The sequence below is a fragment of the Pseudomonas marincola genome (assembly GCF_900682675.2).
GTDB classification, from domain to species: Bacteria; Pseudomonadota; Gammaproteobacteria; order Pseudomonadales; family Pseudomonadaceae; genus Aquipseudomonas; species Aquipseudomonas marincola.
The window spans coordinates 1025632-1082993 of record NZ_LR215729.2 but is presented as its reverse complement, the minus strand read 5'-3'; the positions used below and the strand labels follow the sequence as shown (position 1 = coordinate 1082993).

The 57362-nt window shown below is 57.7% G+C and carries 55 protein-coding genes and 1 tRNA gene (1 of these 56 running past the window's edge); 19 read left to right on the top strand and 37 right to left on the bottom strand.

Annotated elements, in window-relative coordinates:
* Nucleotides 1-143: 143 nt before the first annotated feature.
* A complete protein-coding gene (locus PMYSY11_RS04980; RefSeq protein WP_150548475.1) occupies nt 144-1142 on the bottom strand; it encodes a sulfate ABC transporter substrate-binding protein in 999 nt (332 codons plus the stop codon).
* Nucleotides 1143-1288: 146 nt separating this feature from the next.
* Nucleotides 1289-1465 carry a sulfur starvation response protein OscA gene (gene oscA / locus PMYSY11_RS04975; protein ID WP_150548474.1) on the bottom strand — a complete coding sequence of 59 codons (177 nt, stop codon included), beginning with the start codon at nt 1463-1465 and terminating at the stop codon, nt 1289-1291.
* Between the two features lie 259 nt (nt 1466-1724).
* On the opposite strand from oscA, the gene PMYSY11_RS04970 reads away from it, so the two are divergent.
* Nucleotides 1725-2306, top strand: coding sequence for an RBBP9/YdeN family alpha/beta hydrolase (locus PMYSY11_RS04970; protein WP_150549653.1), 582 nt, complete (start codon nt 1725-1727; stop codon nt 2304-2306).
* Nucleotides 2307-2324: 18 nt separating this feature from the next.
* Here PMYSY11_RS04970 and PMYSY11_RS04965 read toward each other — a convergent pair whose 3' ends face one another.
* Nucleotides 2325-2876: a sugar ABC transporter ATPase gene (locus PMYSY11_RS04965; RefSeq protein WP_069901254.1), complete on the bottom strand. Its 552-nt coding sequence runs from the start codon at nt 2874-2876 to the stop codon at nt 2325-2327.
* A 114-nt stretch (nt 2877-2990) separates the two neighbouring features.
* Between PMYSY11_RS04965 and xseA the strand changes: the two genes are divergently transcribed.
* Nucleotides 2991-4370 carry an exodeoxyribonuclease VII large subunit gene (xseA, locus tag PMYSY11_RS04960; RefSeq protein ID WP_150548473.1) on the top strand — a complete coding sequence of 460 codons (1380 nt, stop codon included), beginning with the start codon at nt 2991-2993 and terminating at the stop codon, nt 4368-4370.
* Here the strand turns inward: xseA and PMYSY11_RS04955 are convergent.
* Nucleotides 4367-4927 (bottom strand): cytochrome b, encoded by a 561-nt coding sequence (locus PMYSY11_RS04955; protein ID WP_150548472.1) that lies wholly within the window; start codon nt 4925-4927, stop codon nt 4367-4369. The two genes, xseA and PMYSY11_RS04955, sit on opposite strands and share 4 nt — an antisense overlap.
* Before the next feature lie 177 nt (nt 4928-5104).
* Between PMYSY11_RS04955 and PMYSY11_RS04950 the strand changes: the two genes are divergently transcribed.
* The 3 genes from PMYSY11_RS04950 (at nt 5105) to leuA (ending at nt 9333) form a co-directional block, all read left to right on the top strand.
* Nucleotides 5105-5953, top strand: coding sequence for a M23 family metallopeptidase (locus PMYSY11_RS04950; RefSeq protein ID WP_150548471.1), 849 nt, complete (start codon nt 5105-5107; stop codon nt 5951-5953).
* Nucleotides 5954-6073: 120 nt separating this feature from the next.
* On the top strand, nt 6074-7330 hold the full coding sequence (locus PMYSY11_RS04945; protein ID WP_069901250.1) for a mechanosensitive ion channel family protein: 1257 nt from the start codon (nt 6074-6076) through the stop codon (nt 7328-7330).
* Nucleotides 7331-7662: 332 nt separating this feature from the next.
* On the top strand, nt 7663-9333 hold the full coding sequence (leuA, locus tag PMYSY11_RS04940) for a 2-isopropylmalate synthase (protein WP_150548470.1): 1671 nt from the start codon (nt 7663-7665) through the stop codon (nt 9331-9333).
* A 62-nt stretch (nt 9334-9395) separates the two neighbouring features.
* Here leuA and PMYSY11_RS04935 read toward each other — a convergent pair whose 3' ends face one another.
* The 21 genes from PMYSY11_RS04935 to trmJ all read right to left on the bottom strand — a co-directional run bounded on the left by PMYSY11_RS04935 (nt 9396) and on the right by trmJ (nt 28197).
* A complete protein-coding gene (locus PMYSY11_RS04935; protein ID WP_150548469.1) occupies nt 9396-10187 on the bottom strand; it encodes an amidohydrolase in 792 nt (263 codons plus the stop codon).
* Nucleotides 10175-11323, bottom strand: coding sequence for a pyridoxal phosphate-dependent aminotransferase (locus PMYSY11_RS04930; protein WP_150548468.1), 1149 nt, complete (start codon nt 11321-11323; stop codon nt 10175-10177). The genes PMYSY11_RS04935 and PMYSY11_RS04930 overlap by 13 nt, the downstream gene beginning before the upstream one ends.
* A 120-nt stretch (nt 11324-11443) precedes the next feature.
* Nucleotides 11444-12916 carry a ribosome biogenesis GTPase Der gene (gene der, locus PMYSY11_RS04925; protein ID WP_069901246.1) on the bottom strand — a complete coding sequence of 491 codons (1473 nt, stop codon included), beginning with the start codon at nt 12914-12916 and terminating at the stop codon, nt 11444-11446.
* 128 nt (nt 12917-13044) lie between these two features.
* Nucleotides 13045-14196 carry an outer membrane protein assembly factor BamB gene (bamB, locus tag PMYSY11_RS04920; protein ID WP_069901245.1) on the bottom strand — a complete coding sequence of 384 codons (1152 nt, stop codon included), beginning with the start codon at nt 14194-14196 and terminating at the stop codon, nt 13045-13047.
* Nucleotides 14189-14833 (bottom strand): tetratricopeptide repeat protein, encoded by a 645-nt coding sequence (locus tag PMYSY11_RS04915; protein ID WP_090514029.1) that lies wholly within the window; start codon nt 14831-14833, stop codon nt 14189-14191. The genes bamB and PMYSY11_RS04915 overlap by 8 nt, the downstream gene beginning before the upstream one ends.
* Before the next feature lie 28 nt (nt 14834-14861).
* Complete coding sequence (gene hisS / locus PMYSY11_RS04910) at nt 14862-16151, bottom strand: histidine--tRNA ligase (protein ID WP_150548467.1); 1290 nt, start codon at nt 16149-16151, stop codon at nt 14862-14864.
* A 32-nt stretch (nt 16152-16183) separates the two neighbouring features.
* Complete coding sequence (gene ispG, locus PMYSY11_RS04905; RefSeq protein WP_069901242.1) at nt 16184-17296, bottom strand: flavodoxin-dependent (E)-4-hydroxy-3-methylbut-2-enyl-diphosphate synthase; 1113 nt, start codon at nt 17294-17296, stop codon at nt 16184-16186.
* Nucleotides 17297-17299: 3 nt separating this feature from the next.
* The gene (locus tag PMYSY11_RS04900; RefSeq protein WP_090514033.1) at nt 17300-18307 is read right to left on the bottom strand and encodes a RodZ domain-containing protein; all 1008 of its coding nucleotides are present in this window, start codon (nt 18305-18307) and stop codon (nt 17300-17302) included.
* The gene (gene pilW, locus PMYSY11_RS04895; RefSeq protein ID WP_150548466.1) at nt 18307-19065 is read right to left on the bottom strand and encodes a type IV pilus biogenesis/stability protein PilW; all 759 of its coding nucleotides are present in this window, start codon (nt 19063-19065) and stop codon (nt 18307-18309) included. The genes PMYSY11_RS04900 and pilW overlap by 1 nt, the downstream gene beginning before the upstream one ends.
* A gap of 14 nt (nt 19066-19079) precedes the next feature.
* Nucleotides 19080-20228, bottom strand: coding sequence for a dual-specificity RNA methyltransferase RlmN (gene rlmN / locus PMYSY11_RS04890; RefSeq protein WP_069901239.1), 1149 nt, complete (start codon nt 20226-20228; stop codon nt 19080-19082).
* 26 nt (nt 20229-20254) lie between these two features.
* Nucleotides 20255-20686, bottom strand: coding sequence for a nucleoside-diphosphate kinase (gene ndk, locus PMYSY11_RS04885; protein ID WP_010484592.1), 432 nt, complete (start codon nt 20684-20686; stop codon nt 20255-20257).
* Nucleotides 20687-20797: 111 nt separating this feature from the next.
* On the bottom strand, nt 20798-20998 hold the full coding sequence (iscX, locus tag PMYSY11_RS04880; RefSeq protein ID WP_069901238.1) for a Fe-S cluster assembly protein IscX: 201 nt from the start codon (nt 20996-20998) through the stop codon (nt 20798-20800).
* 56 nt (nt 20999-21054) lie between these two features.
* Nucleotides 21055-21393, bottom strand: coding sequence for an ISC system 2Fe-2S type ferredoxin (gene fdx, locus PMYSY11_RS04875; RefSeq protein ID WP_069901237.1), 339 nt, complete (start codon nt 21391-21393; stop codon nt 21055-21057).
* Between the two features lie 2 nt (nt 21394-21395).
* A complete protein-coding gene (gene hscA, locus PMYSY11_RS04870) occupies nt 21396-23261 on the bottom strand; it encodes a Fe-S protein assembly chaperone HscA (RefSeq protein WP_150548465.1) in 1866 nt (621 codons plus the stop codon).
* A 53-nt stretch (nt 23262-23314) separates the two neighbouring features.
* Complete coding sequence (hscB, locus tag PMYSY11_RS04865) at nt 23315-23836, bottom strand: co-chaperone HscB (protein WP_090514039.1); 522 nt, start codon at nt 23834-23836, stop codon at nt 23315-23317.
* A gap of 7 nt (nt 23837-23843) precedes the next feature.
* Nucleotides 23844-24167, bottom strand: coding sequence for an iron-sulfur cluster assembly protein IscA (gene iscA / locus PMYSY11_RS04860; protein WP_069901233.1), 324 nt, complete (start codon nt 24165-24167; stop codon nt 23844-23846).
* A gap of 11 nt (nt 24168-24178) precedes the next feature.
* Nucleotides 24179-24565, bottom strand: coding sequence for a Fe-S cluster assembly scaffold IscU (gene iscU / locus PMYSY11_RS04855; protein ID WP_069901231.1), 387 nt, complete (start codon nt 24563-24565; stop codon nt 24179-24181).
* Nucleotides 24566-24607: 42 nt separating this feature from the next.
* On the bottom strand, nt 24608-25822 hold the full coding sequence (locus tag PMYSY11_RS04850) for an IscS subfamily cysteine desulfurase (protein WP_069901229.1): 1215 nt from the start codon (nt 25820-25822) through the stop codon (nt 24608-24610).
* A 49-nt stretch (nt 25823-25871) separates the two neighbouring features.
* Entirely contained in the window at nt 25872-26363 is a 492-nt protein-coding gene (gene iscR, locus PMYSY11_RS04845; RefSeq protein ID WP_069901227.1) for a Fe-S cluster assembly transcriptional regulator IscR, read from the bottom strand.
* A gap of 282 nt (nt 26364-26645) precedes the next feature.
* Entirely contained in the window at nt 26646-27425 is a 780-nt protein-coding gene (cysE, locus tag PMYSY11_RS04840) for a serine O-acetyltransferase (RefSeq protein ID WP_150548464.1), read from the bottom strand.
* Entirely contained in the window at nt 27418-28197 is a 780-nt protein-coding gene (gene trmJ / locus PMYSY11_RS04835; protein ID WP_150548463.1) for a tRNA (cytosine(32)/uridine(32)-2'-O)-methyltransferase TrmJ, read from the bottom strand. Before trmJ ends, cysE begins: the two co-directional genes overlap by 8 nt.
* A 145-nt stretch (nt 28198-28342) precedes the next feature.
* On the opposite strand from trmJ, the gene suhB reads away from it, so the two are divergent.
* Entirely contained in the window at nt 28343-29158 is an 816-nt protein-coding gene (gene suhB, locus PMYSY11_RS04830) for a type III secretion system regulator SuhB (RefSeq protein WP_069901221.1), read from the top strand.
* A 124-nt stretch (nt 29159-29282) separates the two neighbouring features.
* On the opposite strand, the gene PMYSY11_RS04825 is transcribed toward suhB, so the two are convergent.
* The 6 genes from PMYSY11_RS04825 to queA form a co-directional block, all read right to left on the bottom strand.
* Nucleotides 29283-29825: a glycine zipper 2TM domain-containing protein gene (locus PMYSY11_RS04825; RefSeq protein ID WP_150548462.1), complete on the bottom strand. Its 543-nt coding sequence runs from the start codon at nt 29823-29825 to the stop codon at nt 29283-29285.
* Nucleotides 29826-30062: 237 nt separating this feature from the next.
* Nucleotides 30063-30971, bottom strand: coding sequence for a protein translocase subunit SecF (gene secF / locus PMYSY11_RS04820; RefSeq protein WP_069901217.1), 909 nt, complete (start codon nt 30969-30971; stop codon nt 30063-30065).
* 9 nt (nt 30972-30980) lie between these two features.
* Nucleotides 30981-32849, bottom strand: a complete 1869-nt coding sequence (gene secD / locus PMYSY11_RS04815) for a protein translocase subunit SecD (protein WP_150548461.1) — start codon at nt 32847-32849, stop codon at nt 30981-30983.
* A 62-nt stretch (nt 32850-32911) separates the two neighbouring features.
* Nucleotides 32912-33247, bottom strand: coding sequence for a preprotein translocase subunit YajC (gene yajC, locus PMYSY11_RS04810; protein ID WP_150548460.1), 336 nt, complete (start codon nt 33245-33247; stop codon nt 32912-32914).
* A 29-nt stretch (nt 33248-33276) separates the two neighbouring features.
* A complete protein-coding gene (gene tgt, locus PMYSY11_RS04805; RefSeq protein ID WP_170827782.1) occupies nt 33277-34401 on the bottom strand; it encodes a tRNA guanosine(34) transglycosylase Tgt in 1125 nt (374 codons plus the stop codon).
* A 14-nt stretch (nt 34402-34415) separates the two neighbouring features.
* On the bottom strand, nt 34416-35465 hold the full coding sequence (gene queA, locus PMYSY11_RS04800; RefSeq protein WP_150548459.1) for a tRNA preQ1(34) S-adenosylmethionine ribosyltransferase-isomerase QueA: 1050 nt from the start codon (nt 35463-35465) through the stop codon (nt 34416-34418).
* A gap of 110 nt (nt 35466-35575) precedes the next feature.
* On the opposite strand from queA, the gene PMYSY11_RS04795 reads away from it, so the two are divergent.
* The 3 genes from PMYSY11_RS04795 (at nt 35576) to PMYSY11_RS04785 (ending at nt 36798) form a co-directional block, all read left to right on the top strand.
* A tRNA-Leu gene (locus PMYSY11_RS04795) sits at nt 35576-35660 on the top strand.
* Between the two features lie 335 nt (nt 35661-35995).
* Complete coding sequence (locus PMYSY11_RS04790; protein WP_003284681.1) at nt 35996-36208, top strand: cold-shock protein; 213 nt, start codon at nt 35996-35998, stop codon at nt 36206-36208.
* Between the two features lie 95 nt (nt 36209-36303).
* Entirely contained in the window at nt 36304-36798 is a 495-nt protein-coding gene (locus PMYSY11_RS04785) for an RDD family protein (protein ID WP_150548458.1), read from the top strand.
* Between the two features lie 74 nt (nt 36799-36872).
* Here PMYSY11_RS04785 and lptG read toward each other — a convergent pair whose 3' ends face one another.
* Both lptG and lptF read right to left on the bottom strand, forming a co-directional pair.
* Nucleotides 36873-37934, bottom strand: a complete 1062-nt coding sequence (gene lptG, locus PMYSY11_RS04780; RefSeq protein ID WP_150548457.1) for an LPS export ABC transporter permease LptG — start codon at nt 37932-37934, stop codon at nt 36873-36875.
* Nucleotides 37927-39048, bottom strand: a complete 1122-nt coding sequence (lptF, locus tag PMYSY11_RS04775) for an LPS export ABC transporter permease LptF (RefSeq protein ID WP_150548456.1) — start codon at nt 39046-39048, stop codon at nt 37927-37929. The genes lptG and lptF overlap by 8 nt, the downstream gene beginning before the upstream one ends.
* Before the next feature lie 143 nt (nt 39049-39191).
* On the opposite strand from lptF, the gene PMYSY11_RS04770 reads away from it, so the two are divergent.
* From PMYSY11_RS04770 to PMYSY11_RS04725, 10 genes are all read left to right on the top strand, one after another.
* Nucleotides 39192-40682 carry a leucyl aminopeptidase gene (locus PMYSY11_RS04770; protein ID WP_150548455.1) on the top strand — a complete coding sequence of 497 codons (1491 nt, stop codon included), beginning with the start codon at nt 39192-39194 and terminating at the stop codon, nt 40680-40682.
* A 209-nt stretch (nt 40683-40891) separates the two neighbouring features.
* On the top strand, nt 40892-41311 hold the full coding sequence (locus tag PMYSY11_RS04765; RefSeq protein WP_150548454.1) for a DNA polymerase III subunit chi: 420 nt from the start codon (nt 40892-40894) through the stop codon (nt 41309-41311).
* Between the two features lie 7 nt (nt 41312-41318).
* Nucleotides 41319-41750: a DNA polymerase III subunit chi gene (locus PMYSY11_RS04760; protein ID WP_150548453.1), complete on the top strand. Its 432-nt coding sequence runs from the start codon at nt 41319-41321 to the stop codon at nt 41748-41750.
* A gap of 230 nt (nt 41751-41980) precedes the next feature.
* Nucleotides 41981-44833, top strand: a complete 2853-nt coding sequence (locus tag PMYSY11_RS04755) for a valine--tRNA ligase (protein WP_150548452.1) — start codon at nt 41981-41983, stop codon at nt 44831-44833.
* A 75-nt stretch (nt 44834-44908) separates the two neighbouring features.
* Nucleotides 44909-46375 (top strand): Na+/H+ antiporter NhaC, encoded by a 1467-nt coding sequence (nhaC, locus tag PMYSY11_RS04750; protein ID WP_150548451.1) that lies wholly within the window; start codon nt 44909-44911, stop codon nt 46373-46375.
* Between the two features lie 351 nt (nt 46376-46726).
* Nucleotides 46727-48103 carry a sodium:proton antiporter NhaD gene (nhaD, locus tag PMYSY11_RS04745; protein ID WP_150548450.1) on the top strand — a complete coding sequence of 459 codons (1377 nt, stop codon included), beginning with the start codon at nt 46727-46729 and terminating at the stop codon, nt 48101-48103.
* Between the two features lie 32 nt (nt 48104-48135).
* Nucleotides 48136-48438 carry a winged helix-turn-helix domain-containing protein gene (locus PMYSY11_RS04740; RefSeq protein WP_069901189.1) on the top strand — a complete coding sequence of 101 codons (303 nt, stop codon included), beginning with the start codon at nt 48136-48138 and terminating at the stop codon, nt 48436-48438.
* 26 nt (nt 48439-48464) lie between these two features.
* Nucleotides 48465-49025, top strand: a complete 561-nt coding sequence (locus tag PMYSY11_RS04735) for a TVP38/TMEM64 family protein (RefSeq protein ID WP_150548449.1) — start codon at nt 48465-48467, stop codon at nt 49023-49025.
* A 23-nt stretch (nt 49026-49048) separates the two neighbouring features.
* Complete coding sequence (gene rlmF, locus PMYSY11_RS04730) at nt 49049-50065, top strand: 23S rRNA (adenine(1618)-N(6))-methyltransferase RlmF (RefSeq protein ID WP_150548448.1); 1017 nt, start codon at nt 49049-49051, stop codon at nt 50063-50065.
* Nucleotides 50066-50649: 584 nt separating this feature from the next.
* On the top strand, nt 50650-51567 hold the full coding sequence (locus PMYSY11_RS04725) for a haloalkane dehalogenase (RefSeq protein ID WP_150548447.1): 918 nt from the start codon (nt 50650-50652) through the stop codon (nt 51565-51567).
* A 437-nt stretch (nt 51568-52004) separates the two neighbouring features.
* On the opposite strand, the gene PMYSY11_RS04720 is transcribed toward PMYSY11_RS04725, so the two are convergent.
* From PMYSY11_RS04720 to PMYSY11_RS04705, 4 genes are all read right to left on the bottom strand, one after another.
* Nucleotides 52005-55439 (bottom strand): AAA family ATPase, encoded by a 3435-nt coding sequence (locus PMYSY11_RS04720; protein ID WP_150548446.1) that lies wholly within the window; start codon nt 55437-55439, stop codon nt 52005-52007.
* Nucleotides 55440-55592: 153 nt separating this feature from the next.
* Nucleotides 55593-55832 (bottom strand): type II toxin-antitoxin system ParD family antitoxin, encoded by a 240-nt coding sequence (locus tag PMYSY11_RS04715; RefSeq protein WP_197737966.1) that lies wholly within the window; start codon nt 55830-55832, stop codon nt 55593-55595.
* A gap of 87 nt (nt 55833-55919) precedes the next feature.
* Complete coding sequence (gene sbcD, locus PMYSY11_RS04710; RefSeq protein ID WP_069901282.1) at nt 55920-57140, bottom strand: exonuclease subunit SbcD; 1221 nt, start codon at nt 57138-57140, stop codon at nt 55920-55922.
* 8 nt (nt 57141-57148) lie between these two features.
* On the bottom strand, nt 57149-57362 hold the 3' portion of the coding sequence (locus tag PMYSY11_RS04705; protein ID WP_069901177.1) for an Lrp/AsnC family transcriptional regulator. The gene runs 203 nt beyond the window's last position; the window shows 214 of its 417 coding nt (coding positions 204-417); its start codon lies beyond the right edge, outside the window; it ends in the stop codon at nt 57149-57151.

The window sequence follows — 57362 nt, the reverse complement described above, 5'->3', positions numbered from 1 at the left end:
GGGCTGGGGAAGTTGCCGGTAATAAAGCGCAAGCGAGACGTGACTGAACTCAGGATCACGCTAGGGCGAGTGATCACCCAGCGCAATCGGACTGGCGCATTAGCTGCACTAATCCATCGTCGCCATCACGCCTGCAAACGGTCTTAGTGCGCCTGATAGATCTGATCGAACACACCACCGTCGTTGAAGAACTTCGGTTGCGCGGTCTTCCAGCCGTTAAAGTCCTTATCAACAGTTACCAGCTTCAACGCCGGAAACTGCGTGGAGAACTCGGCTGCAATCGCCTGATTACGCGGACGGTAAAAGTGCTTGGCCGCGAGACGCTGGCCTTCATCGCTGTACAGGTAATTGAGATACGTTTCGGCCACTTTGCGTGTGCCCTTTTTGTCGACGTTTTCATCGACCACGGCCACAGGCGGCTCAGCCAGAATTGACAATGATGGCGCGACAATCTCGAAGTTCTCGCCGCCCTCTTCCTTCAATGCCAGAAAGGCTTCGTTCTCCCAAGCCAGCAGCACATCACCGATCTGATTATTGACGAAGGTGATGGTTGAGCCGCGCGCCCCGGTGTCGAGAACCGGCACGTTTTTGTAGAGTTTCTCAACGAACGCCTGCGCTTGTGTATCGCTGCCGTAGTGCTGTTTGGCGTAAGCCCACGCAGCAAGGAAATTCCAGCGCGCCCCGCCCGAGGTTTTCGGGTTCGGGGTGATCACGGCAACATCGGGTTTGACCAGATCGTCCCAGTCCTTAATGCCGTGCGGGTTGCCCTTGCGCACCAGAAATACGATGGTTGAGGTGTACGGCGTACTCGATTGCGGCAAGCGCTGTTGCCAGTTTTCCGGGATCAGCTTGCCGAGCTTGTACAACTCATCAACATCACCGGCCAGAGCCAACGTCACCACGTCGGCACGCAAGCCGTCGATCACGGCGCGGGCCTGTTTACCCGAGCCGCCGTGTGACTGTTGAATGCTTACAGGCTCATTGCCCTGTGCTTGCCAGTGCTTGTTGAAGGCGACATTAAACTCGCTGTAGAACTCGCGGGTCGGGTCGTAAGAGACGTTGAGCAGCGTTTGTGCGGCAGCCACCGGGCCGGCGATAAACAAGCTGGCGAGCGAGGCAAAAGCAAAATAACGAATAGACATGGGACAACTCCTAAAGGGCAATTTTCTTTAGGCCTGGCTGCCAGACGCGTATTTGCGAGTGAGGCGCCAGAACCGGTGCGTGTGGGATTCACGCCCTCCGGTTGTCCAGTCGGGCTGATGGTGCTAAAGGGTGTTAATGATCAGACCTACTTACCCGTAGGCGCGTTTATGCGGAATTTTTCCTTGCGTTCGACTTGTACGACCTGGCCGTTATGTACGGTGATTTCCACCGAGCCGAACCTGAGTCCGCGCAGCTGCGAGGCAATTTCGCGCAGCAGATTCGCCTCGGCATCAGCCTCGGCAGCGGCAAGCGTTGCAGTCATGTTTTTGCTCCTTGAACAATTGCGGCAAGATCGGCTGAAACGCCCCTGTCACGGGGCATGGAGCGGATAGTAGTGAGAATTTTATATGCTTAAAAATATCATTTAATAACATTCATATTCCTTTAAGAAATATAAAAAGATTTGCCTCATCCTGAGCAATCTCCGAACACAAAAGCATAAGCAAATAATTTCTTATTCTTTTTTAAAGCACAAAAGCCGCCCTACACTGCACGCATTCAAACGTGCAGGAGGGCGCATGATGCGCGACCAAACTATCCGTTACCTGATAGTGCCGGGCTGGCAGGGATCAGCCGACAACCATTGGCAAAGCCATTGGCATCGCAGCCTGCCGAACAGTGATCGGGTTGAGCAAAGTGACTGGCAAAACCCTCAGCGCGAAGCGTGGGTGAGCCAATTGCAGCGCGCCATAGAGGGCGACTCGCGGCAAACGGTGTTGATTGCGCACAGCCTCGGCTGCATTACCGTTGCCCATTGGGCAGCGCAGGCACCTGACGAATTGCTCGACAGAATATCCGCCGCCTTGCTGGTGGCTCCGGCCGACGTTGAAAGGCTCAATTGCCCGCTGCCATTACAGAACTTCGCGCCGATTTCGCAGCAGACTCTGCCGTTCCCGAGCCGGTTGATCGGCTCGGACACCGACTCGGCTGCCAGTGCAACTCGCGCCCGGTTTCTGGCTCAACAATGGGGCAGTGAGGCAACCATCCTCAACGGCGCAGGCCACATCAACGTCGAGTCGGGGCACAACCATTGGGAGTCTGGTTTCAGCTATCTGTATGAACTGCAATGCCGCGTCGAGCAGCAAGCCCGCCGCCAGGCATGATCGGCGGGTTGTCCTGGATTACAGGTCCACCCGCACAACCCTGACGCCAAAGCCAAGACGTTCGGCAAAATCGTCCAGGAAGCTCTGCTTGAACTCGGCATCGGCCCAGTTGTTGAAGATGAAGCCCAGATTGGAAAACGCACACGGCTGCAAGAACAGAAAGCCGTTGATGTCGTCTTCAAAGCGGCATTCAGGGCAGGTGAAATTATCGGTGCGCCCGGGCATCCAGTCTTCGAGGCTGTCGAACAGCGCCTCACCGATTTCCTGACGGCACTCCGGGCAACCGGCCTCTTCCTTGAACCCCTCTTGAGGGGTGAAGATGCAGCGCTTGGTGATAATTTCCAGGCCATTAACCGGCTGGTCGAACGGCAGCAAGTCGGGATGTTTAACCACTTTGCGTGCACCGGGCGCGATGGCATAAGCCATGCACTGGAAAGTACGCCCGCAGGTCGTCACCTGTTCGGCGATGATGTTCTGCTGCACCAACCAGCGCACAACCGCCCGTGCGCGGCCCTCATGCCCGGGAAAGCTGGAGATCAGCGGCACAACGATGGCTTGTTGTTCGCTCATGAGGCGACCTCGTTGAATATTCAAGGCGCGCAGCTTAGCGGCGCCAACTCGCAGGTCAAGACAATCCAGACGCGGAGTCTATGGTTCGACCCTTAAACCCATTATCATCGGCGCATGATCAAAGACCCTTTCCAACGCCTGAACCTCGACCGAGAGGTGCTGAGCGTCAGCCAGTTGAACAACCGCGCACGCTTGCTGCTTGAAGACGTGTTCTCGAGCATTTGGGTTGAAGGGGAAATATCCAACCTGGCCAAGCCTGCTTCAGGCCACGTTTACTTCACCCTCAAAGACAGTAAAGCCCAAGTTCGCTGCGCCTTGTTCCGCCAAAGTGCCGCGCGGGTACGCGAAGCGCTGCGTGACGGGCTGGCGGTTAAAGTGCGCGGCAAAGTCTCATTGTTTGAGGGCCGTGGCGACTACCAGCTGATTCTCGACAGCGTTGAGCCAGCAGGTGACGGCGCCTTGCGTCTGGCCTTTGAGGCGCTGAAAGAAAAACTCGGTGGCGAAGGCCTGTTTTCCACCGAACGCAAAATCGCCCTGCCGGTTCACCCCAAGCGCATCGGCATTGTCAGCTCGCCCACTGGTGCGGTGATACGCGACATCATCAGCGTGTTCCGCCGCCGCGCCCCACAAGTCGAGTTGAACCTGATCCCGACTGCTGTGCAGGGCCGCGAAGCCACCGGGCAAATTGTGCGGGCGCTGCAACTGGCCGACAAACAAGGCTTTGATGCTTTGATACTGGCGCGCGGAGGTGGCTCGCTGGAAGACTTGTGGTGTTTCAACGAGGAAGTTGTCGCGCGGGCAATTGATGCCTGCATCACGCCGATTGTCAGCGCCGTGGGCCATGAAACCGACGTTTCTATCAGCGACTTTGTTGCCGATGTGCGCGCGCCAACGCCCTCCGCCGCCGCCGAGTTGCTGGCCCCAGACAGCAGTGAACTGGTGCAGCGCCTGAATACCCTGCAGCGCCGGTTAATGCTGCGCATGCAAGGCCATCTGCAACACGAACGCATGCGCCTTGAAGGCGTCAGCCGTCGCCTGCGTCATCCCGGCGAACGTCTGCGCCAGCAAGCACAAGGGCTGGACGACCTGGAGATGCGCCTGCACCGCGCGGTCGAATGGCAACTCAACAAACGCCGCGAGCGCTTTAATCATTTGCAAACTCGCCTGGCCGGGCAACATCCGGGGCGTAGCTTGCAGCTCTTCCAACAGCGCCTGAACAGCCTCGCCGAACGCTTGCCGCGAGCCATCAACGAAACCCTCAAGGGTCGGCGACTGGCGCTGCAAAGCCAGGTGCAAACCCTGAACGCCGTCAGCCCGCTGGCAACTCTGGGCCGTGGCTACAGCATTCTGCTGGATGAACACAGCCGGATAATCCGCAGCGCCGCCGACACCCGACCGGGCCAACGCCTGAAAGCCCGTTTAGGCGAAGGCGAACTGGATGTGCGCGTTGAAGACAACCATATCCAACCGGCGACGTTGTCACTGCTGGATTAATCCGCCCCACGCCCCAGCATCGCCCTGAGCGTCTGGTCGCGTAAAATGAAGTGATGATAAAGCGCTGCCGCTACGTGCAGCGCGATCAATGCAGGCAGCAATACCTCACTGCCCCACTCCTGATGAAACAGCGCGAACGGTTCCTGAAAGGTAATCATCAGCATGTTTTGTTCACTGACAAACTGCCGGGCCGCAGGCACTTGCGCGAAGCTATCCAGCATCCAGTGCCCTGCGATCGGCAATTTGAAACCAAGGCCCATGTAGGCGCTTAGTGGAATCAGCAGCAACAGGCTGTAGAGTGCGAATTTGCTCAGTTTCGCCAGCCAGCCGCGACGCCCGGAGCGGCGGCGCATTACAATGGCCAGGACACTGAACACGCCGACCAGCAGTCCCGCGTTAATATGCACCACCAGTGAATACCAATTGCTCACTTCAAGCTGCGTGGTGAGGTAACTGCGGTAGTACGCGCTGAGATAAACCCCGCTCAGCAGCAACACGATCAGCCAATGCAGATTGCGCGTGCACGCGCTCACGGGGCGTGGGGTGATGACATCCATATCATTCACTCGATTGAATTAATTGGCGGACTTTACCTCAAACTGCAGCACATCCCTGTAACGAATGTCGGGACTCAATGCCACACTGGCCAGACATCTATTGAAACGTCCATCGCTTCACAGCACCCCGACTTTAAGCCAGCATTGTGCTGCCAACCCAGACTACCCGAGTTGCCCATGCCGCGTTTTTACCCTCGCCTGATCCTCATCCTGCTCATTGCGTTCAGCGCCATGCAGGCCCATGCCGAAGGCTTTATCAGCCGTTTACTCAACAAGCCGGTGCCTGGCGGTGTTGCCGTAATTGACCTGGGCAATGGCGAGCAAGCACCGAGCGCGACGTATCAGGGCAATCCGGTGCTGATCATCAAAGAGGACGGCCAGCGCTGGATCGCCATCGTCGGCGTACCGCTAACCGTCAAAGCCGGTACTCAGCAGTTGCAGGTTAACGCCGGCTCCGGCCAGCAGACCGTGAGTTTTGCGGTGGGCAGCAAGAAATACGCAGAACAGCGCATCACGATCAAGAACAAGCAGCAGGTCAATCCGAACGCCAGCAATCTCAAGCGGATCAACCGTGAATTGGCCGAGCAGAATGCCGCCTACGCGCAGTTCAGTGCGCGCCAGCCAAGCAACCTGCTGTTCGACCGCCCCGTGAACGGCCCGCTTTCGAGCCCATTTGGCTTGCGTCGGTTCTTCAATGGCGAGGAGCGTAATCCCCACTCGGGGCTGGATTTCGCCGCCAGCAGCGGCACTCCAATCAAGGCGCCTGCTGCCGGCAAGGTGATACTCACCGGCAACCTGTTTTTCAACGGCAACACCGTTTTTGTCGATCACGGCCAGGGCTTGATCAGCATGTTCTGCCACATGTCTAAGATTGACGTGAAGGTCGGAGATGAGGTGCCGCGCGGCGGCGTGCTCGGCAAGGTCGGCGCAACAGGCCGCGCCACTGGCCCGCATTTGCATTGGAATGTCAGTTTGAATGCCGTGCGGGTCGATCCGGCCATTTTTATCGGCGCGTTCAAACCTTAGCAATCGCCCGACTCAACACCATGATTTTGGGCAGCTACGCTGCCTTTAGCACTTTGCTAATGTGCGCCACTTATTCAGCGCCGACCTCAGTAGCGGCTGTCAGGCAACACGGAGTGACCCATGCCGGAACAACTAAACACCTGGATGGCTTGGCTGGAACAGCATCCCGACCTTTTCACCCTCTGTGCGTCTGTGCTTCTGGTACTGATTGCCGTTGCGTGTAACTGGCTGGTCAAGCGCATTCTGGTTCGCGGCCTGCAAATGGTCGCCAGCAGCACGCGACTCTGGCGCGAAGCGCAATTGCACGACAGCGGCATTATCAAGCGTCTGTCGAACGTGGTTCCGGCGCTGATAATCTCCAAGGGCGTGACCCTGATTGACGGGTTCCCAGAAACCTTCGCCACCGTGGTCAGTAACGTCTGCAATGCGTTTATCGTGCTGACGATTGCCATCGCCATCAACGGCGCGCTGGATCTGGTCAACCTGATCTACCAACGCAGGCCGGATGCTTACCGCCGCCCGATCAAAGGCTACTTGCAGGTCGTGCAGATCATCATCAGCGTAATCGCCGCCATCCTCATGGTCGCGGTGCTGATAGATCGTTCACCGTTGATTTTACTCTCCGGCCTTGGCGCGATGGCGGCGGTGCTGATGTTGATTTTTCAGGACACGATTCTCTCGCTGGTGGCCAGCGTGCAGATCTCGTCCAACGACATCGTCCGTGTCGGTGACTGGATTGAAATGCCCCAGCTCAATGCGGACGGAGATGTGGTCGATATCGCCCTGCACATGGTCAAGGTGCAGAATTGGGACAAAACCATCACCAGTGTTCCGACCCGACGTTTCATCACCGATCCTTTCAAGAACTGGCGCGGTATGCAGGAGTGCGGCGGCAGGCGGATCAAGCGCAGCTTGTACATCGACCAGAACAGCATCGCCTTTTTGGGCAGCGAAGATATTGAGCGCCTGCAACAGCTGAACCTGCTCAACGCGTACCTAGCCGATAAGAAAAGTGAGCTGCACAGCTGGAACACTGAAATTGGCGAAGGCTCGCAAGTTCAGGCAAACACCCGCCGCCTGACCAACCTGGGCACCTTTCGCGCCTATGTCGAAAACTACCTGCTCAAACACCCGGACATTCACCAGCAGATGACCCAACTGGTGCGGCAGATGGAACCCACTGCCGACGGCCTGCCAATCGAAATCTATTGCTTTACCACAACGATTTCCTGGGCGCGCTACGAAGGTATCCAGTCGGATATTTTCGATCACATGCTGGCGATTCTGCCGGAATTTGGCTTGCGCATTTACCAGCATCCGAGTGGCACCGACATGCGCGGCCTCACTCGCCAGCAGCCGGATTACAAGCTGCCTTGATTGGCGCTTTGCGGGTGACGTGGCAGGCACACGTCACCCGTCAAAACAACTGCGCAATTATTGCCACCAACCACCCAAGATTGCGCAATAAATCCTCACCCAAACCGCGTTAATGGCGTTATTCACCAATTTTCAAGACAAGCTTGCCAGCTTTTACCTACATCAGTAGTGTTAGTGCCATGAACAGTCCACACACCCTCATTCTAAAGCGGCAACACGCCAACCTCTGCCTGGTCAGCCAACGACTGCGGGGCTAAATCACCTCGCCAGCGCAACGCCCCCGATAGATTTGCCTGACCCAGAAACAGGCCGCCGCTTACCAAGGAATTACCATGAGCATGCTTAAAGACCCGTCCAGCAAATACCGTGCGTTTACTCCGATCAATTTGCCGGACCGTACCTGGCCATCGAAAACCATCACCGAAGTGCCGATCTGGTGCAGCTCCGATTTGCGCGACGGCAACCAGTCGCTGATCGAGCCGATGGATGCCGAGAAGAAGATGCGTTTCTTCAAGACGCTGGTACAGGTTGGCGTCAAGCAGATCGAAGTGGGCTTCCCTTCCGCCTCGCAGACCGATTTCGACTTCGTCCGCACACTGATCAACGACGGCCACATCCCGGATGACACCACCATTCAGGTGCTGACGCAGGCCCGTGAAGATTTGATCACCCGCACTTTCGAGTCTCTCAAAGGCGCCAAGAAGGCCATCGTTCACGTTTACAACGCAACCGCCCCGGCCTTCCGCCGCATTGTCTTCAATCAGGACAAAGCCGGTGTCGTCGGCATTGCTGTAAACGCAGCGCAAATCATCAAGCGTCTGGCCGCAGAACAACCGGACACGCAGTGGACGTTCCAGTATTCGCCGGAGATCTTCTCCTCGACCGAACTGGATTTCGCCGTGGAAGTCTGCGATGCGGTATTGGATGTGTGGCAGCCAACGCCGGACAACAAGGTGATTCTCAACCTGCCGACCACCGTTGAGGTGGCCACTCCGAACGTTTACGCCGACCAGATTGAATGGTTCGGCCGGCACATCAGCCGTCGTGACAGCGTGTTGATCAGCCTGCACACCCACAATGACCGTGGCACCGGCGTTGCGGCCAGCGAATTGGGCCTGATGGCGGGCGCCGACCGTGTTGAAGGCTGCCTGTTCGGCAACGGCGAACGCACCGGTAACGTCGACTTGGTCAATCTGGCCTTGAACCTCTACACCCAGGGCATCAATCCGGGTCTGGACTTCTCGGATATCGACGCGGTGCGCAAAGTGGTCGAAGAGTGCAACCAGTTGCCCGTGCACCCGCGCCATCCGTATGTTGGCGATCTGGTTCACACTGCATTCTCCGGCTCGCACCAGGATGCTATCCGCAAAGGCTTGACTCAGCAGGACCCGAACGGCATCTGGGAAGTCCCGTATTTGCCGATCGATCCGGCCGATATCGGCCGCAGCTACGAGGCGGTAATTCGCGTGAATAGCCAATCCGGTAAAGGTGGCATCACCTACTTGCTGGAACAGGAATACGGTATCTGCTTGCCGCGCCGCATGCAGATCGAGTTCAGCCAAGTGGTTCAGAAAGAAACCGATCGCCTGGGTCTGGAGATGACTGCCGAGCAGATCTACAGCTTGTTCAACCGTGAGTTCCTGCAAGCCGCTGCGCCTTACGCGCTCAAGGGCCATCGCCTGCAAGAAGAGAACGGCACCAGCGCGGTAGACGTGGAAGTCATCAGCGGCGGTGAAACCCACCACTGGCGCGGTATCGGCAAAGGCCCGCTGGAAGCCCTGGTTGTAGGCTTGCCAGTGAAGGTGGAAATCATGGACTACTCCGAGCACGCCATCGGTGCCGGCACCAACGCCAAAGCGGCGGCGTACATCGAGTTGCGGGTTAACGGTGGCCGCGCATTGCATGGCGCCGGCGTTGACGAGAACCTGACTACGGCCAGTTTCCGTGCCCTGTTCAGCGCCCTCAACCGCGCCCTGATCCAGGCCGAAGAAGAAGCCGCTTAATTCGCTGAACGCTGCATCCAAGCCTGGCGCATTTCCCATGCGTCAGGCTTTTTTTATGCCCGTCAGTTGAGCTCGAAGTCGTCGGCGTCGCTGTAGGCCGGAAAACGCTCACGGTAAGCCGCTAGCTCTGCCGAGCTGAGCGTCTGGCGATAGACGCCGGGCTGATTCTGACAGTTGAGCAACGACTCACCCTGAAAGTCCAAAACCTGTGAATCGCCGCTGTACGGATGGCCTTTGCCATCAGTGCCGGTGCGATTGAGCGCCGCCACATAACAGAGGTTTTCAATCGCCCGCGCGGGGAGCAAACGATTCCAGTGCGTGCGTCGCGCGGCTGGCCAGTTGGCGGTGTAGATCAGCAGGTCAGTGCTGTGCGGGTCACGACTCCACACCGGAAAACGCAGGTCGTAGCAGATCAGCGGGCGAATCTGCCAGCCTTTCAATTCCTGCAGCACCCGCTGGTTTCCCGCGGTGTAGTACTTATGCTCGCCGGCCATGCGGAACAGGTGACGCTTGTCGTAATGCGTCATCGAACCATCGGGGCGCGCCCAGATCAGCCGGTTACGGTAACTGCCGTCCGCTGCCTGAATAATCAGCGTGCCGGTTATCACTGCCTTCATGCGCACGGCCATACGCAACAGCCACTGGGTAGACGGGCCGTCTTCGGGCTCTGCCAATTCGGCCGAGTTCATTGAAAAGCCGGTGCTGAACATCTCGGGCAGAACGATCAGGTCAACACCGTGAGCCTGCTCCAATAAGGCTTCGAAGCGGTTCAGGTTAGCCTCTGGATCGTGCCACACCAGATCGGTCTGGATCAGGGCCAGATGCAGGTCTTCTCGCAGGGTTAGATCGCGCATAGTTTCTCCGCTGCTTGGCGCAAGGTTTCTTCGCGCTTGGCAAAACACAGGCGCACCAAGCGCATGTCCTTCGGTGCCTGTTGGTAGAACACCGAAACCGGAATACTGGCGACGCCGTGTTCACGGGTCATCCACTGAGCCATCGCCACATCATCAAGGTCATCGCGAATCGCCGAGTAATCCACCAGCTGGAAATACGTACCAGGCGTGCGGGTGAAGCTCAAGCGTGAGTCTGCCAGCAAGTTGCAGAACAGGTCGCGCTTATTCTGATAGAAGGCCGGCAATTCACTGATGTGCTGCGGATGCTCTGCCATAAAGTCTGCCAGCGCCCACTGCAACGGAGTCACGCCGCAGAAGCTGACGTACTGATGAATCTTGCGCAGCTCGGCGGTTAACGCCGGCGGTGCCACGACATAGCCGGTTTTCCAGCCAGTCACGTGATAAGTCTTACCGAACGAGCTGACCACAAAGGCGCGCTGATAAAGCGCTTCATGGGCCAGCACGCTGCAATGCGCAACGCCATCGAACACCAGATGCTCGTACACCTCATCGCTGATGATGTAGATATCACGCTCGGCAATCAGCGCCGCCAGTTGGTCCAGCTCGGCGCGGGTAATCAGCGCACCACTCGGGTTGTGCGGGCTGTTGAGAATCACCAGGCGGGTTTTCGGGCTCAGCGCATCGCGAAATTTCTGCCAGTCGATGGCGAAGCCGGGGTATGCCAGTGGCACATGCACACAGCGCCCGCCTGCCAAGGCAACAGATGGCTCGTAACTGTCGTAGCACGGGTCGAACACGATGACTTCGTCACCAGGCTGAATCAGCGCCTGAATCGCGCAGAAGATAGCCTGCGTGGCGCCTGGCGTAATGGTTACTTCAGTGTCGGCGCTGACGTTGCAGCCGTAGCTGCGGGAAATCTTGGCGGCGACTTGCTCACGCAACTCGGGCAAGCCGGTCATGGCGGCGTATTGGTTATGGCCGGCGGCGATGTGCCGAGCGACGTTGTCACGCAGTGCCTGCGGCCCGTCAAAGTCAGGGAAGCCCTGAGATAGATTCAACGCGCCTGTCTCGGCGGCGAGCTGCGACATTTGCGTGAAAATGGTGGTGCCGACATTTGGCAACTTACTGCTGATCATTACGCCCCCTGCTACCCACCGCACCCGACTGCGCGGCCTGGACAGGCAGGATAGCCCATCGGGCAGGCATGAAAAAGGCGCCCTTGAGGCGCCTGTTTCAACATCCGCAAAATTGCCGGATCAGCGTTTGTCTTTACGCTTCTTCTCGGCTTTTTTGTGGTGGCTCATCAAACGACGCTTCTTGTTCACCTGACGGTCAGTAAGCGTGTTCTTCTTCGCTTCATACGGGTTCTCACCGCCCTTGTACTCGATACGGATCGGCGTACCGACCAGCTTCAAGACACGGCGATACGTGTTTTCCAGATAACGCGAGTAAGAGCGCGGAACCGCTTCGACCTGATTACCGTGGATCACGATGATCGGCGGGTTAGCACCACCCAAGTGCGCATAACGCAGCTTGATGCGACGGCCGTTGACCAAAGGCGGCTGGTGTTCGCGCACCGCGTCTTCGAGAATCTGGGTCAGACGGCTGGTCGGCCAGCGGGTGATAGCCGACTGGAACGATGCCTGCACCGACTTGTACAGATGGCCAACGCCAGTGCCGTGCAAGGCCGAGATAAAGTGAATATCGGCAAAGTCGACAAAGAACAGGCGACGCTGCAACTCGACCTTCACATAGTCACGTTCGCTGGCATCCATCCCGTCCCACTTGTTCAGGGCGATAACCAGTGCACGACCACTTTCGAGCACAAAACCGAGCAGGTTGAGGTCGTGATCGACCACGCCTTCGCGGGCGTCCATGACGAACACCACCACGTTGGAGTCTTGAATCGCCTGCAGGGTCTTGACCACCGAGAACTTCTCGACAGCTTCGAAAATCTTGCCGCGACGACGCACACCGGCGGTGTCGATCAGCGTGTACTTCTCATCATCGCGTTCAAACGGGATGTAGATACTGTCACGCGTGGTGCCGGCCTGGTCATAGACGATAACCCGGTCTTCACCGAGCATGCGGTTGACCAGCGTCGATTTACCGACGTTGGGACGGCCGATAATCGCCAGTTTGATGCCGTCTTTCTCGCTCGGGCCCGGAATACGCTTGGCTTCTTCGCCTTCAGCGACGTCCTCAAGCTCCTCGCCTTCTTCCAACTCACCCGCATCTTTCGGGAACTGGGTCAGCACCGCTTCGAGCATTTGCGCGATACCGCGACCGTGGGCACCGGCAATCGCCAGCGACTTGCCCATGCCCAGCGAACTGAATTCGGCGCACGCCAGATCCGGGTCGATGTTGTCGACCTTGTTCACCACCAGATAGCTTTGCTTGTTGCGCTTGCGCAGGTGCTCGCCAATCATCTGATCGGAGGCAGACAAACCGGCCCGGGCGTCCACAAGGAACAGCACCACATCGGCTTCTTCGATCGCTTGCAGGGACTGAGCGGCCATCTTCGCGTCGATGCCTTCTTCGTCACCGGAGATACCGCCGGTATCGATGACGATGTACGTGCGTCCCTGCCACTTGGCTTCGCCATACTGGCGATCACGGGTCAGACCCGACAGGTCACCGACGATGGCATCGCGGGTCCTGGTCAAGCGGTTGAAAAGAGTGGATTTACCGACGTTAGGTCGGCCCACCAGGGCTATTACGGGAACCATTAGGCTCTCCACTTCGTTATTTCAGAAAATACAAAAGCCGCTGCATGGGCAGCGGCCAAAATTAAATGCTCAAACCGGATGGCTGCACAACGCTGTTGTGCAGCATAGCCAAGCCTGACGGTGACGGCTTATTTGATGGTCAGTGCGACCAGCTTGCCACCGTTACCGTATGCGTAGAGCCAGTCGCCTACCACCAGTGGACGCGCCCGCAGGCCATCACTGTCGATACGCTCACGCGCTACGAAACGACCATCGACCTGGCTGACCAGATGCAGATAGCCTTCAAAATCGCCAAAGGCGACATAACTCGAGAACACTTCCGGGGCCGACAGCTGGCGGCGAGCCAGTTGGTCATTGCTCCACAGCGCCGAGGTCGAACGTTCATCAATCGCTTCAACGGTACCGTTGGCCTGGCTGACGTAAACGCTGCCCAGACCTTCCGCTACGCCAACAGAACTTGAAGCTTCGCGCTGCCACAGTACTCGACCGGAATCGACATCCAGCGCTGCAACGCGGCCCTGATAACTGACAACATAAAGCTTGCCGCCCGAGAGCAGCAGGCCGCCATCGATATCGACAACACGCTCAAGCTCGGAACGGCCCTGCGGAATCGCCACGGCCTGTTCCCAAACCGGAATACCACGCTGAGCATCCAGCGCAATCACCTTGCCGCTGGACAACGCAGCAATCGCCAGACGATCAGTCAACAACGGGCTGCTGCTGCCACGCAGGGTCAGCACGGCCGGGGTGTTGTTGAAGGTCCACATGTGCGAGCCGGTGTAGGCGTCGAATGCAGTCAGGGTATCGTCCGAAGTCTGCACCAAAACCAACTGACCATTGGTCGCCGGGGCTGCCAGAACTTCACTGGAAACCCGTGAACGCCAGCGCTCTTCACCGGTGTCGGAATCGAGGGCAATCACTTCACCCTTGAGCGTACCGATCAGAACCAGGCCGTAACCTGCACCGACTGCGCCGGAAATCGGCACGTCGAGGTCGGCTTCCCAGACTTCATCACCGCTGGTGCGATCAAGCGCAACGACTTCACCGCTGACGTCAGCGGCAAAAATACGCTGCCCTTCAACCGCTGGAACCAGCATGTTGAATGTATCGCCCTGGCCGTCACCGACCGAGTGGCTCCACTGCTCCTGCAGTTGCACTTCTTCTGTGAAGTCAGGCAACTCAGCGGGCGGCAATTCTTTCTTGCTGTTGCTGCTGCAACCCACGACCAAAACAGCCAGGGCCAGCAATGCGGCATTTTTCCAACGCATCACGTCACGCATCCCCTTTGGCAAGGTCGTCGATTTTCAGCTGCAAGCCACCCACAGCGGCGTCTTCCGACAGCGCTTCTTTGGCTTTCAGGTAGGCAGCATGTGCCTCGTCAGTGCGGCCCAGCTTAACCAGCAGGTCGCCTTTCAATTCTTCACGGCCAGCCAGATAGGCTTTGTCCGCATCATTCTCAAGCAGCTTGAGGGCCTCGTCGGCCTTGCCGTCAGCAGCAAGAACACGTGCCAGACGCTGGCGTGCGATTTCAGCCAGGGTATCGTCAGCCGGGCTGTCGACAATGCTCTGCAGCTCAGCTTCGGCGTCGTTCAGTTCACCGGCCTCAACTGCAACCTTGGCCACGAACAGGCTGCCGTATTGCGCGTAATGAGTGCCGCCGTACTCGCCCTTGAGCTTGCCTGCCAGTTCGGCAACCTTGGCTACATCAGGCTTGCCGCTCGGCGTCAGCGCCGTTTCCAGCAGCTGCTGATAGAGCATTGAGGCGCCCTGCGACTGATTGGCCTGGTATTTTTGCCAGCCCTGCCAGCCGAGCACCGCGATCAACGCCAGTGCGCCGCCAGCCAGCAACGGCTTACCGTTGCGCTGCCACCATTCCTTGATTACCGCCAGCTCTTCTTCGTCGTTACGCGAAACCACCCCAATACTCCTTAATCCGCTAAATCGCTTAAGCCTTCTCGAGGCTGGTTGCCAGATGCTCTGCAAGAGCGTCGATGGCAATGCTTTGTTGTTCTGCCTGACCACGCAGCGGTTTGAAACCTACCACTTGCTGAGCCAACTCGTCTTCCCCCAGGATCACGGCATAGAGCGCACCGCTCTTGTCCGCTTTCTTGAACTGGCTCTTGAAACTGCCACCGCCGGCGTTCACCTGCAAACGCAGCCCCGGCACCTGATCACGCAGGCGCTCACTGAGGGTCAGTGCAGCAAGCTCGGCTGCCTCGCCAAAGGCACACAGGTATACGTCTACCTGACGAGCGATTTCAGCGGGTACTTTATCCAGTGTTTCAAGCAATAACACCAGGCGCTCGATACCCATGGCAAAACCAACGCCAGTGGTCGGCTTGCCGCCCATCTGCTCAACCAGGCCATCATAACGGCCACCGGCGCACACAGTACCTTGAGAACCGAGTTTATCGGTAACCCATTCGAATACTGTTTTGCTGTAGTAATCGAGGCCGCGTACCAATTTAGGATTGATGACGTAGGGAATGCCCGCTGCATTGAGGCGCGCCTTGAGGCCCTCGAAGTGAACGCGCGAGGCTTCGTCGAGGTAATCGGCAAGCTTCGGTGCATCCACCAGCAGCGCCTGAGTTTCTGGCGACTTGCTGTCGAGGATACGCATCGGGTTGCTGCTCAGACGACGACGGCTGTCTTCATCGAGCTGATCGGCACGCGCCGAAAGGAATTCGACCAACGCATCGCGGTAAACCGCACGCGCCTCGCTGGTGCCCAGGCTGTTCAGCTCAAGGGTAACGGCGTCGCGAATGCCCAGCAGGCCCCACAGGCGCCATGTTAATACGATCAGTTCGGCGTCGATGTCCGGGCCATCGAGATTGAATACCTCGACACCGATCTGGTGGAACTGGCGATAACGGCCTTTCTGCGGGCGCTCGTGGCGAAACATCGGGCCGATGTACCAAAGCTTCTGAGTTTGTCCGCCGCCTGCCAGGCCGTGCTCAAGTACCGCACGCACGCAGGCCGCTGTGCCTTCCGGGCGCAGGGTCAGCGAATCGCCGTTACGGTCTTCGAAGGTGTACATCTCTTTTTCGACGATATCGGTGACTTCACCGATCGAGCGCTTGAACAGCTCGGTGAACTCGACGATAGGCATACGAATCTGCCGATAGCCGTAGCCATCGAGCAGGCTCGCAACCGTGCCTTCGAAATAGCGCCACAGCGGAGTTTGCTCAGGCAGGATGTCGTTCATGCCACGAATGGCTTGCAGGGACTTGCTCAATTCAATTCCTTAAACTTTCAAAGGCCTGGCGCTTAACTGCGTACGATTACAGCAGCGTCGGCAGCAACTTTCTCAGCTGCTTTCTGGCGGATGAGCTTTTCCAGATCATCGACCAAGTTGTCATTGTTCATTTTCTGCGCGGGCTTGCCGTCAATGTAAATCAGGTTGCTCGGCGAGCCACCGGTGAGACCGATATGCGCCTCTTTCGCCTCACCCGGGCCATTCACCACACAACCGATTACGGCAACATCCAGCGGCACCAACAAGTCTTCCAGACGGCCTTCAAGCTCGTTCATGGTTTTCACCACATCGAAGTTCTGCCGCGAGCAGCTCGGGCAGGCGATGAAGTTGATACCGCGCGAGCGCAAACGCAACGACTTGAGAATGTCGTAACCCACCTTGATCTCTTCGACCGGATCGGCTGCCAACGAAATGCGAATGGTATCGCCGATGCCTTCGGCCAGCAGCATGCCGAGACCGACTGCCGATTTGACCGTGCCTGAGCGCAGGCCACCGGCTTCGGTGATGCCCAGGTGTAATGGCTGGGAAATCTGGGTGGCAAGCAAGCGATAGGCGGCAACAGCCATGAACACGTCAGAGGCTTTCACACTGATTTTGTAATCAGGGAAATTCAGCCGCTCAAGGTGCTCGGCATGACGTAAAGCCGACTCGACCAGTGCTTCCGGGGTCGGCTCGCCGTATTTCTTTTGCAGGTCTTTTTCCAGCGAACCGGCGTTAACGCCGATGCGGATCGGAATCCCTTTGTCGCGAGCGGCTTCAACCACGGCGCGAACGCGGTCTTCACGACCGATGTTGCCCGGATTGATGCGCAGGCAATCGACGCCCAGTTCAGCCACACGCAGGGCGATCTGGTAATCGAAATGAATGTCGGCAACCAGCGGCAGGTTCGACTGCTGCTTGATTTTGCCAAACGCTTCGGCGGCGTCCATGTCCGGCACGGATACGCGCACGATATCGGCGCCCGCTTCCTCAAGACGACGGATCTGGGCGACGGTGGCGGCCACATCGTTGGTGTCGGTGTTGGTCATGCTCTGCACGGCAATCGGCGCATCGCCGCCGACCGGTACCGAGCCAACCCAAATTTTACGCGACTGACGACGCTTGATCGGTGATTCGCACTGCATGTCTTACTGCCCCAAGGTCAAACGCGCAGTACCGCCATTGGCGATATGCGGTGTTACATCGACTGGCTGGCCGTTATAGCTAACCTCGGCGCCACGGGCAAAGCCCAGACGCAACGCCAGTGGCGCCTTGCCAACCACTTGCAGGTTCTCGCCCTTGCGCTTGAGACCGCTGAATACCACTTTACCGTCGGCATCAGTCACCTGCAGCCAGCAGTCTGCACTGAAATTGATTGCCACATTGCCTTCACCGGCAGCCGCCACGGGCTGTTCAGTTGCAGGCGCTGGCGCGGCCTCGGCGGTTTCTGCTGGCGCGGCCGGTGCAGCGGCAACAGCAGCGTCTTGCGCGGCATTGTCCTGAGTAGAATTAGGCGTGGCTGGAGCAGCTTCCGGCTCGCCTTCTTCGGCGGCAGTCGGCGGTGCGCCCTCTTCACTTTCATCGGTTGGCGCAATGCTGCCAAGATCAAGTGGAGCCGCTTCCTGAGCCGCTTCTACAGCTTGATCTTCCGGCTCATCGAGCGGATGAATCTGTGTAGCGCCATCGGCACCTTCAACTTCTACATGGCCCAGAGCGGATGAAGCCTGCTCGTTGGCCTGACGCTCAGCCTGACCCTGCCACCAGTAAAAGCCGACAACAGCCAGACCCACGAGCAGCGCAAAGCTGACGAAGCGCAAGATGCGCTGCGAGTATTTAACCGGCTCTTCAATACGGCCAAGGCCTTGTACGTTACTGCCGACCGCATTGCTGCCGGTGAACTGATCGAACTGTTCGACCAACACGGCTTGATCCAGGCCGAGTAGTTTTGCGTAGGCACGCACATAGCCACGGGCAAAGGTATGACCCGGCAACTTTTCGAATTCAGCAGCTTCAATCTGCCCGAGACGAGTTGGCGTCAAATTCAACTGAGCAGCCACCTCAGCGACAGACAAATCCTTCTGCTCGCGGGCATTACGCAGTGTGTCACCGGGGTTGATGCGGTTCACTGCTACAGCTTCAGGTTGCGCCGATTTCATCATTGCTCCGACAAATATTGCTTGTATTCCGGGGTGCCCGGATAAAGACGTTTGAGTTGCAGCCCCAAACTAGCAGCTTGGTCACGATCATCAAAACGTTTAGCTAGACGCGTGCCCAGCAACAAACTGCTGGCATTCTGTTCACTAATCGCACTGTAGCTTTCGTAATAACGGCGGGCCGGGACATACGCCTGCTCGTCATATGACATATTGGCAAGTTCGAGCAAAGCCCGTGGCTGGCGGCGATTAAGCCGCAGCGAACGCTCAAAATACTGTTTTGCCTGCTCGTTTCGGCCCAATACCTTAGCAGTGATGCCCAGGTTCTCGAAGACCCGCGAGCGTTCCGGGTAAAGATTATCTTGCGCGGCCTGCTCGTAGCGCTCGAATGCTTCTTCGTAGCGTTTCTGTTCGAACAGGAAACTGCCGTAATTGTTCAGTAAACGTGCATCGGAGGAACGCTGGGCAATTGCCTTGCGGTAATGCTCGTCGGCAAGCTTGGGTTCCATTTCAATCTGAAACACCAGAGCCAGCGCCGCATGGGCGTCGGCACTGGAGGAGTCAAGCTCAAGGGCCTTTTTAAGCGGCACCTTGGCACGCTCGGTAGAACCCTGTTGAAGATAACCAAGACCTAGCTGGATGTATGCATCGCGCGCTTCATCGCGACCACTGTCGGTTTTCATCGGATCGACATCGCCGGTCGTTACACAGCCGACCAACAGGCTGGCGAGTAGTAAGAACAGCGCGGGGCGCAAGGTCATGTATATCCTCCCTTTTAGTTTTGATTAGTAGTGGAAGGCGATGACTCAGCCTCGCTACTTAACTGGCGTACGGCAATATACCGCTCGCTACGCCGGGTCCGATCCATGACTTGGCCAACCAACTGGCCACACGCCGCATCAATGTCCTCACCGCGCGTAGTACGCACAGTGACATTGTGCCCGGCTTTATGCAGCAGGTCTTGAAAACGACGTATCGCATTGTTGCTCGGGCGCTCATATCCGGAATGCGGGAACGGATTAAACGGGATCAAGTTGATTTTGCACGGCACATCGCGCAACAACTCGATCATCTGCTCGGCATGCTCGACCCGGTCATTCACATCCTTGAGCAGGGTGTATTCGATGGTCAGCACACGTTTTTCGCCGAGACGGGACACGTAACGCTTGCAGCTGGCAAGCAACATGTCGAGCGGGTACTTCTTGTTGATTGGCACCAACTGATTACGCAACTCGTTGTTCGGAGCATGCAGAGACAGCGCCAGGGAGACGTCAATCACCTCGGACAGCTTGTCGATCATCGGCACCACGCCAGAGGTGGACAAGGTCACCTTGCGCTTGGAGATACCGTAGCCGAGGTCATCCATCATGATTTTCATGGAGGCGACTACGTTATCGAAATTCAGTAACGGCTCGCCCATGCCCATCATCACCACGTTGGTGACGGCGCGATCAATTTTCGCAGGCTGGGTGCCGAATGACTTATTGGCGATCCACACCTGACCGATAATCTCGGCGGAGGTGAGGTCGCTGTTGAAGCCTTGTTTGCCGGTGGAGCAGAAACTGCAATCGAGCGCACAACCTGCCTGCGACGAAACACACAGAGTGCCGCGGCCGCCTTGCGGGATGTAAACGGTTTCTACACAGCTACCGGACGCCACACGAACGACCCACTTACGGGTGCCATCGGTGGAGATATCTTCGCTGACCACTTCTGGCCCGCGAATTTCAGCACAGGCCTTGAGCTTTTCGCGCAAGACCTTGCTGACGTTACTCATGGCGTCGAAATCATCGACGCCAAAGTGGTGAATCCACTTCATTATCTGACCGGCACGGAAACGCTTCTCCCCGATACTGTCGAAGAATTGTTCCATTTCCTGCTGGGTCAGCCCCAGAAGATTAATTTTACCGGTTGATTCAGTCATGGTTTCACCTTCACTCGAATGTTCGCTTAGCGAATGCGAGCGCAAACCTCGGTAGAGGCGAAGAAGTAAGCGATTTCGCGAGCAGCCGACGCTTCGGAATCCGAACCGTGTACAGCGTTTTCGTCGATAGAAACAGCGAAGTCAGCACGGATAGTGCCAGCAGCAGCTTCTTTAGGGTTGGTAGCGCCCATCAGTTCACGGTTTTTCAGGATGGCGCCTTCGCCTTCCAGAACCTGAACAACAACCGGACCGGAAGTCATGAATGCAACCAGATCCTTGAAGAAACCGCGCTCGCTGTGCTCAGCGTAGAAACCGCTCGCTTCGCGCTCGGACAGCTGAACCATTTTCGATGCAACGACGCGCAGACCAGCTTTTTCAAAGCGGGTAACGATCTCGCCGATTACATTCTTGGCAACTGCGTCGGGTTTGATGATAGAGAAAGTACGTTCAACAGCCATGGGAAACTCCAGGAACTTAGATTAAGCAAAAATTAAACCCGCGAATTATACGCGGGTTCTGGTTAAATGCGTAGGGTGCGCCGGTCGGCGCCCCTATTCAGGGCAGTACAATCAGTCGGCTTCTTCGATCCAAGCCGCCTGAATTGCCTCCAGCACCTTCTCCCCGCCACGCTGCGGGTCATCACTGAATTCTGGCAAGGCCAAAACCCAGCGATGCAAATCAACGAAATTGACATAGCGCGGATCAACATCCGGCTTGCTGTCGGCCAGTTGAATGGCGATTTCCAGCACATCAGCCCATTTCAGACTCATATAACCGTCTCTCCAGAGAACGTTAAAACCCGGCGCGAGCACTCCGCGCGGTTATATCAATGGCCTTCGGAGACCTGATTGATCGTGTACTTGGGAATTTCGATGACCAAGTCGGTGTCGGTCACAACAGACTGACACGACAGGCGCGAATTAGGCTCCAGCCCCCACGCCTTGTCGAGCATGTCATCTTCCAGCTCATCGGAAGGCTCCAGCGAATTGAAACCCTCGCGCACGATCACGTGGCACGTGGTGCACGCGCAGGACTTCTCGCACGCGTGTTCGATGTCGATGCCGTTGCGCAGCGCAGCGTTAAGTACGGTTTCGCCCGGCTCGGCCTCGAATACGGCCCCTTCCGGGCAGTGTTCGGCGTGCGGCAAAAAAATCAGCTGCGTCATGCTTATTCCTCAATCTCGTTAAGACTACGGCCCGACAAAGCGGCCTTTACCGTAGAGTCCAGGCGACGCGCTGCAAATGCATCGGTCACTTGGGTCAATCGTTTGGTTTGCGCCTCAAGTGCGTGGCCATCGTTGCCCGCAATCAAATCACGCAGTTGTTGCATTTCATGGCCGATCACTTCGCGCTCTTCGCTGTCGAGCAAGCGCTCGCCATCAGCTGCAACGGCCGCCTCGACCGCTTCAAGCAGACGCTGAGCATCCACCTGCTGCTCACGCAGAACGCGGGCTTGCTTGTCATCACCGGCATAACTGAATGAGTCTTTGAGCATCTTCGCCACTTGCTCATCAGTCAGACCGTACGATGGCTTGACCTGAATGCTCGCCTCAACGCCCGACGCCAACTCACGCGCCGCAACGCTGAGCAAGCCATCGGCATCCACCTGAAAGGTCACCCGAATCTTCGCCGCACCGGCCACCATTGGCGGGATACCACGCAGCTCGAAGCGCGCCAGCGAACGGCAATCGCTGATCAGCTCACGCTCGCCTTGCAGCACGTGAACCATCATCGCGGTCTGGCCGTCTTTGTAGGTGGTGAAATCCTGAGCACGCGCCACTGGAATCGTGGTGTTGCGCGGGATGACCTTTTCCATCAGCCCGCCCATAGTCTCAAGACCCAGCGACAATGGAATTACATCCAACAGCAACAGCTCTTCGCCTTCGCCGCGTTTGTTACCCGCCAGAGTATCGGCCTGAATTGCAGCGCCGATGGCTACAACCTGATCCGGGTCGATATCGGTGAGCGGCTGACGACCAAACATCTCGGCCACCGCCTGACGTACACGCGGTACGCGAGTGGAGCCGCCGACCATGACCACAGCGCCAACATCTTCAATCTCGATGCCGGCATCACGCACAGCGCGGCGGCAAGCCTTGAGGCTTTGCGCAACCATTGGCTCGATCAACGCATCGAACAGTTCGCGGGTCAGCACACCGCGCCACTGCAAGTATTCAACTTCAACCGAATCGCTGGCTGTCAGTGCTTCTTTGGCCGCACACGCAGCATCGAGCAGGCTGCGCTGCGCGCTGGGGTCGATATCGGCGGACAAACCGGCCTGCTCGACAATCCAGCTGGCAATCGCATGGTCGAAATCATCGCCGCCCAGCGCGCTGTCGCCGCCGGTGGCCATCACTTCGAAAACACCGCTGGTGAGGCGCAAAATCGAGATATCGAAGGTGCCGCCGCCCAAGTCGTAAATGGCGACTACGCCTTCGGCTTTCTGATCAAGGCCATAAGCAACCGCTGCTGCAGTCGGCTCGTTGAGCAGACGCAATACGTTCAAGCCTGCGAGGCGCGCAGCATCTTTGGTGGCCTGACGCTGTGCATCATCGAAATAGGCCGGCACCGTAATCACCGCACCCACCAGCTCGCCACCCAGGGTCAGTTCGGCACGTTCGCGCAGCACCTTGAGAATTTCTGCCGAGACTTCAACCGGGCTCTTGTCACCCTGCACAGTCTGGATAGACGGCATTTGCGACTCGCCACCGACAAAGTGGTAAGGCAGCTGATCGCCCAACTGCTTCACATCGCTCAGACCACGACCCATCAGGCGCTTGACCGAAACAATGGTATTGAACGGGTCACTGGAGGCCGCCGCCTTGGCGCCCTCACCCACTTCAACATGGTCAGCGTGATAGCGCACTGCCGACGGCAGAATGATCTTGCCTTCGGTATCAGCCAGCGGTTCGGAAAGGCCACTGCGCAAGGCAGCAACCAGCGAATTGGTGGTACCCAGGTCGATCCCCACTGCCAGCCGACGCTGGTGTGGCTGGGGGCTCTGTCCGGGCTCAGCGATCTGCAGTAAGGCCATGATTAATAGATGCTTATCTGAATATCAAGCGCACCCTTACGGGCGCGCGAGCGTTAATCGTCGAGGCGCTCTTCCAACTGGCGGACCTCGTGGGAAAGCTTGTCGAGAAACTGCATGCGACGCATCAGGCGCTCGGCCTCTTCACGTCGCGCGGCATCATCCCAACAAACCGCAAAGCTCTCGTTCAACTCGTCCTGCGCCTGCTTCAAACTGCGCTTGAAACGCAACACGCCGTCGATATCCGCGGCGTCCTGCAAGTCTTCAAGCTCTTCACGCAGCTGAATCTGCTGCATCAGGAAATCCGGGTCGTGCACCGTGACTTCCAGCGGCAATTCAGGGCCACTCAGCGCCAGCAGATAGCGGGCGCGTTGCGGTGCGTTCTTCAGCGTTTGATAGGCCTCATTGAGGCTCGCGGACTTTTCCAGCGCAGAGCGCTGTTCACGCGCATCGGCATCGGCAAAACGGTCCGGGTGGACCGTGCGCGCCAATTCGCGATAACGCGTGGCAAGCTGATCGAGGTCCAGGCGAAAACTCGGCTGGAGGTCAAACAAGGCAAAATGACAAGGAGTACCCACAATAGCCTCAGATGTTGAAGCTTTCGCCGCAGCCACATTCGCCGCGCACGTTTGGGTTGTTGAACTTGAACCCTTCGTTCAAGCCCTCCTTGACGAAGTCCAGCTCGGTGCCATCGAGGTAAACCAGGCTCTTGGGATCAATAATGACCTTGACCCCGTGGCTTTCAAACACCTGGTCTTCGCTGGCGGTTTCGTCGACGAACTCCAGCACATAGGCCAAGCCCGAGCAGCCAGTGGTGCGAACGGCCAAACGAATGCCCTCGCCCTTGCCGCGCCCATCAAGGGAACGCTGGACGTGGCGAGCCGCCGCTTCGGTCATGCTGATAGCCATCGACAACCTCCTTAAACCAAACCTTTCTTCTGCTTGTAGTCACGCACGGCTGCCTTGATGGCATCCTCAGCGAGTACCGAGCAGTGAATCTTCACCGGCGGCAATGCCAGCTCTTCTGCCAGCTGGGTATTCTTGATGGTTTCTGCCTCATCAAGGGTCTTGCCTTTCATCCACTCGGTCGCGAGGGAGCTGGAAGCAATCGCCGAACCGCAGCCGTAGGTCTTGAACTTGGCGTCTTCAATCACGCCCGACTCATTGACCTTGATCTGCAGACGCATCACGTCACCACACGCCGGAGCGCCGACCATGCCGGTGCCAACATCTGGATCTTGCGCGTCCATCTTGCCGACGTTGCGCGGATTTTCGTAGTGGTCGATGACCTTTTCGCTGTAAGCCATGTTATCTATTCCTCACTCATCAGGCGCCGCTCAACGGCAGCTTTAGTGTGCCGCCCATTCAACCTGGGACAGATCGACACCTTCTTTGAACATATCCCACAGCGGCGACAATTCGCGCAGTTTGGTCACTGCTTCGCGCACTTTGGCTGCGGCGTAATCAACTTCTTCTTCGGTAGTGAAGCGGCCGAAGGTGAAACGAATCGAGCTGTGCGCCAGTTCATCGTTACGACCCAGCGCACGCAACACATACGACGGCTCAAGCGATGCCGATGTACAGGCCGAGCCCGACGATACAGCAAGATCCTTGAGCGCCATGATCAGCGACTCGCCTTCAACATAGTTGAAGCTCAGGTTCAGGTTGTGCGGTACACGGGCAGTCATGCTGCCGTTGATGTACAGCTCTTCCATGTCAGCCAGGTGCGCATAAAAACGATCGCGCAGAGCCAGCAGACGCTGGTTTTCAGCAGCCATTTCAGCCTTGGCAATGCTGAACGCTTCACCCATGCCTACGCACTGGTGAGTTGCCAGCGTACCGGAACGCATACCGCGCTCATGGCCACCACCGTGGGTCTGTGCTTCCAGACGTACGCGCGGCTTGCGGCGAACGTACAGAGCGCCCACGCCTTTCGGGCCGTAAGTCTTGTGCGCAGAGAACGACATAAGGTCAACCTTGAGGTTCTCGAGGTTGATTTCAACCTTGCCAGTCGACTGAGCCGCATCAACGTGGAAGAAAATCCCACGCGAGCGCGTCAGTTCGCCAATGGCAGCGATGTCGTTGACGGTGCCGATCTCGTTGTTAACGTGCATGATCGAAACCAGAATGGTGTCTTCACGCAACACAGCTTCAACCATCGCCGGCGTGATCAGGCCATCTTCGCCCGGCTCGATGTAAGTGACTTCAAAGCCTTCACGCTCAAGCTGACGCATGGTGTCGAGAACAGCTTTGTGCTCGATCTTCGACGTAACAAGGTGCTTGCCCTTGCTCTTGTAGAAATCAGCGATGCCTTTGATAGCAAGGTTATCGGATTCGGTTGCGCCGGAGGTCCAGACGATCTCACGTGGATCGGCACCTACCAGTTCAGCAACCTGACGACGCGCATTCTCAACCGCTTCTTCTGCCTTCCAGCCAAAGAAGTGGGAGCGCGATGCCGGATTACCGAAGTTACCGTCAGCGGTCAGGCAATCGACCATTTTTTGCGCAACACGCGGATCGACCGGCGTGGTAGCGGAATAATCCAGATAAATCGGCAATTTCATTGATTCTCTCCTAATCAGGATTCAGGCCTTGCGAGCCGGCACCTTGTCTTCAGTCGACGGCGGATGCTGCAATTTTGTCTAATTGTGGGGATCGGCTGTTGCAATGACGCTGATCCTGGCGCTGTGCAACTTCTTGCACTTCGCTGCGAGTTACCAAGTCAGCCAGGCTGATACCACTTAGAAACTCGTGAATTTGCTGGCTCAAATCGCACCACAAATGGTGCGTGAGGCAAGTGTCGCCACCATGACAATCGCCCTGCCCCTGGCAGCGCGTGGCATCAACCGACTCGTTCACGGCGTCAATTACTTCGGCTACCTGTATCCCGCGCATGTCACGCGAAAGCTGGTAGCCGCCACCCGGGCCGCGAACACTGGAAACCAGGCTACCGCGACGCAGCTTGGCAAAAAGCTGCTCCAGATAGGACAGGGAGATACCTTGACGCTCTGAAATGTCGGCGAGTGACACCGGCCCTTTTTGCGCATGCAGCGCCAAATCGAGCATGGCGGTCACGGCATAACGGCCTTTTGTAGTCAGTCGCATTAGAGGTTTACCGAAGGTCACTACTATGCAGTGAGTATGCAATTCCCGAGTATTTAAGTCAACTATAAGACCTATCGTTTTACTCGGGATTAGCTGTCAGCGCGCAGTAAAAAAGCGCCGCGACAGTGATAGACGTTTCGCGTAAAGCCGCAAGCCAGAGCCACTTACCCGGAACCAGCCCAGACAACACCCATAGGCGAACAGCCAACTCAAGCAGATTACAGGCACTTAGCCCGCAAGCGAGGGCGCGTAGCATAGCAACATGCCACGCGCCGTTCCACATTATGCCGCCGGCTTATCGTCCTGCTCTTTGCACACACCGACGAAATCTTCATCGCGCAGTGCTGGCAAGGCTTTCACATCGAAGTCTTCGTCGAGGGTTTTCAGCGCCTTGCACATGCGATCAAGACGACCATCCACGGCTTGCAGGTGATCGAGCAGTTGCCCAATCGCCTTGGACACCGGATCCGGCATGTCCTGACCCACACCATAGGAATCGAAGCCGAGCTTTTCAGCCATGGCCTGACGCTTGGCTTCCTGATCATCGGTCGCCTTGACGATGATCTTGCCCGGAATACCCACAGCCGTAGCGCCCGCTGGCACAGCCTTGGTCACAACGGCGTTGGAGCCGATCTTGGCGCCCGCACCCACAGTAAATGGCCCCAGCACCTTGGCACCGGCACCCACCACGACGCCATCTTCAAGCGTTGGGTGGCGTTTGCCCTTGTTCCAGCTGGTACCGCCCAGCGTCACACCCTGATAGATGGTGACGTCGTCACCGATCTCGGCCGTTTCGCCAATCACGATGCCCATGCCGTGGTCGATAAAGAACCGCCTGCCGATACGCGCACCCGGATGGATCTCGATACCGGTGAGCCAACGCGAGAAGTTCGACACCACGCGCGCCAGCCATTTCCAGCCAGCCCCCCAGAGCGCGTGCGCACAGCGATGCAACCACATAGCATGCAGACCGGGATAACAGGTCACGACCTCAAGGGTATTACGTGCTGCCGGATCCCGATGAAACACACTTTGAATGTCTTCTCGCATACGCTCAAACATCATCTTTCCCCTGCTTGTGGTGCTCACCGCGCGCCGCCTTGACCGTCTCGGTCAGTACGCCGCGCAAAATATTCATTTCAAGCTTGCTGATACCGCTGCGCCCGTAAAGGCGACGCAGGCGACTCATCAAGTGCCGCGGCTTGGCCGGATCGAGGAAACCGATCTCAACCAGCGCCAACTCCAGATGACTATAGAAAGACTCCAGCTCGTCCGCCGTTACGGCCTGCGAACTGAGCATCGAAGTGGACTCGAACTTCTCGACCTTGGTCGGCTGGTTCTCAGCAGCCAGCCACGCCATGCGCACTTCATATGCCAACACCTGCACGGCAGCGGCCAGATTCAACGAGCTGAAATCCGGATTGGACGGGATATGCACATGGAACTGACAACGCTGCAGCTCTTCGTTGGTGAGGCCGGCATATTCACGGCCAAACACCAATGCCACTTCGCCGCCCTGCCGGGCCTGCTCGCACGAGGTCACGCCGCACTCACGCGGATCCAGCAACGGCCACGGGATACGCCGGTCGCGAGCACTGGTGCCAAGCACCAACGTGCAACCCACAAGCGCTTCTTCGAGGGTGCCGACAACTTGTGCATTGTCGAGAATATCGGTGGCACCCGAGGCGCGCGCCACGGCATCACCGCTCGGGAAATCAATCGGATCAACCAGGACCAGACGCGACAAGCCCATGTTTTTCATGGCCCGCGCAGCCCCGCCGATGTTGCCGGGATGACTGGTATTGACCAAAACCACACGGATATTTTCTAGCAACGTCGCTACTCACTAAAACGTCAGAGGGGCTGAAATCTTACAGAAGCCGATGTGTTTATGCCATGCAGGACAAACGGGACTCTTTTTCTACTACGCTTTTCTGATATAATTTTCGGCTTTCTTTAACGACCCAGGTGACACATCCATGCAGCCTATGCTGAATATCGCGCTGCGCGCAGCCCGTAGCGCCGGTGAAATGATCTTCCGCTCAATCGAACGCCTGGACGTCATCTCGGTAGACGAGAAAGATGCCAAAGATTACGTGACCGAGATCGACCGCTCTGCCGAGCAACTGATTATTCAGGCTTTGCGCAAAGCCTACCCGAATCACGGCTTTCTTGGCGAAGAAAGCGGCCTGACCCCAGGCTCCGGCGAAGGCGCCGACTACCTGTGGATTATTGATCCACTGGACGGCACCACCAACTTCATCCGTGGCGTTCCGCACTTTGCCGTCAGCCTGGCGTGCAAATACCGTGGCCGTCTTGAGCACGCGGTAGTTATCGATCCGGTTCGTCAGGAAGAATTCACCGCCAGCCGTGGCCGTGGCGCTGCACTGAATGGTCGACGCCTGCGCGTGAGCAATCGCAAGAGCCTCGAAGGCGCACTGCTTGGCACGGGCTTCCCGTTCCGCGACAGCCAAATGGACAACCTTGAGAACTACCTTGGCATGTTCCGCAGCTTGGTCGGCCAAACTGCCGGTGTTCGCCGCGCAGGCGCAGCCAGCCTCGACCTCGCCTACGTTGCAGCCGGTCGTTTCGATGCGTTCTGGGAGTTCGGCCTGTCTGAGTGGGACATGGCGGCAGGCGCTCTGCTGATTCAAGAAGCAGGCGGCCTGATCAGCGACTTCAGCGGCGGCCACGACTTCCTTGAAAAGGGCCAGATCGTTGCCGGTAACACCAAGTGCTTCAAGGCGGTACTTACCGCCATCCAGCCACACATGTCGGCCTCGCTTAAGCGCTAAGCCTCATGCTGTGCCAAAAGCGCCTTCGGGCGCTTTTTTATTGCCTGCAATTTAATCGCCAGCGAACAGGCAAAAAAAATACCCGCCAGCACAACGCCAGACGGGTATTTTTCTCAGCGGGAATTTACTGCTGCAGATCCGCTTCGCTCAGTACCAACTGACCGTCTTTAACCGGAATCGCACGACCCGGATCGCTGGCCATACGTACTTCACCGATCTTGCCGTCGAGGTTGTACTTGACGTTATAACCGACCAGCTTCTGGCTGGTGTCGGTTACGGTGTTACAGCGCGTCTCGGTCGTGGTGTAGGTGTCATTGTTCTGCATGTTTTCCTGCACCTTGTTACCGGCATAACCGCCGCCGATAGCACCGGCCGCCGTGGCGATCTTCTTACCACTGCCGCCGCCCACCTGATTACCCAGCAAACCACCTACTACCGCGCCAATCGCGGTACCGGCAATCTGATGCTGATCCTGCACCGGCTTACGGCGGGTGACAGCAACATCCTTGCAGACTTCACGCGGGGTCTTGATGGTTTCATTGATTGGCTTTACCGCCAGCACTTCGGCGTAGTCGGGCCCGCTGACATAGTTATAAGTCGCAACGGCGCCACCAGCAGTCACAGCAACAGCGCCCAAAACGGTACCCACTAGCAATGACTTGTTCATATCTATCTCCCAACTATTGTTCTGGCACTTAACGGCCTTGTTGCAAATGAGACATCCACAAGCCCCTGCTAGTTCCACCCGCTCAGCGCTTCAGCCCGCTATTAGTACGGGTTCACAGATTTTCATCGCGGCCATAAAAAAACACCCAGACGGCAAAACCGACTGGGTGCTCTTTAAGATGAAGCGGCGTAAAGCGCCGATCATTCAGGCTATACAAAACGCCTGACGGAACGAGCCTTAAGGCATTTCATCCACTTCTTCAGTTACAACCGGCGGGATCAGGTCTTCGACGGTCAGGTCGAGCCAGATCAGCACTACGTTGGCGATGTAAACCGATGAGTAAGTACCGGCAAACACACCAATGAACAGCGCGATAGAGAAGCCGAACAGGTTGTCACCGGCAAACATCAGCAGTGCACCAATGGCCAGCAACGTCGAGATCGAGGTTGCCAAGGTACGCAGCAGCGTTTGCGTGGTCGACACGTTGATGTTCTCGATCAACGTAGCCTTGCGCAGCACGCGGAAGTTTTCCCGCACGCGGTCGAATACCACGATGGTGTCGTTCAGCGAGTAACCGATGATCGCCAGAATCGCCGCCAGCACGGTCAGGTCGAAGGTGACCTGAAAGAACGACAGCAGGCCCAGAGTGATGATCACGTCGTGCAGCAACGAAATCACGGCGCCGACGGCGAACTTCCACTGGAAGCGGAAAGCCAGGTACAGCAGTACGCCGCCCAACGCCAACAGCATGCCGATGCCGCCCTGATCGCGCAGCTCTTCACCCACTTGCGGGCCGACGAACTCAACCTTTTTAACCTGCAGCTTGTCGCCCGAATCGCGCAGAGCGGTCGCCACCTTGGTGCCCAGCTCCGGATCATCGCCCTGCATGCGCACCACGACATCAGTGGTTGCACCGAAACTCTGTACCACGGCATCGGCAAAACCTGCCGCGCCCAGCGTGGAGCGAACCTTACTCAGGTCCGCCGGCTGCTCGTAAGCCAGTTCGATCTGCGTACCGCCGGTGAAGTCCAGGCCATAATTCAGCCCCTTGACGAAGAAGCTGCCCAACGCCAGAAGCGTCAGCAGTGCTGTCACGGCGAACGCAAGGTTGCGCACGCCCATGAAGTTAATCGTACGTTTGCTCATGTCAGCCCCTTAAATCCACAGCTTCTTGAAGTCACGGCCGCCGAAGATCAGATTGACCATGGCGCGTGTGACCCAGATTGCAGTGAACATCGAAGTGAGAATACCCAGCGAAAGGGTGACCGCGAAGCCTTTGACCGGCCCTGTGCCCATTGCGAACAGGATGCCACCCACCAGCAAGGTAGTAAGGTTGGCGTCGATGATCGCTGAGAAAGCACGGTCGAAACCTTCGTGCATGGCGCGCTGAACCGACATGCCATTGGCAATCTCTTCACGAATCCGCGAGAAGATCAGCACGTTGGCGTCTACCGCCATACCCATGGTCAGTACGATACCGGCGATACCCGGCAAGGTCAGCGTGGCATTGAGCAGAGACATCAAGGCCAGCAGCAGCACCATGTTGAATGCCAGCGCAATCGTTGCCAGCACACCGAAGAAGCGGTAGATGGCAATGATGAACAGCGAAACGAAGAGCATGCCCCACAGCGCGGCCGTTACGCCCTTGGCAATGTTGTCGGCACCGAGGCTCGGGCCGATGGTGCGCTCTTCAGCAAAGTACATAGGCGCCGCCAGACCACCCGCACGCAACAGCAGCGCAAGCTCGGAAGACTCGCCCTGACCGTTCAGGCCGGTAATACGGAACTGGCTGCCCAGCGGAGACTGAATAGTCGCCAGACTGATGATTTTCTTCTCTTCGGTGAAGCTCGGCACCGAGACTTCCTGCTCGACGCCATCAACAACCTTGCGCACAAGCTTGCTGACCGGCTTCTGCTCGATGAAGATCACCGCCATGCTGCGCCCGACATTGCTGCGGGTTGCACGGTTCATCAAGTCGCCGCCGTGGTTATCCAGACGGATATTCACCTGCGGACGACCATTTTCATCGAAGCTCGCGCTGGCATCCGTTACCTGGTCACCGGTGATGATCAGGTCACGCTCCAACTGCACCGGCGGACGGCCCGGCTCACGGAAATCGAAGGATTCAGTGGAGGCACGCGAAGCATCGGCAGCCGCTTCAAGGCGGAACTCGAGGTTGGCGGTCTTACCGAGGATACGCTTGGCTTCAGCTGTGTCCTGCACGCCTGGCAATTCAACCACGATACGGTTGGCGCCCTGACGCTGTACCAGCGGCTCAGCTACGCCCAACTCGTTGACGCGGTTGCGCACAGTTGTCAGGTTTTGCTTGATCGAGTATTCGCGAATTTCAGCCACTTTGGCCTGATTCAGCGCCAAGCGCAGAACCTGCAAGCCATCACGCTCAATTGAGGTGATGTCGAAGTCGCGGTAATCAGCAGTAATCAGGCGCTGAGCTTTTTCCAGCGTCGCTTCGTCAGAGAAGCCCAACTGAATGGCGCCATTGAGTTCCGGCAGGCTGCGATAGCGCACGCGCTCTTTGCGCAGCAAGCTCTTAACTTCGCCTTCATAGACCTTGCGCCGTGCATCCAGCGCTTTTTCCATGTCGACTTCGAGCAGGAAGTGAACACCGCCCGACAAGTCGAGGCCCAGCTTCATTGGGCTGGCTCCGACGTTACGCAACCACTGAGGCGTGGTCTGGGCAAGGTTGAGGGCAACTACAAAGTCACCACCCAGCGCCTTGCGCACAATATCTTTAGCTGGCAACTGGTCCTTTTTCTCGACCAGGCGCAGCAAACCACCTTTACCTTGCGCCGCCAGCTCAAGCCCTTTGACTTCAATGCCGGCTTCTTTCAAAGCAGCACTGGCGAGATCCAGGTTGGCTTGAGTGATCTGTTGCGCCGTGCTGTTACCGGTGATCTGAATCGCCGGATCATCAGGGTACAGGTTGGGTGCCGAGTACAAAAAGCCGACCGCGAGCACAGCCACGATCAGCAGATACTTCCAAATGGGAAATTTATTGAGCATGACGCCGCCCGTTATGACGAGGGGCGCATTAAGCGCCCCATCGAATAAAAATTATGTGAATCTTAAATAGCTTTCAGCGTGCCTTTCGGCAGGGTGGCAGCAATCGCTACCTTCTGAATTTTAAGTTCAACGGTGTCAGACACTTCAATGACTACGAAGTCATCACTGACCTTGGCAACACGGCCGGCGATACCGCCAGTGGTAACGACTTCGTCGCCCTTTTGCAGGCTGCCGAGCAGATTCTTGTGCTCTTTAGCGCGCTTGGACTGTGGACGCCAGATCATCAGATAGAAGATGACCAAGAAACCGACCAGAAATACCCACTCAAAACCGCTACCTGCGGGGCCCGCAACCGAAGCAGCACCGTCAGCGTATGCAGCAGGGATCAAAAAGCTCATTTAACACTCCTGTTGGAAAGGTCTTATAACTAGTTATTAGTGTCCAGCGGTGGCGTTGGAAGCCCGCGCCGAGCATAGAAGTCATCGACAAAGGCGGCCAATGTACTCTGTTGAATAGCCTCGCGCAAACCAGCCATAAGGCGCTGATAGTGACGCAAGTTGTGGATTGTATTGAGCATACTGCCCAGCATTTCGCCACACTTATCCAGATGATGCAGATACGCGCGCGAAAAATTCTTGCAGGTATAGCAATCACAGGACGAATCCAACGGAGAATCATCGTGTTTGTGCACGGCGTTACGAATCTTCAGTACGCCAGTATCCACAAACAAATGGCCATTGCGCGCGTTGCGAGTTGGCATTACGCAATCAAACATGTCGACGCCCCGGCGCACACCTTCTACCAGATCTTCAGGCTTACCAACGCCCATCAGGTAACGAGGTTTGTCAGCCGGCATGACGTCTGGCAGGTAATCGAGCACGCGGATCATTTCTTCTTTCGGTTCACCCACCGACAAACCGCCGATAGCCAGGCCGTCGAAACCGATTTCATTGAGGCCTTCGAGCGAACGCATGCGCAGTTCTTCGTGCATGCCGCCCTGAACGATACCGAACAGCGCCGCCGTGTTATCGCCATGCGCCTCTTTCGAGCGCTTGGCCCAACGCAGCGACAACTCCATTGAACGCTTGGCCACATCGAACTCGGCCGGATACGGCGTGCATTCGTCGAAAATCATCACAATGTCAGAGCCCAGATCACGCTGAACCTGCATCGACTCTTCGGGGCCCATGAACACCTTGGCGCCGTCAACGGGCGAGGCGAAGGTAACGCCCTCCTCCTTGATCTTGCGCATGGCGCCCAGGCTGAACACCTGAAAACCACCGGAATCAGTAAGAATCGGACCTTTCCACTGCATAAAGTCATGCAGGTCGCCGTGCTTTTTGATCACTTCAGTGCCAGGACGCAGCCACAGGTGAAAGGTGTTGCCCAGAATCATCTGCGCACCGATCGCCTCGATATCACGCGGCAACATACCTTTAACCGTGCCGTAGGTACCGACTGGCATGAATGCCGGAGTTTCTACCACGCCACGCGGAAAAGTAAGACGACCGCGTCGGGCTTTGCCCTCGGTCGCCAGTAATTCGAAGGACATGCGACAGGTGCGCGTCATACTTGTTCCTCAGGCCCGCGTGCCGCGGGATTGCGGGTGATGAACATGGCATCACCGTAACTAAAGAAGCGATAAGCCTCAGCGACCGCACTTTTATAGGCCGCCATGGTTTCGGGATATCCGGCAAACGCCGAGACCAGCATGAGCAGTGTCGACTCAGGCAGGTGGAAGTTGGTCACCAGCGCATCGACCACATGGAACGGGCGCCCCGGGTAGATAAAAATGTCGGTGTCGCCACTGAATGGTTTAAGCACGCCATCACGCGCGGCGCTTTCCAGCGAACGCACACTGGTCGTCCCCACCGCGACTACCCGACCGCCGCGTGCACGACAGGCTGCAACCGCATCCACCACTTCCTGGCTGACTTCGAGCCATTCAGTGTGCATGTGGTGATCTTCAATGCGCTCGACGCGCACCGGCTGGAAGGTGCCTGCGCCCACGTGCAGGGTGACGAATGCGGTGGATACACCCTTGGCGGCAATTGCCTCCATTAAAGGCTGATCAAAATGCAGCCCGGCAGTGGGTGCGGCAACAGCACCGGCACGCTCGGCGTATACAGTTTGATAACGCTCACGATCCGACGCCTCGTCAGGGCGATCAATATAGGGCGGCAGCGGCATATGCCCGACGCGCTCAAGCAACGGCAACACCGGCTCATTAAAGCGCAACTCAAACAAAGCATCGTGGCGGGCAAGCATCTCAGCTTCGCCGCCGCCATCAATCAGAATCATCGAGCCAGGCTTGGGCGACTTGCTCGAGCGCACATGCGCCAATACCCGGTAAGCATCCAGCACGCGCTCCACCAGCACTTCGAGCTTGCCGCCCGAGGCTTTTTGGCCGAACAGGCGCGCAGGAATAACCCGGGTATTGTTGAATACCATCAGGTCGCCCGGCTGCAGATGATCGAGCACATCGGCAAATTGGCGATGGTTAATTTCCCCCGTCGGGCCGTCCAGAGTCAGCAAACGACTAGCGCGCCGCTCAGCTAGGGGATGGCGGGCGATCAGGGTTTCAGGCAGTTCAAATCGAAAGTCAGCAACACGCATGGCGGGAGGATCGTATAGCAGGGCGCAAAAGTTTAACGGAAAATGTAGAAATTGACCACGCAATGCATTGACCAACGGCAAAGTCGTCCTTATACTCCGCCGCCATTAGTGCCCCGGTGGCGGAATCGGTAGACGCGGCGGATTCAAAATCCGTTTTCGAAAGAAGTGGGAGTTCGAGTCTCCCCCGGGGCACCAATCTTCTAAAAGTTGTTTGTTGAGCCAACAAACCAACTGCATCAAAGGTCAACTTGCCACAGATCCTGTCGCGCATTTACAGACCTAAAAAATCTAGCATCACACTGAGCTTTACCCTAGCCCGCCTAGCTATACCCTGTTTTAGGGGTTGGCATTTGCTGCGGAGTTAGCGTAGAGTTATTTGACTGTGTTTGCATGGGTCGCCGTGAATTGTGACCTGATGCAGTAGATCCTAGATCCGCTACATCCCGTTCGCTTTGTTACTCCTTGCAACCAGTCTCAGTCCTTCTATTATGAGGAGGCTGTCATCAACTTTAAGTTTCAAGGAATAAGACATGTCGAATCGTCAGAACGGTACCGTCAAGTGGTTTAACGACGAGAAAGGTTTTGGTTTTATCACTCCAGAAAGCGGTCCGGATCTGTTCGTGCATTTCCGCGCGATCGAAGGTAATGGCTTCAAGAGCCTGAAAGAAGGCCAAAAAGTCAGCTTCGTCGCTGTACAAGGTCAAAAAGGCATGCAGGCTGACCAGGTTCAAATCCAGGAATAAGCCCGCCGCTTTGAAAAACCCCTGATGGCGACATCAGGGGTTTTTTTATGGGTATCATCTTCTGCCTATCACCACCCTCAAGACACGAGCTGCCAATGCCCAAACACCTCCTGCGCCCGCAAGGTGAATTTCCAGCCGCTGGCCTGCCCCGCCGCTGCGCCGCCATGTTTTATGACTTCCTGCTGTGCGTCGCCCTGCTGATTGTCGTCACCTTCATTTATAAACTGATTCTCATGGGCTTTTACGGCGCCGACACCCTGCGCGAGATGTCCGACGCCGGCGCACTGGACGGCGACCCGATCCTGTCGACCATTCTGTTTTTCTGCCTGTTCGGCTTTTTCAGCAAGTTCTGGACGTACAACGGCCAGACGCTGGGCATGCAGGTATGGGGCATTCGCATCCAGAACGCCGATGGCAGCGCGATCAGCCTGTGGCAGGCATTGCTGCGCTTCGTGATCTCAATCGCCTCCTGGCTATGCTTCGGGCTGGGTTTCTTCTGGATCCTCTGGGACAAACAAAAGCGCAGCTGGCACGACATCTATTCCGAGTCGCAAACGGTTCAGCTGCCCAAGAACATCCACAAGAAATAGTTAACCGCCACGCAATAAAAAGCCCCCGACGCATCACTGCATCGGGGGCTTTTTAATGCGCGCGCGGAGTGGCGCTAGCCTGCCCTGCGCATCAGCAGCAGCCCCGCGAACGCACAGATTCCGGCAGGTACCAGCACCGCAAACAGCGGCGAGAAGCCAAACACTAGGCTCGAAGGGCCAAGCAGGTCCTGGGCGATCTTGAACACAAAGCCCACCAGCACACCGGTAAATACTCGCTGGCCGAGCGTTACCGAGCGCAGCGGGCCAAAGATGAACGAGATGGCCATCAATACCAGCGCACCCGTTACTACCGGCTGCAACACCTTGGTCCAGAATGCCAGCCAGTATTGGCCGTTATTCAGGCCCTGCGCCCCCAGATAATGGATGTAGCCCCACAACCCGCTGATTGATAACGCATCCGGCTCCAACACCACCGTGCCGAGTAATTGCGGGGTCAGCTCGACATCCCAGCGCTCTGTTGGCGTGGTGACAACTTCAGTGCGATCTTCATGGAATACCGTGGTATTGACGTTTTCAAGCGCCCAGTGATCCTGCTGATACGTCGCCTTGCGGGCAAAGCTCGATGACAGCATGTGGCGCTGATCATCAAACCGATAGCGAGTCACACCAAACAGCACTCCGTTCGGCTGCACGGCGTTGATGTGCACGAACTCATCGCCCTGACGGTGCCACAGGCCACGCTTGGAGCTCTGCGCTTCACCGCCGCCCTGGGCCATCGAGCGCCCGGCCTCGGCCTTGTTTTCACTCCATGGCGCAAGGTATTCACCGATCAGGATACCCACCAGCATCAGCACCAGCATTGGCTTCATGACCGCCCAGACGATCCGGCCGATGGAGACACCGGCGGCGCGCATGATGGTCAACTCACTGTTGCTGGCAAGCCCGCCCAAACCAATGAGGCAGCCGATTAGCGCCGCCATTGGCAGCATTTCATAGGCACGGCTCGGGGTGGTCAGCAACACGTACCACGCGGCCTGGGCCATGCCGTAGTTATCATCGATATCGCCCAGCTCATCAATGAAGGCGAAAAGCAGTGCCAAACCGACAATAACCCCGAGCACAGCCAGAATGGCCATGAAAACCTGAGCACCGATGTAGCGGTCGAGCTTACCCACGAGCCACCTCCGCACGCTGCTTGCGGCTCAGCATCTTCAGGCGCAACGGCTCCCAGTAGAGCAAACTCAAACCAATCAAAGCGAACACCCCGTGAACCCACCATAAGCCCAGCGCATGCGGGATCTTGCCTTTATCCAGCGCACCACGGGCAGCAATCAGAATCGACAGATAAGCCATGTACAAGAGAATCGCCGGCAGCAATTTGAGGAAACGGCCCTGACGCGGATTAACCCGCGACAACGGCACAGCCATCAAGGTGACGATGAACACCAGCAACGGAATCGACAGACGCCACTGCAACTCGGACTGATAACGAATGTTGTCGCTGCCAATCAGGTCGCGGGTGGGCACCGCTTCACGGTCACTGATTTCCGAGCTGACTTCAGGCTTGGGCAGCAACACGCCATAGGTGTCATATTTAATGGCCCGGTAATCCGCTTTACCCGGATTGCCGTCATAGCGGTAACCGTTTTCCAGCACCAGATAACGGCTGCCATCGGCCTGCACTTCCTGACGCCCGCTTTCGGCCACCAGCACAGTAATGCCGCGCTCTTTGGCGCCGTCATTCGACAGACGTTTCTCGGAGATAAACACGCCACCCAACTCGCTGCGATCATTCGACAGCTCCTGGGTGTAAGTAACCCGCGAGCCTTCACGCAGCGCCTGGAATCGCCCTGGCACCAGGGTATCGAACTCAGTCAGGGCATCCTGCTCGTTAAGAATCTGCGCCACGCGGGTAACCCCTTGCGGTGCCAATCCGAGGCTCAGCCAGCCCACCAGCAACGCGACCAGCGCCGCCGGGATCATGGTGTAACCGAGCAGACGCTGCTGGCTCATGCCGGTTGCCGACAACACGGTCATCTCGCTTTCGAGGTAAAGACGCCCGTAAGCCAGAAGAATCCCGAGGAACAGACCCAGCGGTAAAATCAGTTGCAGGAAGCCCGGCAGGCGAAACCCCATAATCAGGAACAACACGCCAGGGTCCAGCGCTCCAGAAGCGGCTTGCGCAAGGTACTTGATGAAACGCCCACTCATGATGATTACCAGTAACACGGCACTCACCGCGGTTAAGGTAGTCAAAACTTCGCGGGATAAATAACGGAAGACGATCAAACCAGACACTCCAGGGTTGTCAGGCTCAGGCAGCTAAGCTCAAACTAGCCACACCATTTGCCAGCCCGCAGACTCTGCGAACCACGTAAAATTTGTCGCCATTATCCAGCAATACCGACTCGTTGTCTTGAGGACACCATTCCATGGAATTTTTTGTCAAAAGCGCTCGTCCGGAAACACTGAAAACCGCCACGCTAGTCATCACTGTAGGCGAAGGCCGCAAACTGGGTGAAGCCGCCCAAACGATAGACGCCGCCACCTCAGGTGCAATCAGCGCCCTGCTCAAGCGCGGCGACCTTGCCGGCAAACTTGGCCAGACCCTGCTGGCGCACAATCTGCCTAACCTCAAAGCCGAACGCGTGCTGCTGGTTGGCAGCGGTAAAGACGCCGAGTTGTCTGACCGCCAATTTCGCAAAATGCTCAGCGCCGCCTATGCAGTATTGAAAGGTTTGGGCGGCAGCGACGCTATTCTGGCGCTCAACGAGCTGAAAGTTAAAGGCCGTGACACCTACGGCAAGACCCGTCTGCTGGTAGAAACACTGGAAGACGGCACGTACCAGTTCGATCAGTTCAAGAGCCAGAAGGCTGACGCTATCGCCCTGAAAAAAATCACTCTGATCACCGACAAAGCTGATCAGGCGGATGCAGAGCGCGCCAGCAATCAGGCCAAGGCCATTGCCAAAGGCATGGCATTCACCAAAGACCTCGGCAACATGCCGCCGAACATCTGCCACCCAAGCTACCTGGCTGAACAGGCCAAAGAGCTGAGCAAGGCTTATAAAGGTCTCAAGGTCGATATTCTCGACGAGAAAAAGCTCAAGGCCCTCGGCGCTGGCGCATTCCTGGCCGTGGCGCAAGGCAGCGAGCAGCCGCCGCGCATGATCGTCATGAACTATCAGGGCACCAAGAAAACCGACAAACCTTATGTCCTAGTCGGTAAAGGCATCACCTTCGACACCGGCGGCATCAGCATCAAGCCGGCAGCCGGCATGGATGAGATGAAGTACGACATGGGCGGCGCGGCCAGCGTGTTCGGCACCCTCAAAGCCGTACTCGAGATGCAACTGCCGATTAACCTGGTGTGCGTTCTGGCCTGCGCCGAGAACATGCCAAGCGGCGGCGCCACGCGTCCTGGCGATATCGTCACGACCATGAGCGGGCAAACAGTTGAAATCCTCAACACCGACGCCGAAGGCCGACTGGTGCTGTGTGACGCGCTGACCTACGTCGAGCGTTTCAAACCGCAAGCGGTTATCGACATTGCCACCCTCACTGGCGCCTGCATCGTTGCCCTCGGCAGCAATGTTTCCGGCCTGATGGGCAACAACGATGAACTGGTCCAGCAGATCCTCGGCGCTGGTCTCACTGCAGACGACCGCGCCTGGCAATTGCCGCTGTACGATGAATATCAGGAACAGCTCGACAGCCCGTTCGCCGATATCGCCAACATTGGCGGCCCGAAAGCCGGCACCATCACCGCAGGTTGCTTCCTGTCGCGCTTCGCCAAGAAGTACAATTGGGCGCACCTGGACGTTGCAGGCACCGCATGGATCAGCGGCGGCAAAGACAAAGGCGGCAGCGGCCGTCCGGTGCCATTGCTGACACAGTACCTGCTCGACCGCAGCGAAGCTTAAGTAACAAGCTATCGGGATGCGCGCGGGCCATTCGCGCGCTACCTTTAGTGTTAACAGCGCAACACGTGCGAGCCTCGCCTGCTGCAATAAACGCAGGGCCAACGCCAGCATGCTGATTTACTGGCGACTGGCCTGACGGCGAGGCTCGACACGATGCTGACCCGTGGAACATTCTCCACCCCAACCTGTACCGCAACGATGACCCATGCATGCCGCGAATAGAATTCTATGTACTGCCCGATAGCGATCCAGCCAAGCGCCTCAAAGCCGCTTGTGTACTGGCGATGAAGGCGTGGCGCGCCGGTTTGCCGGTGTTCCTGCGCGGCAGCGATGCCGAACAGTGCGCAACTCTCGATCAACTGCTCTGGGCGTTCAAGAACGACTGCTTTGTACCCCACGATCTGGTTGAGGACGATGCCAGCTCACCCGTGGTGATCGGCCGCGACCAGCCACCTGCCAACGAGCAGGGCGTGCTGATCAACCTTGACCAGAACCTTTCGCCGCACACCGAACAGTTCGCCCGGGTGATTGAAATAGTCAATCAGCAACCCGAACTGCTCCAAGCCTGCCGCGACAATTTCCGCACCTACCGCGACCGCGGTTTTGCCCCTAAACGAGTTGAACTGTAAGAGCACCATGGACAACCCAATGCCTCCTCGCGAACCCAAGCAGCTTTTGGATGACCTTGAATCCATCCGCGAACTGCTGGGCGATGACAGCCTCGAGCCGCCGCTGCTGACCGAAGAAGTCGCTGACGACTTTGATGACATCGACGATGTGCCGCTGCTTTCGGAAACCATCACCGAGCCACCGCAGCAGATAACCAGCAAAACCCCACTGGCCAAAGCCGTCGTCCATGAGCCGGGCACCATCAGTGCGCTGCGCCAGACCGTGCAGGAGTCGATCAGCCGCGACAGTGAAATGAACCGGCTCGACAGCGAATTGCGCGCCGCGGCGCAGTTGATTCTGCAGGACGTGATCGATGACTTCGTGCCGCAGATCGAAGCCGAATTACGCACGCGCCTCGAAGCGCGCCTGAGCCGCCTGTTGCCGCCGCGCAAGCCCTGAGCGATAACACCTCGCCAGCATGTTCGCCACAGCGAAAATGCTGGTTTATACCCGTCCAATCCACACTCTCACCCGCCAGAAACCGCCTAAGCTGCGCGCTCGCTGGCAGATAGCGATTGCCACAGGTCAATAATCAGCACCTCTGCCGACGCTTACCCTTACGCCACAGGCCCCTTCCCCGCTATACTTGTCGGCTTTTCCGATCAGCCGTCAAAAGGGTCCCGCCGCGCATGGACAAGACCTACCAGCCGCACGCCATTGAAACCTCCCTGTACCAGAACTGGGAAGCGAACAACTATTTCGCCCCACAAGGTTCGGGTCAGCCGTACACCATCATGATCCCGCCGCCGAATGTCACCGGCAGCCTGCACATGGGCCATGGTTTCAACAACTCGATCATGGATGCGCTGATTCGTTTCCGCCGCATGCAAGGCCGCAATACGCTGTGGCAGCCAGGCACCGACCACGCGGGCATCGCCACGCAAATGGTGGTTGAGCGCCAACTGGCCGCCGATGGCGTGAGCCGTCACGACCTGGGCCGCGACAAGTTCCTGGAAAAAGTCTGGGAATGGAAAGAGCAGTCCGGCGGCACCATCACCCGCCAGATTCGCCGCCTCGGTTCCTCGGTAGACTGGTCGCGCGAGCGCTTCACCATGGACGACGGCCTGTCGGACGCGGTTAAAGAAGCCTTCGTGCGCCTGCACAAAGACGGCCTGATCTATCGCGGCAAGCGTCTGGTCAACTGGGACACCAAGTTCCACACCGCCATCTCCGATCTCGAAGTGGAAAACCACGACGAGAAAGGTCACCTGTGGAACCTCAAGTACCCGCTGGCTGACGGCAAAACCACCGCCGAAGGCAATACTTACCTGATCGTCGCCACGACGCGTCCGGAAACCATGCTCGGCGACGCCGCCGTTGCCGTGCACCCGGAAGACGAGCGCTACAAGTCGCTGATCGGCAGCTTTGTCGAATTGCCGCTGGTTGGCCGTCGCATCCCGATTATCGCCGACGATTACTGCGACCCTGAATTTGGCACCGGCTGTGTGAAAATCACCCCGGCGCACGACTTCAACGACTATGAAGTCGGCAAACGCCACAACCTGACCCTGCTGAATATCTTCGACAAGAACGCAGTGGTGCTGGCGAACGCACAAGCTTTCAATATCGACGGCAGCGTCAATGCCCAAGCCGATACCGCCCTGCCCGCAGAATTCGCCGGGCTTGACCGTTTCGAGGCGCGCAAGCAGATCGTTGCAGCCTTCGACGCCGCCGGTTTGCTGGTCAGCGTTGATGACCACGCCCTGAAAGTGCCGAAAGGCGACCGTTCGGGCACCATCATCGAACCATGGCTGACCGATCAGTGGTACGTATCGACCAAGTCGCTGGCTGAGCCTGCGATTGCAGCCGTTGAAGATGGCCGCATCCAGTTTGTGCCCAAGCAATACGAAAACATGTACTTCAGCTGGATGCGCGACATCCAGGACTGGTGCATCAGCCGTCAGCTCTGGTGGGGCCACCGCATTCCGGCCTGGTACGACGATGCCGGCAACGTTTATGTCGGTCGCACCGAAGCCGAAGTTCGCAGCGAAAACCAGCTGGGCGACGATGTTGCCCTGCGCCAGGACGAAGACGTACTGGATACCTGGTTCAGCTCGGGCCTGTGGACCTTCTCGACACTGGGCTGGCCGCAGCAGACTGAATTCCTCAAGACCTTCCACCCGACTGACGTGTTGGTGACCGGTTTCGACATCATTTTCTTCTGGGTTGCCCGGATGATCATGCTCACCATGCATTTGGTGAAGAACGAAGACGGCACGCCGCAGGTTCCGTTCAAGACCGTTTACGTTCACGGTCTGGTGCGCGACGGTCAGGGCCAGAAGATGTCCAAGTCGAAGGGTAACGTGCTCGACCCGCTGGATATCGTCGACGGCATCGACCTCGAAAGCCTGCTGACCAAGCGTACCAGCGGCATGATGCAGCCAAAACTGGCCGAAAAGATCGCCAAGCAGACCCGCGCCGAGTTCCCGGAAGGTATCGCGGCATACGGCACCGACGCCCTGCGCTTCACCAACTTGTCGCTGGCCTCGACCGGCCGCGATATCAAGTTCGACATGGGCCGCGTCGAGGGTTACCGCAACTTCTGCAACAAGATCTGGAACGCCGCCAACTTCGTCATCGAGAACACCGATGGCCAGGACACTGGTATCAATGGCGAAGCCGTCGAATTGTCGTCGGTCGACCGCTGGATCATCTCGCAGCTGCAACGCACCGAAGCCGCTGTGACCCGTCACCTCGACGCCTTCCGTTTCGACCTCGCCGCCTCGGCCCTGTACGAATTCATCTGGGACGAATACTGCGCCTGGTACCTGGAACTGGTTAAGCCGGTTCTGTGGGACGAGAACGCGCCAATCGAACGCCAGCGCGGCACTCGCCGCACACTGATTCGCGTGCTGGAAGTTGCGCTGCGTCTGGCGCATCCGTTCATGCCGTTTATCACTGAAGAAATCTGGCAGCGGATCAAGGCTCAAGCGGGCGCTAGCGGCGACACCATCATGCTGCAGGCCTGGCCGGTAGCGAATGAGGCGCGTATCGACGCGGCCGCCGAAGGTGATATCGAGTGGGTTAAAGCCTTGATGCTCGGCCTGCGCCAGATCCGTGGCGAGATGAATATCTCGATGGCCAAGCGTATCGACATCATCCTCAAGAACGCCAACAGCGAAGATCAGCGCCGCCTGCAAGAAAACGCGCCGCTGCTCAACAAGCTGGCCAAGCTGGAGTCCGTCACCATCCTCGCCGCTGGCGATGAGCCGCCGATGTCGGCCACCGCTCTGGTTGGCGACATGGAAGTATTGGTGCCGATGGCTGGCCTGATCGACAAAGCGGCTGAACTGGGCCGTTTGGACAAGGAAATCCAGCGTCTCGAAGGCGAAGTCAAACGTGTTGGCGGCAAGCTCGGCAATGCCGGTTTCGTCGACAAGGCTCCGGCTGAAGTGATCGAGAAAGAGCGCGCCAAACTGGCCGAAGCCGAACAGGCTCTGGGCAAACTGGCAGAGCAACGCGCCCGTATCGCCTCGCTGTAATTCATTCACCCGCACTACCCGCCGAGGCCCGCTCCAACTACAGAGCGGGCCTCGGCGTTTCTAATTGGTACTGACATGTCTAACCCGCGCTCCCCTTCTCTTTTCGATGCACTGCTGCCGATCAGCGTGCTGATCGTTCTGCTTGGCCTGTCGGTCTTTCTGTATGGCGACAGCTCTTCCAGCGGCCCCAACCAGATTGCGCTGATGAGCGCTGCGTTTGTCGCCGGTGTCGTCGGCCTGAAAAACGGTTGGCGCTGGGCAGACATCGAAGAAGGCATTCTGGCGGGCATTCATCTGGCCATGAAAGCCAACCTGATTCTGCTCGCCGTGGGTGCGCTGATCGGCACATGGATTCTGGCCGGCACGGTGCCCACCATGATCTGGCTCGGCCTCAAACTGATTTCGGCCGAATATTTCTACATCACCAGCTGCCTGATCTGCGCCCTGACGGCGCTGTCGATCGGCAGTTCGTGGACGGTCGCCGGTACGCTTGGTATTGGCCTGATGGGCGTCGCTTCGGGTCTCGGCCTCGATCCGGCGATTACCGCCGGGGCGATCATTTCCGGCGCCTACTTTGGCGACAAGCTCTCGCCGCTGTCCGACACCACCAATCTGGCCCCCGCCGCTGCCGGATCGGACCTGTTCGCCCACATCCGCTTGATGCTGCGCACCACCGTGCCGGCATTGTCGATTGCGTTCGTGATCTTCTTCGTACTCGGGCAGAACGCTGCAGAAAGCCATGACACCGGCCGCATCGCTGAGGTGCTGCAAGCGCTGGAGAGCCAATTCAATCTGGGCTGGTACCTGCTGCTGCCGGTGGCCATGCTGCTGTTTCTGGCCGTGCGTCAGTGCGCGGCATTTCCGGCCATTTTCATTGGCGCGCTGGTCGGCGCCGTGTTTGCCGTGATCTTCCAACCAGATGTCATGAGCCGTCTGGCCGACCCGGCAGCGGGCAGTCTGTCTTCGCTTAAAACCGTGTGGACGGCGCTGTTCGCCGGTTACGAGTCGCACAGCGGCAACGCCTCACTGGACGGCCTGCTCTCCAAAGGCGGCATGGGCAGCATGCTGACGACCGTGTGGCTGATCATCTGCGCCATGTGTTTTGGCGGTGTACTGGAAAAGCTCGGCTTGCTCCAGCGCCTGCTCGAAAGCGCAATTCATCTGGCCAAGAGCACCAGCAGCCTGATCGCCAGCACCGTAGTCACAACCATTGGCACCAATATCATTACCGCCGACCAATACATTGCGTTGGTATTGCCGGGCCGCATGTACCGCGCCGAATACGAGAAGCGCGGCATCGAGCCGGTTTACCTGTCACGCGCACTCGAAGACGGCGGCACGCTGACCTCGGTTCTGGTGCCGTGGAACACCTGCGGCGCCTACATGGCGGCCACGTTGGGAGTTTCCACCCTGACCTATCTGCCGTACTGCTTTTTCAACCTGATCATGCCGTTCATGGCGATCTTCGTGGCCTACACGTGGCCGCCCAAAGCACTGGCGGAAACGGGCAAAGCCGACGCCGCAGAAAGCGAAGCGGCATAAGCTACTGTCACGCACATCGGGCAGCTGCACATGGCTGCCCGATGCTCGCCTATCCGGTAATTTTTCCGGTTTTGCTGCACTGAGCCGCTTATTCTGATAAATCACTTTCCTTATGCCCTGCTATTCAGGCATCTTCTTCACCGCATCAAGAGCCCACGGCGCTAAACCGCCGGTAAAAAGCCCAGATTCTGTACAAGAGTTTCTCGAGTAAAAAGCTGGCAACCGCAGTATTGATAGCCTCTGGTGAGCCCTAAACGCTGCCAGCGCGCCTGCCTGACGCCAACTTCCGACTGACCAATCAGCTCGGCAATCGACCACCTGCGTACAGAATCGAACTCTGGAATTCTGATCATGTATGTGTTGATGGCGCTGGTATTTGTACTCGGTTATCTGTGTATTGCGTTCGAACATCCGTTAAAGATTGATAAAGCTGCCTCAGCGCTGCTCACGGCTGTCGTAACGTGGACCGTTCTGGTGCTCGGCGCCGATGTGATTATTCCGCATGTAGCCAATATCAGCGTCGGCCACGACAGCAACTCCGAATATGTGGTGCATCAGCTGCGCGAACATCTCGGGGAAATCTCCGAAATCCTGTTCTTCCTGCTTGGCGCCATGGTGATTGTCGAACTGATCGACGCCCACGAAGGCTTCAAGACCGTCACCGACCACATCACCACCAAGAAACGCGTCAACCTGCTCTGGTTGATCGGCCTGCTGACCTTCTTCCTTTCCGCGGCACTGGATAACCTCACCACCACCATCGTCATGGTTTCGCTGTTGCGCAAACTGATCGACGACCAGCAGGACCGCTGGTTTTTCGCCGGCATCGTGATCATTGCCGCCAACGCCGGCGGCGCCTGGTCGCCGATTGGGGACGTGACCACAACCATGCTCTGGATCGGCGATCAGATCACTGCCAGCAGCATCATCGGCAACCTGTTCCTGCCCAGCCTGGTCTGCCTGCTGGTGCCGATGATTTACCTGAGCTTTCGCCTTAAAGGCGAAGTCGAGCGCCCACCCGAGTTCAAATCTGAAGAGAGCCTGCGCAACCCGACCACGCCGTTTGAGCGCAATCTGGTGTTGTGTCTGGGGCTCGGCTGCCTGTTGTTCGTGCCGGTCTTCAAGTCGGTCACCCATTTGCCGCCGTACATGGGCATTTTGTTCGGGCTGGGTTTCATGTGGGTGGCGACGTCGATCATCCACCGCGACAAGAACATTGAAGTCAAACATCCGCTCTCGGTCGTTGGCGTATTGCGCACCATCGACAGCACCAGCGTGCTGTTCTTCCTCGGCATCCTGCTGGCGGTATCGAGCCTGGCAACCGCCGGCCACCTTGACCAAGTGGCAATTGCGCTGAAAAACAGCCTGGGCAATATCTACTCGATCAACATCGCCATCGGCCTGCTCTCCTCGGTGGTCGATAACGTGCCGCTGGTGGCCGGCGCCATGAACATGTACCCGCTGGTGACCCCGGAAGCGCTGGCAAACGCTGGTGAAAATGCAAGCTGGCTGCAGAGCTTCGTGCAGAACGGCGACTTCTGGGAACTGCTGGCCTACTGCGCAGGCACCGGCGGCAGCTGTTTGATTATTGGCTCAGCAGCCGGCGTGGCGGCGATGGGCATGGAGAACATCAACTTCATCTGGTACCTGAAAAAGATCAGCCTGCTGGCGCTACTCGGCTATCTCGCGGGTGCTGCCTGCTACATTGGCATGGCGACGCTGGCTTGATCGCGGCACATGGAACAGGGAGCAATAAGGCGATGACGGCAGCGATCAGCAAAACCAAGAGCAGCTTTTACCGACGCTTGTATGTGGCGTGGCTGATCGACAGCGGCGAAGCGTGCAATGTACCGGCGCTGATGCTCGCCACCGGCATGCCCAGACGCACCGCCCAAGACACCATCGCGGCGCTGGCCGACCTGGATATCGACTGCCAATTCGTGCAGCAGGAAGGCGAGCGCAACAATGCCGGGAACTATGCAATCGGTAACTGGGGCGCCATCGACAAACACTGGATCGGCGCGCACCTCAAGCAGATCAAAGCAGCATTGGGCTATCCTTGAATCTGGCGTAATCCGCTGGAGGCGCAATGAGCGCAGGTAAACGACTGTTATTGGTGGTGCTGTTTCTGCTCGCGCTGTTCGCCTTGTTCGAGGTCACCGGCCTGCGCCAGCACTTCAGCCTTGAAGCGCTTAAATCGGTCATTCAGATGCATCCGGTCAGCGGGCTTTTGCTGTTCGTGTTGATGTTTGCACTCGGCAACCTGATCCAGATTCCCGGCTGGGTTTTTCTCGCCGCCGCCGTACTCGCGCTGGGCCGCTTGTGGGGCGGGATTGCAACCTACGTCGCTGCATGCCTGTCGTGCACCTTCACCTACTTCACCATCCGCTACATGGGCGGCAGCGCGTTACGCGAACTGGATAACAAACTGGCCAAGCGCTTGCTGGCGGGTCTGGATAAACGCCCGGTGCTGAGCATCAGTGCGCTGCGCATGCTGTTCCAGACCGTGCCGGCGCTGAATTACGCACTGGCGCTCTCGGGCGTGCGCTTTCGCGACTACCTTTTAGGCACCTTGCTGGGCCTGCCAATTCCGTTGGCGCTGTACTGTATATTCTTCGACTACCTGGGCGCGGCATTGCATATCAGCTAGCCATGCGCGCCTCAATGTGAATAATGCCCAGCCTGCGCTTACCCAAACGGATCACCATGCCACGCCAACCTGCACCGCCAAAGCCAAGCAAAGCTGACTCTGCCAAGGGCCAACTGCATCCGCGTAATCGCCATCAAGGCCGTTATGACTTCCCTGCGCTGATCAAATCCAGCCCGGAATTGGCGGCGTTCGTGATTATCAATCCGTATGGCAAGGAGAGCATCGACTTCGCCAATCCGGCGGCGGTCAAAGTCTTCAACCGTGCTCTGCTCAAACAGTTTTACGGCATTGCCCACTGGGATATCCCGGCAGACTACCTGTGCCCGCCGATTCCGGGGCGAGCTGATTACTTGCATTATCTGGCGGACATGCTGGCTAGCTGCAACGGCAAACAGATTCCCCGTGGCGGTAATATTCGCGCGCTGGATATCGGCGTGGGCGCCAACTGCATTTATCCGTTGTTGGGCCATTGTGAATACGACTGGCATTTTGTCGGCGCGGATATCGCCGCCGAAGCCATTGCATCGGCCAGCGCAATCGTCAAAGCCAACAAGCTCGACAAAGCCATCGAGTTGCGCCAGCAAACCGATAGCCGCCAAATATTCACCGGCCTGATCAACGCCGGTGATTACTTTGACCTGACGCTGTGCAACCCACCGTTCCACGCATCACCGGAAGAAGCCACACGCGGCAGCACCCGCAAATGGCGCAACCTCGGCAAGCTCGACCCCAAGCGCAAACTACCGGTGTTGAATTTTGGCGGCCAGGCTGCAGAGTTGTGGTGCAAAGGTGGCGAGGCGGAGTTCGTCAACCGCCTGATCAAAGAGAGCGCAGAACATGCCAGTCAGGTGTTTTGGTTCAGCACCCTGATATCCAAGGCCGGCAACCTCGGCGGCGTCTACAGTGCCCTGAGCAAAGTCGGCGCCCATAACGTGCGCACCGTGGAAATGGCCCAAGGCCAGAAACAAAGCCGCTTCGTCGCATGGACCTTCTTAACGCCCGAGCAACAGAAAGACTGGGTAAAAGCCCGCTGGAAATAAAGGATGGTTAAGCCGCTCCGCGGCTTAACCGTCAAGGCAAGCAGCGCTTGCCCGGATACGACCATAAATCGCCATGACGGATTACCCCGCGGGGCTATCCATCCCCCACAACGTGGCTTGCCACAACCCCAAATCACCGGAAACCCGAAACCCGAAACCCGAAACCCGAAACCCGGAGGATGGTTAAGCCGCACGCGGCTAAACCGTCAAGGCAAGCATCGCTTGCCCCGATACGATCATAATTCGCCATGACGGATTGCCCGCCGGGCTATCCATCCTCCACAACGTGGCACACCACAAACCCAAATCACCGGAAACCCGAAACCCGGAGGATGGTTAAGCCGCTCCGCGGCTAAACCGTCAAGGCAAGCGACGCTTGCCCGAATACGACCATAAATCGCCATGACGGATTGCCCCACGGGGCTATCCATCCTCCGCGATGTGACATGCCTCGACTGGATGGATAAGGCTTTAACAATCCCCCGTCAGCTAACCTGATAAGGCAACATTCACGTCATTCGAAAGGTTGAACACTGCCGGGCGCGGGTACATTCTGCGAGGTAATCCCACGCTGAGGTTCAATCATGGACGTTCTACGCACCCCGGACAGCCGGTTCGAAAATCTCCCCGATTACCCATTCAAACCCAACTACCTGACTCTCGACGACAGCGAAGGTGGGCAATTGCGCGTGCATTATCTCGATGAAGGCCCCGCCGATGCAGCGCCGGTATTGCTGCTGCACGGTGAGCCGTCATGGAGCTACCTCTACCGCAAAATGATCCCCACGCTGGTCGCCGCAGGCCATCGGGTCATCGCGCCCGATCTGGTTGGTTTTGGCCGCTCAGACAAACCCAGCAAACGCACCGATTACACCTATCAGCGCCACGTTGACTGGATGCAGGCCGTGCTTGATCAACTCAAACTGACCAACATCACACTGGTGTGTCAGGACTGGGGTGGTTTGATCGGCCTGCGCCTGGCTGCAGAAAACCCGGACAGATTTGCCCGCGTCGTAGCCGCCAATACCATGCTGCCCACCGGCGATCATAATCCAGGCGATGCGTTCAAGAGCTGGCAGGAGTACTCGCAGAAAACTCCGGAATTTGCCGCAGGCGCGATCATCAGTCGCGCGACTACCACCGAACTGTCACCAGCCGTCATTGCAGCTTACGATGCGCCCTACCCCGACGAGTCGTACAAAGAAGGCGCGCGGCAATTTCCGCTGCTGGTGCCAACCACGCCGGATGATCCCGCAGCCGAGCGAAACCGTGCGGCGTGGCAAGTGCTGATGAAGTGGAATAAACCCTTCCTCACCGCATTCAGTGACTCGGACCCGATCACCGCCGGTGGCGATAAACTCCTGCAGAAATTAATCCCCGGCACCCAAGGCCAGGCCCACACAACCATCGTCAATGGCGGGCACTTCCTGCAGGAAGATCAGGGCGAGAAACTGGCAGAAGTGGTGGTCGACTTCATCGCCGCAAACCCGGAGGATGGTTAAGCCGCGACGCGGCTAAACCGTCAAGGCAAGCAACGCTTGCCCGGCTACGATCATAAATCGCCATGACGGATTGCCCCATGGGCTATCCATCCTCCGCGACATGACGCGCCACAATCCCAAATGATCGGATAACGGGATAACCGGAAACCCGGAGGATGGTTAAGCCGCTCTGCGGCTAAACCGTCAAGGCAAGCAACGCTTGCCCGGATACGACCATAAATCGCCATGACGGATTGCCCGCCGGGCTATCCATCCTCCGTGACGTGGCACGCCTCAAACCCAAATGACCGGAAACCCGAAACCCGGAGGATGGTTAAGCCGCGCCGCGGCTTAACCGTCAAGGCAAGCAACGCTTGCCCGGATACGATCATAAATTGCCATGACGGATTGCCCCGACGGGGCTATCCATCCTCCGCGATGTGGCAGGGTGTATGTGTTTAAACAGCGAATCGCTTATCCAGACCGCTGTATCCCATGCCGATGGCTTTGTGCACTTTCAACTGCACGGGGATTCGTTCTTTCAGCGCCTCGACGTGGCTGATTACACCGATCATCTTGCCGCTGGCGTTGAGGCTATCCAGCGCATCCAGCGCAATCTCCAGCGTCTCGCCATCGAGGGTGCCAAAGCCTTCATCCAGAAATAGCGAATCGATGCTGGTCTTGTGGCTGACCAGATCCGACAACGCCAATGCCAGCGCCAGACTGACCAAAAAGCTCTCGCCGCCGGACAGCGTTTTGGTGTCGCGCGCCACATCGCCCTGCCACGTATCCACAACTTCAAGCTCCAGCTCACCCTGAGACTTGCGCGCCAGCTGATAGCGGCCATGCAATCGCTCAAGCTGCTGATTGGCCAAATAGACCAAATGATCGAGCGTCAGACCTTGGGCGAACTTGCGAAATTTTGCGCCATCCGCCGAACCGATCAGGCTGTTGAGCTGCTGCCACACGTCGTAATTGGCTTGTTGCGCGTCGATCTGCTCAAACAGGTGCTTCTGGCTCAATCGCCGCGCATCATCGCCTTGCAGTTGCGCGCGAATCTCGCCTTGGCGCTCGCTCAGGCTGCGCAGTTGCGCATTGAGCTGCACAAGCTGCTGCGCCAGATCATCATCACTCAACTCGGCCAACGCACCGTTTGGTGCAGTGCGTTGCAGCTCGGCGAGACGCACGTTGCAATCGCTTTCTAGTGCCAGCGCCGCCGCAATATCATTCGACAGACGCTGCTGCAATTCACGCAGGTTCTGGCGCTCTGCATCATCAAGCAATGCGCCGAGAAACTGCGCCTCGTCAGCAAACGGGCTGGCCGCCAGCGCGGCGAGCCAATCCTTACTCAAGACTTGCTGCTCCTGTTGCTCGCTTTCGATACGCGCCCGCACGGTTTGCAGCTGGCCGTGGATTTGGTCGGCTTGTTGCTGCGCGCCTTGCCAGCTGCGCTGCAATTGCTTTAGTTCCTCATGCGGCTGAGCAACCGGCGCCAGAGCAGCGAGCGGTTCCTGCGCCTGATCCAGCCAACGCTGTTGCCAGTTCTGCGCCTGCTCTTGCGCCAGTTGTAGCGCGTACTTCTGTTCTTGCTGCTGGATAACCAAACGCTGGCTTGCCGCCTCATCGTCCTGCCAGCGTTGCCACGCCGCGCGCTGCTGGCGCAACCAGTCAGCCGGCGCATCAGGAAGGCTGTAGCCCAGCGTTTGCAGGGCGTCGTTCAGACTCGCCAGCGCTTGCGCGTGCTTGTTTTGCAGCAGCTGCAATTGAGCCGCACAGTCTTGTTGGCGCAATTGCAGATTGCCTTGCCTGATCACCAGCGCCTCAAGCTCGGCATTGCAGCGACTCACTTCACGCTCGGCCAGCAAGCGGGCATCTGTCGTTTGCTGGGCGGCGAGTTTTAACGCGTCCAGTTGCGTCAGGCGTTGTTGTTGCTGCGCCACATGTTGCAGGTGATCGTGCTGAGCAGCTTGCAAGGCAGCGGTGTCAGTTAGTGATTGGCCGAGAATCTCGCAGGCCTGTTGCCAACGCAGATCACACTCGCCCAAACCCTTCTCGGCCGCAGCGATTTGCGCCTGAGCCTGAGCGATTTGCGTTTCCACCACGCCCAGACGTTTATTCAGCGCCTCGCCCTTGCTGCGCACGGCATCCTGTTCGGTCTGTTTGGCCTGTAACGCCTGAGCCGTTTGCGACGGATTGAGCGCCTGATACTCGGCAATCGCCGGGTGCTCGTGCGAGCCACACAGCGGACAGGCCTCGTCAGGCTGGAGGGCCGCGCGATAATGCTCCAACTGTTGAATACGTTGCTCTTGCTCGAGCAACTTTTGCTTATCGGCGATCTGCTGCTTGAGGTCGACAAACTGGCTGCGCAAGGTCTCACGCTGCTGATTGAGCTCAACCTGTTCGGCTTGTTGCGACGTCAGTTGCGATTGCGCCAGGGCGTGCTGATCAAGCCATTGTTGACGCTGTGTCAGCAGCATTTCCAAACGTTCAAGCTGACGCCCGCGCTCGGCGAGTTGCTGCGACTGCTCACGCAACGCGGCGTCATCCTGTCCGGCAAGCAGCGCCTGCCATTGGGCCTGCGCATCGGCGGCTGACTGCTCGGCGTTCTTGAGTTGGCCTTGCGCGCTATTCAGCGCAGTTTGCTGCTGGGTTAATTGCACCGCGAGTTGAGCGAGCTGCGCATCAAGCTGTTGCTGCTTGTCACGCTCAGTTGCCTGCTCCTGCTGGTTAGCCTGCAAAGCCCCGAACTGCTGTTCCCACGCAGAAAGATGCGCGCCAAGCTGAGCCCGTTGCGGCTGAACCGCCAAACGCTGAGCAACCTCCTCGCTGCGCTGCTGCAAAGCCTGCAATGCAGCCGATTCAGCCTGCAAGGCTTGCTCGCTGATTTGCTGGCCTTGCCACGCCTGCTGGCAGATTTGCTGCAGCACATTGGCATGCTGATCATGCAACTGCTGCGCCTGCGTCTGGCTGCCCTGCAACTGACGGTTGATGCGTTGCTGCTCACGGTACAGCGGCTGTAACTGGCTCGCAGGCTCACTCGCCGCCAACTGCTGCAACTGCGGCTGCGCCTGACTCAACGCTGACTGGGCCGCGCCTGCTTGCTGCTGCGCTTGCTGCAACTGCGCCTGCGCCTTGGCTTTGGCCTCACGCCACTGCGCTTGCGTGTTGAGGTCAGCCTGCTCTGCGCCAATGCGCTGCTCATCCAAGGTAACCTGGGCAACCTCGGCATTGAGTTGCTGACGCTGCTCGTCACTGAGCAATTCAAAGCCTTCAGCCTTGGCCCGCAACTGATCGAGGGCGGCTTTAACTTCACGGGTTTGCTCGAATATCCGCTGCGAAATCTGCCCGTAAATATCAGTGCCGGTCAGCTCCTCGAGCAACTCGGCACGCTGGTTGGCATTGGCCTCAAGAAAGGCGGCAAAACCGCCCTGAGCAAGCAACATCGACTTGGTGAAGCGCTCAAAATCGAGACCCGTGAGACGCTCGGTTTCACGCAGTTTTTCGTTGATCTTGTCGGTCACAATGCCGCCGTCTGCCATCTGCGCCAGCTCGACCTTCGGCGCCTGCAACGCCCCGTCGGCTTTATCGCGGGCGCGGCGCTGGCTCCAGAAAGCCCGGTAACCCACGCCCTTAACCTCGAACTCAACCTCGGCCAGACATTCGGCGGTGTGGCGCGTCATCAACTCATTACTGCCCGCCGACACCGTACTCATGCGCGGCGTACGGTGGTACAACGCCAGGCAGATGGCATCGAGCAACGTGGTTTTACCCGCACCGGTCGGGCCGGTAATCGCGAATAAACCGTTGTCTTTGAATGGCTCGGCAGTGAAATCGATCTTCCACTCGCCCTTCAGCGAGTTGAGATTCTTGAGGCGCAGGCTGAGGATTTTCATGTAAAGGTCGCAGGCCAGTAGAACCGCTATTCTGGCATTGTCGGGCGCTGCGTGCAGGGGATAGTTAACGATGAAGCACGCAACTCGTTCCCCCACGCAACAGCAGGTATAAGATTTCGGACTCGGTCCTCGTCGAGACCTTTATTGAATGACTTAGTCTTCTGAATAGAATCGACAACGAGCAGCTTGTTTGATGCCGCTCATCTCCAGAGGCTTGGCGTTAGCACTCGACGCTCCAGCGTTCAGCGCCTGTCGAAGCGCAATGACCCGCGCCAAATCCTGCTGGACGCACTGAATAAGGTCACGAATATACTCGCTGTCGTTGTCGAAGTGACCATGCTCAACCTGCTCTTTGTTCCACAGATCCTGTTGCCCGGTCAGGGTGACTGTCATTCGGTGCATGACCATTGTTGGCATAACTCCTTTTACTCAATAGCACTTCCCAGTTTGATTATTTACTAATCCCAACAAGCTTAAATTTCACCCGCGCTCATTCTGCAATCGCTCAAGCATTTCACGATAAAGCTCTTGCAGCCTCACCTCGTCCACTTTATCCAGCGACTCGGTACTCAACCGTTGTGCGAAGACTTGTTCTGGGCTGAGTTCGTCGAGGGTTTCTTTGGCGTCGCTGAACAAATTTGTCGTCGCTGCGCCACGCTCGCGGCGGATGCGCAGCACTTCGACCGGCAGCCCTTCGCACAATGCGGCGATGCGCACTTGCAGGTCACTCAGGTAATCATCCGCGCTGACTTGAATCTCCAGCCAAACGGGCTGCTGATCCGTGCCTTGCTGGGCGGCATCTGTGATCAACGCCTGCAGCTCTTTCAGGGTTCCCTTGAGTGACAACAGCACTTGCGTGCGCGGCACAGCGAGTGCACTGACCTGCTGCAGACCACTTGAGTCGAGATCAACCAGCAAGACTTCTTTTTGCTGGCGGGCTTCATCAAAGCTCAGCGCAATCGGTGAGCCGCAGTAGCGAATGTGTTCAAGACCGGCAACTTTCTGCGGCCGGTGAATGTGGCCCAGGGCGATGTAATCGACTGCGGGGAAGGCATTGGTCGGGAAAGATTCCAGAGTGCCAACATAGATCTCGCGCACGGACTCGCTGGCGCTGGCGCCAACCGTGGTGAGATGGCCGGTGGCGACTATTGGCAGGGGCAAACCCAACTCAGCGCGCTTGGCCTCGGCCAACTCGAACAGTTGCTGGTAATGCCCGGCGATGGCCTGTTGCAGCTGTAACTGTTTATCAGCGCCGCTCTGCCCTGCTTGGCTAAGCAGAACATCACGCGGGCGAATGAACGGAATGGCGCAGAGCACCGCACCGGGCGTGCCATCGCGGTGATCAAGCACCAGCACTTGCTCGGCCAAATCATCGCTCACAGATGGGATCACCCGCGCGCCGAGTTGCGCGAGCAGGCGCTTGTTTTCACCGAGCATGGCCACTGAGTCATGGTTACCGCCGAGCACCACCAGCGCGCAGCCGGTTTGGCGCAACTCGACGATGAAGTCGCTGTATTGCTCGCGGGCGTAACTCGGCGGTGCGCCGGTGTCGAATATATCGCCGGCGATCAGCACAGCATCGACTTGATGCGCTTGCACTTGTTCGATCAGCCAGGCGCAAAACTGCTGATGCTCGGCGTGCCGGGTCTTGCCCATGAAGTGCTGGCCGAGGTGCCAGTCCGAGGTATGCAGAATCCGCAGGGGCTTGCTCACATCAACCAATCCTTGACCATTACATGGGTTTTCACTTTGCGGATGCCGGGAAACTGCTCGATATCACCGCGAATTTCACCGAGTCGATGCATGCTGGGCGCTTCGATATACACCAGCATGTCGGTCTCGCCGCTGATGCCGCTGCAGCGGCGGATCTCGGGATACACGCGCATGCGCTCGACGTATTCTTCGCAGCGCGCGCCGCTGTAG

Coding starts and splice junctions, on each gene's coding strand:
- PMYSY11_RS04980 (WP_150548475.1), bottom strand. CDS start 1,142: ATGTCTATTCGTTATTTTGCTTTTGCCTCGCTCGCCAGCTTGTTTATC.
- oscA (WP_150548474.1), bottom strand. CDS start 1,465: ATGACTGCAACGCTTGCCGCTGCCGAGGCTGATGCCGAGGCGAATCTG.
- PMYSY11_RS04970 (WP_150549653.1), top strand. CDS start 1,725: ATGCGCGACCAAACTATCCGTTACCTGATAGTGCCGGGCTGGCAGGGA.
- PMYSY11_RS04965 (WP_069901254.1), bottom strand. CDS start 2,876: ATGAGCGAACAACAAGCCATCGTTGTGCCGCTGATCTCCAGCTTTCCC.
- xseA (WP_150548473.1), top strand. CDS start 2,991: ATGATCAAAGACCCTTTCCAACGCCTGAACCTCGACCGAGAGGTGCTG.
- PMYSY11_RS04955 (WP_150548472.1), bottom strand. CDS start 4,927: ATGGATGTCATCACCCCACGCCCCGTGAGCGCGTGCACGCGCAATCTG.
- PMYSY11_RS04950 (WP_150548471.1), top strand. CDS start 5,105: ATGCCGCGTTTTTACCCTCGCCTGATCCTCATCCTGCTCATTGCGTTC.
- PMYSY11_RS04945 (WP_069901250.1), top strand. CDS start 6,074: ATGCCGGAACAACTAAACACCTGGATGGCTTGGCTGGAACAGCATCCC.
- leuA (WP_150548470.1), top strand. CDS start 7,663: ATGAGCATGCTTAAAGACCCGTCCAGCAAATACCGTGCGTTTACTCCG.
- PMYSY11_RS04935 (WP_150548469.1), bottom strand. CDS start 10,187: ATGCGCGATCTAACCCTGCGAGAAGACCTGCATCTGGCCCTGATCCAG.
- PMYSY11_RS04930 (WP_150548468.1), bottom strand. CDS start 11,323: ATGATCAGCAGTAAGTTGCCAAATGTCGGCACCACCATTTTCACGCAA.
- der (WP_069901246.1), bottom strand. CDS start 12,916: ATGGTTCCCGTAATAGCCCTGGTGGGCCGACCTAACGTCGGTAAATCC.
- bamB (WP_069901245.1), bottom strand. CDS start 14,196: ATGCGTGACGTGATGCGTTGGAAAAATGCCGCATTGCTGGCCCTGGCT.
- ispG (WP_069901242.1), bottom strand. CDS start 17,296: ATGCAGTGCGAATCACCGATCAAGCGTCGTCAGTCGCGTAAAATTTGG.
- PMYSY11_RS04900 (WP_090514033.1), bottom strand. CDS start 18,307: ATGAAATCGGCGCAACCTGAAGCTGTAGCAGTGAACCGCATCAACCCC.
- pilW (WP_150548466.1), bottom strand. CDS start 19,065: ATGACCTTGCGCCCCGCGCTGTTCTTACTACTCGCCAGCCTGTTGGTC.
- rlmN (WP_069901239.1), bottom strand. CDS start 20,228: ATGACTGAATCAACCGGTAAAATTAATCTTCTGGGGCTGACCCAGCAG.
- ndk (WP_010484592.1), bottom strand. CDS start 20,686: ATGGCTGTTGAACGTACTTTCTCTATCATCAAACCCGACGCAGTTGCC.
- iscX (WP_069901238.1), bottom strand. CDS start 20,998: ATGAGTCTGAAATGGGCTGATGTGCTGGAAATCGCCATTCAACTGGCC.
- fdx (WP_069901237.1), bottom strand. CDS start 21,393: ATGACGCAGCTGATTTTTTTGCCGCACGCCGAACACTGCCCGGAAGGG.
- hscA (WP_150548465.1), bottom strand. CDS start 23,261: ATGGCCTTACTGCAGATCGCTGAGCCCGGACAGAGCCCCCAGCCACAC.
- iscA (WP_069901233.1), bottom strand. CDS start 24,167: ATGGCTATCAGCATGACCGAAGCGGCGGCTCGCCACGTCCAGCGTTCC.
- iscU (WP_069901231.1), bottom strand. CDS start 24,565: ATGGCTTACAGCGAAAAGGTCATCGACCACTACGAAAATCCGCGCAAC.
- PMYSY11_RS04850 (WP_069901229.1), bottom strand. CDS start 25,822: ATGAAATTGCCGATTTATCTGGATTATTCCGCTACCACGCCGGTCGAT.
- iscR (WP_069901227.1), bottom strand. CDS start 26,363: ATGCGACTGACTACAAAAGGCCGTTATGCCGTGACCGCCATGCTCGAT.
- cysE (WP_150548464.1), bottom strand. CDS start 27,425: ATGTTTGAGCGTATGCGAGAAGACATTCAAAGTGTGTTTCATCGGGAT.
- suhB (WP_069901221.1), top strand. CDS start 28,343: ATGCAGCCTATGCTGAATATCGCGCTGCGCGCAGCCCGTAGCGCCGGT.
- PMYSY11_RS04825 (WP_150548462.1), bottom strand. CDS start 29,825: ATGAACAAGTCATTGCTAGTGGGTACCGTTTTGGGCGCTGTTGCTGTG.
- secF (WP_069901217.1), bottom strand. CDS start 30,971: ATGAGCAAACGTACGATTAACTTCATGGGCGTGCGCAACCTTGCGTTC.
- secD (WP_150548461.1), bottom strand. CDS start 32,849: ATGCTCAATAAATTTCCCATTTGGAAGTATCTGCTGATCGTGGCTGTG.
- yajC (WP_150548460.1), bottom strand. CDS start 33,247: ATGAGCTTTTTGATCCCTGCTGCATACGCTGACGGTGCTGCTTCGGTT.
- tgt (WP_170827782.1), bottom strand. CDS start 34,401: ATGTCCTTCGAATTACTGGCGACCGAGGGCAAAGCCCGACGCGGTCGT.
- queA (WP_150548459.1), bottom strand. CDS start 35,465: ATGCGTGTTGCTGACTTTCGATTTGAACTGCCTGAAACCCTGATCGCC.
- PMYSY11_RS04790 (WP_003284681.1), top strand. CDS start 35,996: ATGTCGAATCGTCAGAACGGTACCGTCAAGTGGTTTAACGACGAGAAA.
- PMYSY11_RS04785 (WP_150548458.1), top strand. CDS start 36,304: ATGCCCAAACACCTCCTGCGCCCGCAAGGTGAATTTCCAGCCGCTGGC.
- PMYSY11_RS04770 (WP_150548455.1), top strand. CDS start 39,192: ATGGAATTTTTTGTCAAAAGCGCTCGTCCGGAAACACTGAAAACCGCC.
- PMYSY11_RS04765 (WP_150548454.1), top strand. CDS start 40,892: ATGCCGCGAATAGAATTCTATGTACTGCCCGATAGCGATCCAGCCAAG.
- PMYSY11_RS04760 (WP_150548453.1), top strand. CDS start 41,319: ATGGACAACCCAATGCCTCCTCGCGAACCCAAGCAGCTTTTGGATGAC.
- PMYSY11_RS04755 (WP_150548452.1), top strand. CDS start 41,981: ATGGACAAGACCTACCAGCCGCACGCCATTGAAACCTCCCTGTACCAG.
- nhaC (WP_150548451.1), top strand. CDS start 44,909: ATGTCTAACCCGCGCTCCCCTTCTCTTTTCGATGCACTGCTGCCGATC.
- nhaD (WP_150548450.1), top strand. CDS start 46,727: ATGTATGTGTTGATGGCGCTGGTATTTGTACTCGGTTATCTGTGTATT.
- PMYSY11_RS04740 (WP_069901189.1), top strand. CDS start 48,136: ATGACGGCAGCGATCAGCAAAACCAAGAGCAGCTTTTACCGACGCTTG.
- PMYSY11_RS04735 (WP_150548449.1), top strand. CDS start 48,465: ATGAGCGCAGGTAAACGACTGTTATTGGTGGTGCTGTTTCTGCTCGCG.
- rlmF (WP_150548448.1), top strand. CDS start 49,049: ATGCCCAGCCTGCGCTTACCCAAACGGATCACCATGCCACGCCAACCT.
- PMYSY11_RS04725 (WP_150548447.1), top strand. CDS start 50,650: ATGGACGTTCTACGCACCCCGGACAGCCGGTTCGAAAATCTCCCCGAT.
- PMYSY11_RS04720 (WP_150548446.1), bottom strand. CDS start 55,439: ATGAAAATCCTCAGCCTGCGCCTCAAGAATCTCAACTCGCTGAAGGGC.
- PMYSY11_RS04715 (WP_197737966.1), bottom strand. CDS start 55,832: ATGACAGTCACCCTGACCGGGCAACAGGATCTGTGGAACAAAGAGCAG.